The sequence below is a fragment of the Hymenobacter lapidiphilus genome (assembly GCF_013377885.1).
Taxonomy (GTDB): domain Bacteria; phylum Bacteroidota; class Bacteroidia; order Cytophagales; family Hymenobacteraceae; genus Hymenobacter; species Hymenobacter lapidiphilus.
Genome location: NZ_JABKAU010000007.1, coordinates 1 through 57,671 on the forward strand (window position 1 = coordinate 1; position 57,671 = coordinate 57,671).

The following is a 57,671-nucleotide window of genomic DNA, read 5'->3' on the forward strand; positions in this document are numbered from 1 at the left end:
TAGAGACGGAGGAAGAATTAATACAATTATTCGACAGAATTACGACTTTCTAAAAATTTTCATTTGTTTTTCCCTCATAGGCCGCCTACCTGCTCGAAACATTTGGTTTTGGCGAGGTAGGCGGCCCAAGGGCTTGAGTTTCTAGTATTACTAGCTTCCCCAGCCGCTGCCGCCCCCGGTAGCGGCTGGTGGGCGTTTGGGGCGGTTGCTGCTACCTTGCCGCCGTGCGCTACCGAACTGCTTCCGCTTCGTCTTACGCCTGGCCCGTGCGGGTGGTGCTGAGCATCTACTCCGCGTGCTTCCTGATTGGCACCTACACCCACGCGGCGGGCATTTTGCGGCGAGGGCTGCTGGCCTCGCCGGTGCCGGTGGGTATCGGGGTGTTCTGGGATGCACTGACGCTGCTCGACCCGCTGGCGGCGGTGCTGGTGTGGTGGCGGCCGCGCCTGGGCCTACCGCTGGCCGTGGCTATTATGGCGGTTGATGTCAGCGTGAACAGCTACGTGTATGTGGCCGGCTACTTTGGGCCGCCGGTAGCGGGGCTGGTGCCACTGAGTTTGCTGGAGCAGGCGCTGTTCGGGCTGTTCGTGTTCATAACCGCCCCAGGGGTGTATCGGCAGGTGGCGCGCCCAATAAGCGGCGGAACATAAGGGAAAGCCGTATGTTGGTTTCGGTACGCTCCCACTTACTTCCTGCGCCATGAAAGCCCTGCTCCCACCTACCAGCTACGAATACGCCACCGTGCGGCAGGTGCGCGGCGAGCAGGTGCAGGACGCCACCGATGTGCTGGCCGCCGAGGAGCCGCTCGAAATTCGGGTGGGCTACGGTCCGGTGGGGCAGCGCGAGCACCGCACGCTGGCCATCACCATGCGCACGCCCGGCCACGATTTTGAGCTGGCCGCCGGCTTCCTGCTCACCGAAGGCCTGCTCACCGGCCCCCAGGATTTGCAGGGCATCCTCTACTGCCCCGATGTAACCAAGGATGAGGAGCGCGAAAACGTGGTGCGGGCCGAGCTGGCCCCCAGCGTGCAGCCCGATTTGCCGCGGCTGGAGCGCCACTTCTACACCAGCAGCAGCTGCGGTGTGTGCGGCAAAACCAGCATTGCCGCCGTGCACGCCGCCGGCTGTCCGCGCCTGCCGCTGGGCACGGTGCAGGTGCCGGTCGAGGTGATTCATCAGCTGCCCGAGCGCCAGCGCCAGGCTCAGGAGCTATTCGAACAAACCGGCGGTCTGCACGCGGCGGCCCTGTTCTCGCCCGCCGGCGAGTTGCTGCTGCTGCGCGAAGACGTGGGCCGCCACAACGCCCTCGATAAAGTAATTGGCGCCGCGCTGCTTGCCGGCCAGCTGCCGCTGCACAACGCGGTGCTGCTCGTGAGCGGCCGGGCCTCGTTCGAGCTGGTGCAGAAGGCGGCCGTGGCCGGCATTCCCGTGATGGCCGCCGTGGGCGCACCCTCCTCGCTGGCCGTGTCCGCCGCCCGCGACTTCGGCCTCACGCTCTGCGGCTTCGTGCGTCAGCAGCGGTTCAACATCTACACCCACCCCGAGCGGATAGTGTGAACGATGTATGGGCGGGGCTTAGCTTCGCTGTCCTGCGGTTGCCCCCGCCCGCCGTTGCCCGGAACCGTTCAACGAATCCGACTGCCGCAATTGCAGCCCAAGCCCCATTGTTCAGAAACATCGTTTAACGGCGGGCGGGGACAAGCCCCGCCCCTACTCGTTCCCCATCCGCCCATGAAGCTCCGCCTCGATGAAACCTCCTTGCGCCTGCGCCTCGAACTCGAGGAAGTAGCCGAATTTGCCACCAGCGGGCACCTGGAAACGGCCGTGCCGCTGGGGCCGGGCGCGGCGGGGCTGCTGCGGTACTCGCTGGAGCGGGCCGCCGACGTGCCGGTGCTGACGGTGCGCCAGGAGCCGGGCCGCATCCGGGTACTGGTGCCGACGGCGCAGGCCACGGCCTGGGCCGGGTCGGTGGAGGAAATCAGTCTGCGCACGAAACTGGAAGTCGCTGAAAACCAATTCCTGCTTATCTTGGTAGAGAAGGACCTGGGCTGCGCGCACTGATTGCTCTGCCACAGTTCTTCCTGCCTCTCCTATCCCACCTCTGCTATTCGCCTTCCCATGGAAAACTCTCCTGCCAACGACCCCACCAAAGCGGGCCAGGCCAACGCCCAGCAAGCCGAAAACGCCCCCAAAAGCGGCGAGCGGCCCGACCAGGGCCAGGCGCCCGCCCCCGATAACTACAACCCCACCAACCGCAACACCGTGCCTGATCCGATAAAAGCCCCCGACGTAGTCAACGCCAAGTACCAGCACCCCATTCTGGCCCAGCCGCCCGAGGAGCTGACGGGCCTGCGCCTGGAGCCCCGCCAGACGGTGGCCGCCGGCGTGACGGCCGTCATTAAAAGCATGTCGTTCAGCTGGGGCGAGGGTGGCCTCGACCGCGGCACCCGGGGCCTGCTGAACATGAACCAGACGGACGGCTTCGACTGCTCGAGCTGCGCCTGGCCCGACCCCGACCACCACCGCTCCATTGCCGAGTTCTGCGAGAATGGCGCCAAGGCTACCGCTTCGGATGCCGACGACCAGGCCTGCGGACCCGAGTTCTTCGCCCGCCACAGTCTGGCGCAGCTTTCGAAGATGACGGACCGCGACCAGAACAACGCCGGCCGCCTCACCCACCCCATGGTGTTGCGCCCCGGCGACAACCACTACACCCCCATCGAGTGGGCCGACGCCTTCCAGCTGATTGCTACCGAGCTGAACGCGCTGGCTTCGCCCGATGAGGCCGCGTTCTACACCTCGGGCAAAGTGCCCAACGAGCCGGCCTTCCTGTTTCAGCTGTTTGCCCGGCAGTTCGGCACCAACAACCTGCCCGACTGCTCCAACATGTGCCACGAAAGCAGCGGTGCGGCCCTGAGCAGCACGCTCGGGCTGGGCAAAGGCTCGGTTACGCTCAACGATATTCACGAGGCCGAGGTCATCATGATTATCGGCCAGAACCCGGGCACCAACCACCCCCGGATGCTGAGCGCCCTGCAGGAGGCCAAGCAGAACGGGGCCAAAATCATCAGCGTGAATCCACTGATTGAGGCCGGCCTGAACCACTTCAAGAACCCCCAGGATTTCATGAAACCCTTCAAGGCGCTGGGCGCGCTGCTGGGCAACGGCACGGTTATCACCGACGTGTACCTGCAGGTGCGCATTGACGGCGACATGGCCCTGCTGCGGGGCATCATGAAGCACTTGTTGGTGGCCGAGGAGCTGAACCCCGGTCAGGTACTCGACCACGACTTCATCAATAAATACACGAAGGGCTACGAGTCGGCCGTTGCCAACATCAAGGCCACGAGCTGGGAGGATATTGAGACGGTGAGCGGTATTTCGCGTGCCGAGCTGCTGGAGGCGGCCAACCTACTGGCCAACAAGAAGAAAATCATCATCTGCTGGGCCATGGGTCTGACGCAGCAGCGCCAGGGCGTGCAGACGATTCAGGAGCTGGTGAACCTGCTGCTGCTGAAGGGTGCCATTGGCAAGCCGGGCGCGGGTACCTGCCCGGTGCGCGGCCACTCCAACGTACAGGGCGACCGCACGATGGGTATCTGGGAGCAGATGCCGCAGCCCTTCCTCGACAAGCTGGGCGCCGAGTTCAACTTCACCTCGCCCACCGACCACGGCCTCGACGTGGTGGACACCATTAAGGCCATGCACCGCGAGGAGATAAAGGTGTACTTCGGACTGGGGGGCAACCTGCTGGCCGCCGGCCCCGACACCGAGTATATTGCCGAGGCCATGCGCAAGCAGAACCTGACCGTGTTCGTGGGTACCAAGCTCAACCGCGGCCACCTGATAACCGGCAAAACCTCCCTGCTGCTACCCTGCTTCACGCATGCCGACATCGACATGCAGAAAGGCGGCCACCAGATGACCTCGTGCGAAAACTCGATGGGCGTGGTGAGCCAAAACAAGGGCGTACTGGAGCCATTGCGCGGGCAGATGCTGAGCGAAGTGGCTATTCTGGCCGGCGTAGCCATTGCCACGCTGGGCGAGAAAACCAACATTGCCGACTGGGTGGCCATGACGGAGAACTACGACGTTATCCGCGACCATATTGCCCGCGTGATTCCGGGCTTCGAGGGCTTCAACGAGAAGCTGCGGCGGCCCGGCGGGTTCTACCTGCCCAACGGCCCCCGCGACCGGAATTTCACGACCAAGGACGGCATGGCGCACTTCACGACCACCGAGCTGGAGCGCTACGAAGTAGGGGCCGACGAGCTGATTATGATGACCGTGCGCAGCCACGACCAGTTCAACACCACCATCTACGATTACAACGACCGGTACCGCGGCGTGCACAACGAGCGGCGCGTGCTGTTCATGAACGAGCAGGACATGGCCGACCGCGGCCTCAAGGCCAAGGACCTCATCGACATCACGAGCCACTACAACGGCCAGGACCGCACGGTGGAGAAGTTCGTGACCGTGCCCTACGACATTCCGCGCGGCAATGTGTCGGCCTACTTCCCCGAGGCCAACCCGCTCATTCCCATCGGCAGCGTAGCTAAAAAGAGCAATACGCCCACCTCGAAATACGTGCGCGTAACCGTGGTGCCCACCCGCAAAACCACGGGCGCCCCGGTAGAGATGCGCCTGGAAGCAGAAGCGAAAGCATGAGCTGTTAGCTGTTAGCTGTTAGCTGTTAGCTGAAAAACGAAGAAGGTCCCGCACTTGGTTAAGTGCGGGACCTTCTTCGTTTTGGGTTGATGAGTCTATCCAAACGCAAGCTGTTGACCTGCGTTGCGGAGGTCGGTGTAGGGGCGGGGCTTGTCCCCGCCCGCCGCCAGAACAATACGGGAACGGGCCGTTGTACAAATCCAACGGCGGGCGGGGACAAGCCCCGCCCCTACACCGACCTCCGCAATCTGGGTTTGCTAGCAGCTTAGAACGGGTACCCGATACCAATATTCAGGCGAAGACCATCCCAGCCGATGGGGGACTTCTTATAGAAATTCTCCAAGCCAGGCGGAACCGGGACATCGGGATTTTGGCGTGCTCTGATGTCTTCGTTGGCGTAGGGGTAGCGGATGGGTACGGCGGCATCGAGGCGGATGACGAAGAACTGCACATCGATACGCAGGCCTACCCCCGCGCCTACGGCCAGTTCTTTGAAGAAGGAGTTGAACTGAAACTGGCCGTTTTTGCCATCGGGCACGCCGTTTACCGCACCCTCCTCGGTGGTGTTGCCGTTGCTTACAAAGGTGGCGCGGGCGGGGTCGGGGTTTACCAGCCAGATGTTGCCCGCGTCGATAAACAAGGCCCCTTTCACGTACGGGAACAAGTCCTGGCGATACTCCAGATTGCCTTCGAGCCGGATGTCGCCTACCTGGTCGTAGAAGCCGGCGTCGGCGTTTTCTTCGGGGGTGCGGTAGGTGCCGGGGCCCACGCCGCGGGCGGCAAAGGCCCGTACGCTGTTGGGTCCCCCAATGCCGAACTGCTTCAGGTAGGGCAGTACGCTGGAGTTGAGGTAGGGTAGGCCAGCCCCAACGAGCAGGCGGCCCACAAGTTTGTTGCCACTGGTGGGGTTGGCAGACGTGCGGTAGTAATTGCGGAACTCCAGGTTTACCTTGGAGTACTGCGAAAACGGCCGATTGAGCAGCGTATAGGAACTCTTACCGGTTTCGGCGTCGGTTTCCTTAGGTGCTCCGCTCAGACTTTTGAGCAGGTAGGCCAAGTTGCCCGAAAGCTCCACTCCGCCGCTGAAGAATATCTGGTTGCGGCGCTGCTCCAGCACCTGCTGGTTGTAGGTGTAGGTGTAGTTGCTACCCAGAATGAACTGTTGGCGGAAGCTTTGGCGCAGGAAGGGTTTGGTAGCGAGCAGGCGCTCAAACACGGGCTCGTTGGTGCTGCTCACATACTGCAGATCGATGGGCTGCAGACGCTGCTCGTTGGTGAGCTTGGTTTTCCAGGTGTAGCCGTAGCCCAGGTTGAAGACGTTCTGCTGGAAGTAGGTGGTGCGGTTTACGTACTTCACACCCGCTTCGAAAAAGGTGCGGGGCTGGAAGTCGGAGTTCAGCAGCCGGAAGTTGAAGGGCGGCGTAATCAGGCGGGGCACCAGCAGCTGGGCATCGAGGCTGTACTGGGTCGAGGTCACGCCCGAGAGGGCGTCGCCCTGCCCGGTTTCGATGGAGGCCTTGGCGTTGATGAGCAGCTGCTCGGCCCCACGCAACGCCGAGCGGTTGCGGTACTGCACCACCACGCCGGGCCCCACAAACAGGCTCGACGTGTTCATCTGCAGCTCGGCCCGCAGCGACTTCTTGGGCACCTGCGTCATGCGCACAATGGCATTCAGGAAACCATACTGCAACGAATCAGGCTTGTTGCGGGCGGGCCGGAACTGCTGGTCGACGAAGCGGAAGGTGCCCAGGCTCATCAGGCGGCTCAGCGTCTGATCGGCGCGGCGGCGGCGGTACAGGCTGTCGGGGTAGAGGAAGGTGGCGTTGGCAATGGCCTTGGCCTTGAACATCGACTCGTCGGGGTAGTAGCGGTAGCCGCGGTAATTGATGGGCGTTTTGTTGGTGGTCGTGTCTTCCAGGGTGTAATCGGTGTTGAGCACGACGCGGTTAAGCACGTAGGGCTGGGCCGCCTTGGCCGGAATGCTGCCCTTCACCTTCAGGTACACGTTCAGCTGGTTATCCAGCGTGCTATCCACCTGAAACAGTAGGTAGTCGGGCGCGAAATAGTAGTAGCCCCGGTTTTTGAGCTCGTTGTCGATCCGCACCCGCTCGTTCACGAAGGTTTGCAGGTTGTACGGGTCGCCCACCTTCAGTAGCGAAGCAGCCTGGGTGGCCCGAATGTCGCGGTCGAGCAGCGTGTCGCGTTCCGGGAAGAAGATTTCCTTGATGCGGTACACCTGGTTCACGCGGGCCTCGTAGTCGACGGCCGCCGTACGGTCTTCGAGCTTGATATTGCTGCGCACTTCGGGCTTGAAAAAGCCGTCGTTGTTGAGGCGGTTGAGCATCAGGCCGGCCACGCGGGCAGTATCAACTTCGCTGAACAGCACCGGCTCCTCGCCGTATTTGTTGGCCAGCCAATGCCCCAGGCCTTTGGTTTTGCCCACGCCCATGTGCCAGAAGTATAGCTTGGGCCGCATGCCCAGAATGGAGGCATTGGGCTGGGGCGAAATCACGGCTTCCAGCTGCGTCTGCACCACCGCCTCGTTCGGAATCGGGGTGCCGGTGTTCGACTTGAGCGTGACCGTACTGCCGGTATATAGCCGGGCGTTGTCGGGGATGAACTTGAGGCCGCTGCACCCGGCCAGCCCGGCCAGCAGCAGCCCGGCGGCCAGCTGGCGGCCGGAGCGGGTAAGGCGGGAGAACAAGGGGCGGGGAGGTTGAAGTTGGGGCACGGATGAGGAATTCTTTGGTATGACGGCCGTCATGCTGAGCGAAGGCGAAGGCGAAGTCGAAGCATCTCTACTGCAATACTAATCCTAACGCAAGGGTTACCACTGCGGTAGAGATGCTTCGACTACGCCTTCGGCTGCGCTCAGCATGACGTTCTTTCTGGCTCTTGACCAACCCTATTTTCGACCGGCCACCCGTGCCGAGTCGCGGCGCGGGGTAACGGCGGTGGTTTTCACCGAGTCGGCAGCAGCTTTTTCTTCCTGTTTCTGCTTCTTCTGGATTTCCTTATTGCGCTGCTTCACATCTTTATCGATGCCCTTGAACAGGTCGGCAAAGTTCTGGTAGTCGCGCTGGTAAATGAGTGAGGCGCCGCTGCGCACGTACTGGCCGTCGATGTCGCTGAAACCGTTGTTGCGGTAAGCGCGCAGCCGCAGGCGGCCGTTGGCCAGCACGTCGTATTCGATGCTCACGTCGCCGGCGAAGTTGCTCGGGCTCTGCTGGCCGTTGCTGGCCTGGTTGCCGCCCGCCAGGGGCACATCAGTGCCCAGGCGCACGGTGATGCGGTCGTTGAACAGCTGGCGGCGCACGGCCACGTTCAGGTCGGTGCGGGTTTTCTCGGAGCCCGACGAGAAGTCGGCCTGCGAGTTCACGCCCAGCTCCACGCCCAAATTAGAAAGGTAGGAGCCGGTGAGCTTATTGAGCTGCTCGGTGAGCACCTGACTGGCACTACCGCGCAGCTGCTCGGCCACCAGGCTGCCGCCGCTGCTATCGAAAGGGTTTTCGGCCAGAAAGCGGTTGAGCACCAGCAGCGAGAATACCTGCTTGTTCAGCTCGTCGGTCTGGCTGGGCTGGCGCAGCTGGGCCAGGCGGGCCTCAATCTGCGGCTGCAAGGGCGAGCGGGAACTCTCGGGCAGCTGAATGTCGAAGCTGATAGCCGGCTGGAGCAACGACCCATCGACGTTCAGGTACACGTTGAAAGGCAGCGTGTTGCGGGCCGTCGATTTTAGATCTTCGCTACTTGCCCCCTGGCCCGAAAGCAGCTCGGCCGGCGCGGCCTTGGCCACATAAATGGCCGATACATCGGCAATGCCATTGTATGGGTCGCCCGACCAAGTAATGGTGCTGCCCTGGGCAATCTGGAAGTCGCGCTCGGTTACGTCGTAGAGCGAGAGGTGGTAGCTGCCGCTTTCCACAGCCAGCCGACCAGTGAGCGTGATGTTACCCGCCGGGTCGATGGCCGTGTTGAGTGTGCCGTTGGCCCGCACTTTCAGGTTGTCGCCCGAGGCTTCATCAATAATAACGGTAAACGGCGTTTCGTCGGTGACGGTGATGGTGGCGGCAATGTCGTAGCCGGCCGCCGTTTTGGCTGAATCCTTCAGGGCCAGCTGCCGCAGCAGCATGGTATCAATGGGGGCGCTCTTATCCACAAACTCCACAATGCCGTCGGTGCTCACCTTATCGGCCGCCTCGTTGGGCACGGCCACGAAAAAGTTCGAGCCGTCCTCGACGCTGGCCGTTGTCCGGATGCGCATCAGGTTCAGGTCGCCGGTAATGCGCGACTTCGAATCGACGATGAGCTTGCCCCAGAACAGCGGGTTGTCGCGCTGGCTGCTTTGCACGGCAATAAAGTCCTCGGTCGTGGCATCGAGCCGGAAGCCGTAGTCCACGAAGTTCTGCGTCAGCACGTAGCCGTCTACCACGGCCCGGTTCTGCATCGAGTCCAGAATCACGAAGTCGTTGAGCCGGATGCCCTGCTCATCAAACGTCAGATCCTGGCGGGGCAGCGTGAAGGGGGCACCGAGCTGGCTGAGCGTGAAGCCGGCGTCGTTAGTTGCGAGCGTGCCGCGCACTTCGGGGACTGCGGCTGTACCCGCAATGTCGAGTTGGCCGCTCAGGTAGCCGGTGGTTTCCTTGATTTCGCCCAGCGAAAACGGCTCGACGGTACCCAGCGCAAAGCGCGTCACATTGGCCTGCATATCCAGGGCACCGCTGGCCAGGTAGTCGCCGCTCACGCGCACATCGTTGTTGTTGGGGCCACCCGTCAGGCGCAGATCCACGTTGTAGCGGTCGGCGGCGGGGTTGCTGGCTTTCAGGGCCAGGTCGCCGAGGAGGGTTTTGCTGTAGGCCAGCCCGCGCAGGCTGGCGTCGGCCGTAAAGCCCATGTTAGCCTGGCCCAGCGACTTTATAACGGCCTGGCCGTTGACCGTGCCGCCCACCAGCGAATCCTGGAGGCCGCCGGCCGTAGCCAACGCGTTCAGGTCGAGGTTGCTGAACTGGGCCTGCAGCGGGTAGCCGGTGCCGGCCAACGTCTGCAAGGCAATGCGCTGGTCGCCCTGGCTGAGCTGCACATTTTCGGCCCGAATGGCACCGGTGTTCACGTTATAGCGCAGCTCGTTGCCCGGCTGCACGGCCCAGCGCTGGTTGTTGAGTATCAGCTTGGGGTCGAAGCTGAATCCGTAGGTCGTGCCCCGCTCATACACCTGCAGCACGCCGCCCAAATCGAGGTTCACGGTGCTGTCGTTGCGGGCAATGCGCAACTCGGTACCCACCTTGTTGTCGGCAATGCTGCCCACAAGGCTGGGGTTGGGCAGGTTGAGCGTGGTGTCTTGAGTAATCTGGTCGAGCCGCAGCCCGTAGTCGAGCTTTTGCGGGTCGGATGACACGGCGAAGCGCAACGAATCGAGCTGGTAGCCGGCGTACTTGATGCGGGCAATGCGGGTGTTCAGGCGCAGGTCGGCCTCGCGGCTGTCGAAACTGCCCGTGAGCTTGAAGGGCGTAAGCTGCTGCAGATCGGGCACGAAGGCGCTGAACACCTTGGGCTCCTTCACCTGGGCCACGAACGTGAACTGCCGGTAGGGTCCGCCGGGGCGGTACTGCACGCCGGGCAGGGCAAAATAGCGGTCGATGTGCTGCTCCAGGGCCGTGGCAATGTCGCCGAGGCGGGTGTTGCCACGCAGCGTCAGGTCGGCCACCGAGCTAGCGAAGTCCACCTCGGTGCGGCCGGTGCGCTGCAGAATCCGCCCGCTCACCGAGTCGAGTACAAACGGCCTTCCGTCGCTGACAATGGCAATACGGTTGCCCGAGAACGTGCCGTTGATGCTGTTCAGGTCGGAGCCGCTGAGGTTGGCCTGCAAGTCGCCCTGCACGCTCAGGTTGCCCCCGGTGTAAAAGCCCAGAGCCGTGAGGTTGGCCCCACGCAAGTTCAGCCGGTCAACGGTATAGGTGGGGTTCGAGGCGTTACGCAGGTCAATGGTGGCCAGCAGATCGAGGTTGAGGTTGGGGTCGTCCTTGCTGCTGGCATCCACCACATAGCGGTTGCGGTCGATGTCGACCTTGGCCACGATGCCGCGGTAGGTGTAGCCGTTGTAGGTCGCCTGCTGCACTTTGGCAGTCAGCTGGCCGCGCAGCTGGTTGGGGTCGAGGCCACCGCGGCCAGTGAGCGTGCCGCTGGCCGTTACGGTACCGATAGTAGGGTCGCCGATGAGCTTGCCCACGTTCAGCTGCTGGGTGCTGAACACGGCCTTAATCGGCTCCTGGCCCACGGGGCCCGCGCCTACATTCACCTGGGCGGCCAGGTTGCCGTAGGTGGTGGTTGCTTTCAAATTGGTGTCGAACACCAGCGCCGTAGGCCGGCCCTTAAACGTACCACTCACGCGCATGAGCGGCGGCAGCGAGTAGCCGGCCGGAATGGTACCGGCGGGTGCCAGGCTCCGGATGTCGGCGGCAGTGGTTACAAACTTCTTAATGTCGAGGTCGACATAGAGGCGGCGGTCAGTTTCGGGCAAGCCCTTAATGCGGCCGCTGGCCACGAGCTGGGTGTTGCGCAGGCCCACCACCTCCAGGCCCTGAATGCGCAGGTCGCTTACCCGGCCGCTCACCTTGCCGCTTAGCAGCACCGACTGGTTGGGGCCGGTAGTGAAAGGCGGGGTGTCAATCAATTCGGGCGCCAGATACAGAATGTCGCGGAAGCCGAGGCGGGTATCGCGCAAATCGGCCTCCAGCTGCAGATTGGCCAGGTCGTCGGCAATAGCGTCGAGGCTGGTGTACTGCATGGCCAGCGTGCGCCGGATGCGGGTGTGGGGCGTTACGAGGTCGAGGTTGTCGAGGCGGGTCTGGGTCGAGTCGAACACCACATCGGCCTGGGCGCGGGTAACGGCAAAGCCGCTCTGCTCCTGGCCCGAGAGCTGCGTAATGCGGCCGGTGGTGCTGTTTTCGGAGTAGCGCAGGTTCTCCGTGTTCAGCGTGAGGTTGCTGAACTTGAGGTGGTTGTAGTCCATGCCCCGCACTTTGGTTTTCTGGCGCGGCTCGTTGAAATTGTCGAAGGCCACCTCCAGGCCGCTGATATCGGACTCGTTGAGGCTCACTACCCAATTCGATTCCTGGCCGGTGGCGCTTTTCACCGAGGCGTCGAGGTTGCGCACGGCCTCGGCGGGGTTCACCACGCGCTGCTCGGTGGGCACGTCCTCGTTCTGGGCGTAGGCGAAGGTGGTGTTACGCAGCGTGAGCTTATCGAGGGCCACGCGGCTGTTAATCAGGTCGATGTTATCGGCCGTTATTTCGGCCTCGCCGATGCGGGTACTGATGTACTGGGCCGAGGGCTGGTTGCGGTAAGTCAGGGCCACGTTATCGAGCCGGGCTTTGCGCAGGCCGAACTGCAGCCCGAGGGCCGCCGTGTCGGCGGGCGAATCGGGTGGCACCTTGGTCTGCACAAACGTGATGGTCGTGTTCTTCAGCGCCACCTCATTCACCTTATAGATGGAGTTATCCACATCTACCTCGTCCATACTCAAAGCCAGCGCGCCCACTTTGGTGCGCAGGTCCAGCCCGTCCACCGCATCCTTATACGTGAGCAGAATGTTGGTCAGCTTGGCGTCGCCGATGTCGTAGGTAAAGCCCGCACTGGTGGTGTCGGCGGCGGCAGGGGTTACGGTGGCCGTATCGCCGGTGGCGAAGGCGTTGAGGATGAAGTCGTAGTTGGAAATGCTGTCGGGCTCGGTGCGGCTGATGGCAATCCGGCCGTCGTTCAGCTCCAGGCTGCTCACCTTTATTTTAGAATCGAGCAGCGCGAAAATATCAATGTTGACGCCCAGATGGCCCACCGACACGAGCGTATCGCCCTGCTGGTCGGCCAGGTACACATCGTCGAAGCTGATGGTGTTGCGAAAATCGGAGCGAAATTTCCCGATGCGCACGTCGGTCTGTAGCTTGTCGCGCAGATACTTCTGAGCCTGGTTGGCCACAAAATCCTGCCCCGAAGGCGTCTGGACGTATAAAAACAGGCCGACCAGCAACAGCAGAATCAGCCCGACAAGCCCGAGCAGGGCATAGAGGATACGACGCAGGTAAACCGGCAAAGGAAGAAAAGTAGAGGTCGAAAGAGATACGTGCCCCAATGAGGGCTGCAGGTTGAAGCCAGCCGAGGGTTTTCCGCAGTTGGCCAGCCGTTAAGTCAGCCAAACGGAAAAAATGGGCGTCGGGTTGGCCGGATTTACCCGGTAGCAAGTCCGGCCTGACATCAGTCGCAGCTTAGCCAGAGAAGCAGGGCAACTGAACCGTGGCTAGGCGCGTTGGCGCGGCCTACTATCGGGCGTAACCCGGCAACCCGGTGTCAGCCCGCAATCCGATAGTCTGCCTACGCGGCCCCCGTGCCGGCTGGGAAGTAGTTTTCCGGTCCCTGTCAACCGGGCACCGTCCGGCCGATAATGCGGCATTGGCAGGATGGGTCGCCACGCTTTTCGGGAATATAATACACGGATTTCCGGGGCGAAAACCTGCCGCTCCAGCCTATTAACCTGTATCTTGCGGGCCGGTTTTTACCTGACTACGCTATCCGATGATTCTTCGCTTTACCCTCCCCTACCGCACCGAACCAGGCCAGCGGCTGGTGGTTTGCGGCTCGCTGCCTGCCCTGGGCCAGTGGGCTCCTGAGGCCGCCCTGCCTTTGCACTACGATGGTGCTTCCGGCCACTGGAACCGGGAGTTGGAGGTATCTGCCGACCAGCTGGCCGGGGCTACCTATAAGTACCTACTGCTCGATGAGCGCGACGGCGGCCGGCACTGGGAGTGGGGCCCCAACCGCGAGTTGCCCGCTGTGGCGCCCGCTTTTGGCCGGCTGGTGCTGGCCGACTGGTGGCGCGCCCCGGCCCAACCCGAAAACGAGCTGTTTACGGCCGCCTTTACTGAGGCGCTGTTCCGCCGCCCCGCCCCGGCTGCTCCGGCGGCCCCGGCTACGGCTGGCCCGGCCGTGCGCTTCCAGCTGGCGGCCCCGCGCGTTCAGCCCGGGCAGCAGCTGTGCGTGCTGGGCTCCGATGCGGCCCTGGGTGCCTGGGACGCGGCCCGGGCCGTGGTGCTGTCGGATGCCGACTACCCTACCTGGACGGCCGATGTAACGCTGGCGACGCCCGCCGCCGAAACCCGCTACAAGTACGGCATCTGGGACGCCGGCACCGGCCAGGTCGTGGACCTGGAGGCCGGCGACGACCGGCTGTTGGCCGCCGAAACCGACCCGCAGACGCTGCGCGTGCTCGCCGACAACCAGTACCACCACCCAACCGCACCCTGGCGCGGGGCCGGCGTGGCGCTGCCCGTGTTTTCACTCCGCAGCCGCCAGGGTCTGGGCGTGGGCGAGTTCCCCGACCTGAAGCTGCTGGTAGACTGGGCCGTAGCCACCGGACTGCAAATGGTGCAGGTGCTGCCCATCAACGACACCGTGGCCACCCACACCTGGGTCGACAGCTACCCCTACGCCGCCATTTCGGTGTTTGCCCTGCACCCGCAGTACCTCAACCTGGAGGCCGTGGCCGAGCTGCGCGACGCAGCGGCGCGCCAGGAGCTGGCGCAGCTGCGCGACGAGCTCAACGCCCGCGACTTTGTGGACTACGAGCCCATGATGGCCGCCAAGTGGCGCTTCATTCGCCAGCTGTACCAGCAGGAGAAAAAGGCTTTCCTGGCCGATGCGGACTTCCACGCCTTCCGCGCCGAGCAGGCGGCCTGGCTGCTGCCCTACGCGGCCTTCAGCGGCCTGCGTGACCGGTTCGGCACGGCCGATTTCCAGCAGTGGCCCGCCGAATACCGCACCCCGGCCCAGGTGGAGGCCCTTACGGATGAGGCCAGCGCCGATTTCGACGAGTTCGGCCTGTTTTTCTTTATTCAGTTCCACCTGGATAAGCAGCTGCGCGAAGCCGTGGCCTACGCCCGCGAGCGGGGCGTAGTGGTGAAGGGCGACCTGCCCATCGGCATCTACCGCCACTCGGTGGATGCCTGGACCCAACCCGAGCTCTACCACCTGCACCAGCAGGCCGGCGCCCCGCCCGACGATTTCTCGACCACCGGCCAGAACTGGCGCTTCCCCACCTACAACTGGGAGCAGATGGCCCTCGACGGCTACCAGTGGTGGCAGCAGCGCATGGGCCACCTGGCCCGCTACTTCGATGCCCTGCGCATCGACCATATCCTGGGCTTTTTCCGCATCTGGGAAATTCCGGCGCACTCGGTAGAGGGCCTGCTGGGCCACTTCTCGCCCGCGCTGCCCTTCTCGCAGCAGGAAATCGAGCAGCGCCTGGGCTGGTTCGACTACGGCCGGCTGTGCGAGCCCTACATCCGCTGGCACGTAGTGCAGGAGGTGTTTGGCGGTCAGGCGCAGGCCGTGTTCGATGAGTTTATGGAGGATGCCGGCCACGGCAATATCCGGCTGCAGGAGTTTGCGCGCACCCAGCGCCAGATGGAGGCCGTCATCAACGAGAAGCTGGCCGCCGACCCGGCCCAGGCCGACTACTACCGCTGGCTGCGCGCCGGCCTGTTCGGGATGGCCAACGAGGTGCTGCTGGTGCCCGACGACCAGCAGCCCGACCACTACCACCCGCGCATCACCCTCACGCTGAGCCGCTCGTTCCGGGAGCTCGACGCCGCCACCCGCCCGCGCTTGGAGGCTCTCTACAACAACTTTTTCTTTCAGCGCCACGAGGGTTTCTGGCGCGAGCAGGGCCTCACCAAGCTGCCGCCGGTGCGCTGGGCCACCAACATGCTCATCTGCGGCGAAGACCTGGGCATGGTACCCGCCTCGGTGCCCGGCGTGATGCGCGACCTGGGCATTCTGGGCCTGCACATCCAGCGTATGCCCGCCGACCCGACCACCGAGTTCGGCCACCCCGGCACCGCGCCCTACCTGAGCGTGGTGAGCCCCGGCTCGCACGACATGAGCACGTTGCGCGGCTGGTGGGAGGAAGACCCCGCCCAAACCCAACGGTTCTTCGAAACCACCCTGGGCCACTACCACGAGGCAGCCCCGGCGTTCTGCGAGCCCTGGGTGGCCCGCGAAATACTAGCGCAGCACCTGCACTCGCCCGCCATGTGGGCCATCTTCCCGCTCCAGGACGTGGTGGCCCTCAGCGCCGAGTTGCGCCGCGAAGACCCGCTGGCCGAGCAGATCAACGTGCCCTCCAACCCCACCCACTTCTGGAAGTACCGCTTCCATCTGCCGCTGGAGGAGCTGGTTGAACAAGCAGGCTTTAATGGGGAGGTAATGGAGTTGATAGCACGAAGCGGCCGACTATACTAGCATTATTAAAACATTAGACATAATGTTAAAGCGCCACTATAGTGAATGGCTTTTTTTGCACGAAATGGCTGCAATCCAGCGGTAATAGCTATTTCGTACGCCTCTGCAGGCATTACCTATGGTCGGAGAGGCTTTATGATTTTTTTGATAAAGAGTTTTTCATCTGCGAATAAGACAGTTCACCGAGCGGAGCGCTACGTTGAACGAATAAGAAGGTTACCTTTGTCGCCCGGAAGCTAGTTTTGTCGTGTTTAAAACCCTCGCCAGTCAACTACTTCCCTTCACCCACCTACGAAACTTTCACTCTTTTTTTATTCTAATGAGAGCACACTTACGCTTACTACTCCTGCTTCTGGCTGGAGTGTTATCAGGTCAGAACGCCGCATGGGCGCAGACGGTATCTACACTGGAGTTTGCATCGGGTGTTGGTAACCCTACCGGTAACGGCCCAACAGTGGCTAATCAGGTTATTACGTTCCAAGCAAACCTCAATAATCCTAACAATAACACTTTTACTGCTTATAGCCCCACTACCACTGCAACATTCTCGCTAAGTAATCAGCAGTACACGCAGCCGACAACACAACTGAGTACGGGTACGGGTGTAGCATTCGGTGCAACTATCAACACCACTGGAGGAGCAGCATTAGCTGAAGCGCTATTTCCTACACTAAATGCTTATGGTGCTTCTACAGATGCTAATTATCAGGCTACTAATGGCACGAGCGGTGGAATTAGTGTAACAGCAAATAGTGGAGTAGAAATTTTCACTTCTACTGAAGTATTGCCTAATACAGTACCAGCCAATGCTCGCTACCGCTATGCAGATTTAACTATCACGTTCAATCGTGCGGTTGTCAATCCAGTTGTACACATTACTGGTTTGGGTGGAGTCTATGGCCCTGGAACTGGCTTCACGGCTGAATTGGACCTTCTGACCTCTGGTGTTACACTATCCAAACTAAGCGGTTCGACTGAGCTTAACGTCACATCTACCCAGATTTTGAATAATGCCCTCGCACCCAACGCTGCGACTGGTACAGGCGCTGCAAGCGGGTCTGTTCTAGTATCTACACCTGCTGCGGGCATTACTACTATCAGCTTTCGTACCTATCTGCGGCCAAATGCAGCAGGTGGCGATATCAATTATACCGGCACGACGGGACATGCTGGTGACGCTTGGCTGGTTAGCGTATCTTCAACTGCCGTCACCCCAATCACAGGTACTGTTTTCGAGGATGTGAACTACGGCGGTGGCGCTGGCCGGACACTGGCTGCCAGTGGTACAGTGGTTCGGCTGGGGGCTCGCGTAGAGCTTTATAACTCGACCGGAGTGTTTGTATCCGCTACCACTACTGATGCCAACGGGCGGTACAACTTCAACCCTGTTGCCGGCAACTACACCGTGCGTGTAGTTAACAGCACCGTAACCAGCAGCCGCCCCGGTTACGTGAATACGTTGGTTCCAGTGCAGACTTATAATGGCACTACTGACCGTGTAGGTGGTGAAATACCCAGTCAAGCTGATGCAGCCGCTGGAACTACCAATACTACACTTAATAGTCTGAATACGGCAACAACCGTTGCCCAAAGTCAGTCAAGCGTAACTGTAGCTGCTGGAACAGCCGGAGTGGGGGCCGATTTCGGCTTCAACTTTAGCACCGTCGTTAACACGAATGATGCAGGACAGGGTTCTTTGCGCCAGTTTATCACCAACAGCAATACGCTGACCAACGCCGGGCTAGACCAAGCCGACGACTTTCAGGCAGCAGCAGCAGGTGTCGAGTTTGCCAACTTTGTAATTCCTGATGGTACCACCACTACCAATGGTCTGCGTGCCGGAGTTGCAGCTGCCAGCGGCTATAGCGCCACCACCGGTTTTACTATTACCCTAGCGTCGGCTCTGCCGATCATTACGGATGCTAATACCAGAATAAACGGCAGCCGGATTGCCACCGGTCAGAAAGTTGCGTCTGTTCCCGGTACCACAACAGGTCCGGAGGTAACTATCGACTTCGCTAACTTTGGTGGTCTGGAAACCACGGCAGCTAACACCCGCTTCATAAGCTTGGGCCTGACCAGGGCCAGAGGCACGGGCGTTTCCGCAACGGGTGATATATCGCAGGGAGCTGCCATCACGTTGAGCGGCGCGGCTACTACTGGTTCTATCGTGAATGACGTTACGGCTTACAACAACGCCACCGCAGGCATACGTCTGGAGAATGGCGCGACGGGAGTAACTATTCAAAACAGCATCCTGCGCAACGGTACTTCTACCGCATCTGCAACCGGAGTTACGGCAACCGATGGGTTCGGCATCGTGCTGGAAGGTGCTACCAACAACACGTTTACCGGCAACACTATCAGCAATAACGCCGGCTCCGGTATTGCTTTGGGAACCGGCAATCCGGGCACGACCGTAACGAACACCGGCAACCGTTTTGAGAGCAATACGATCAGCGGCAACGGTGGCGGGGCCGCCACGACGAACAACGCCGGCATCCGGATTCGCTTCGGGCAGGACAATACATTCTTCAATAACACCATCACAAGTAACGATTCCGACGGTATCATTGCTAACGGTGGAACCTCAGGCAACATCTTTTCACAAAACTCCTTTAGTGGCCACAATAATGCTGGCGACCTGGGTATTGACCTGACTGCTGGAACAGGCTTCAATGGTGATGACACGAACCTCAACGATAACGGCGACCCTGATACGGGAGCCAACGGGCTGCTCAATTTCCCTGTTATCTACCGGGCTTCTGTTTTCAATGGCAACTTGGAGGTGACAGGCTACGCGCCACAAAACAGCGTAATTGAGTTCTTCATTTCCGATGTGAACACTGCAACCTTTGGCGAGGGCCAGACCTACCTGTTCACGCGTACCGAAGGCTCTGCGGACGACCTTACTGCCAGAACCGGTAGCTACAGTGGAGCTGTCAACGGGATCAACCAAGGCAGCGAAACCAACGCGCCCATCTTCGTTTTCAGCATTCCGATCAGCAGCTTGCCCGCCGATCAACAGGCGGCAATAACTGCCGGTACTGTTCGCCTGACGGCCACCGCTACGCTTCCTACTCAAGGAACCTCGGAGTTCTCGGGTAACACGGCTATCTTGCCTAACACGAGCCCATTGCCCGTAACGCTGATAAGCTTCGGTGCCCAAGCCGCTGGCCTGAACGCCCGCCTGAACTGGAAAACCGCGCAAGAGCTCAACAACGACCACTTCGTGGTAGAGCGCAGCTTCGATGCCCGCAGCTTTGTGGCCGTGGGCCAAGTGAAAGGCCAGGGTTCTACCCAGGCTACCACCACCTACGACTTCACCGATGTGCAGGTAGCCGACAAGGCTCCTACCGGCCTGGTATATTACCGCCTGCGCCAGGTAGATACTGATGGTACTGAAGCCCTCAGCGAAGTGCAAGCTGTACGCTTCGCCCTCACGGCCAGCAAGCTGATTGACGTCTACCCAACCCCTGCCACTGCTACTCAGGATGCCAAGCTCGACCTGAGCGGAGCCCCGGCCGGCACTTACCAGGTAACGCTGGTAGATATGACAGGCCGCGTACTGCGCACCTCCCGCCAGAACGGCGGCACCGTGCAGGAGCTGCAGCTGACCAACCTACCAACCGGCACCTACCTGGTGCAGGTGAAGGGCAACGGCCAGTCGTTCAGCCGCCGCGTTGTCAAGCAATAGTCACGCGCTGATTATTTAGTAAGCAAGCGTCCTCCCGCCACCCGGCGGGAGGACGCTTGCTTTTTGGGGTACCACGTACTTGGTCGCACAACCAGCAGGCCGCTTTCAGGTTATAAAGCTTCCGCGCGTAGGCAGTCGGCACCGGTGCGCGAAGCTGGAGCTTCGCGCTACAGCCGTTCTTCGGTTTGTGCTATATACCCAAAGCCTATTTTGCATAGGTTTGAAGTGGAAGCTGTTTACAACGTTCAAAGACCGTCATGCTGAGCCTGCCGAAGCATCTCTACCGCTTCGTTGAACGACTGCTACGAAGCGGTAGAGATGCTTCGGCAGGCTCAGCATGACGGTCTGATTGATTCCGGGGACTTTGTGAACAGCTTCCGTGTGTAGACTTCCCGGCCGTACCAGGCTGCCGGCGCTTTTCCTGTTTCCTTTCTTGCTCCCACTTCTTATGCCTTCTGCTCGCTGCTCCGTACCCGGCCGGGTGCCTACTGATTTCGATGTAGCCGTTGTGGGGGCCGGCAGTGCCGGGCTGAGCGCGGCGCTGGTGCTGGGCCGCTGCCTGCGTTGGGTGCTGGTGCTCGATGGGGGGCCGCCCCGCAACGCGCCCTCCCCGGCCGTGCAGGCCTTCTTCACCCGCGACGGCACGCCGCCCGCCAAACTCCTGAACCTGGGCCGGGCGGAACTGCAAGCCTACCAGTCGGTGGAAATAAAGGAAGCAAAAGTGGTAAGCCTGGCCCGGTGCGGCAAGCACTTCGAGCTGACGTTGGAGGCACCCACCGGCCACCGCAGCACCCGCACGGCCCGCAAGGTGCTGCTGGCTACCGGCGTTGAAGATGAGCTACCACCGCTGCCGGGCATGCGCGAGCTGTGGGGTAGCGGGGTGCTGCACTGCCCCTATTGCCACGGCTGGGAATACCGCGACCAGCCGCTGGCCGTGTACGGGCGGGCCAAGCTCGTAACCGGGCTGGCGCTGCTGGTGAGCCGCTGGAGCACCGATGTGGTGGCGTGCGTGGAGGATCCGGGCAACCTGACCCAGAATGCCCGCCGCCGCCTGCGCCGCCAGGGCATTGCCGTGCGCGAGGAGCCGCTGGTTAGCCTCGAAGGCACGGCCAGCGGCGAGCTGCGCCACCTCGTGTTCGAGTCGGGCGAGCCACTGGCGCGCAAGGCGCTGTTTATTCATGCCCACCAGCACCAGCGGAGCGCGCTGGCCGAGGAAATGGGTTGCCGGCTTAATGCCAAAGGAGCCGTTTGGGTGAGCAAGCAGCAGCAAACCACGGTGCCGGGTCTGTACGCGGCCGGCGATAATACGCCCGGCACCCAGCAGGCGCTGCTGGCCGCCGCCGAGGGCAGCGCCGCCGCCATCAGCATCAACGAAACCCTGACGCGGGAGGAGTGCCCCAGATAGGCCACGGCTCCCAGTACCGGCCGGAGCGGGTTGGGTTTTCCCGGCCAGGGAACCTATCTTACTGCGACTAGCCTTATCCGGGGCCAGCTGTTTCGTTGCCTGCCTGTTTATGCGCTTTGTTATTCTGCCCGTTTTGCTGCTGCTCCTGCTTCTGATGGGGCCAACGGCCCGGGCCCAGCGCGTTAGTTTCAGCGGGCGCATCACTGAAACCAACGGCCAGCCCGTGCCTTTTGCCTCGGTGTTTGTGCGCGGCACCAGCCAGGGCGCCACCGCCGATGAAAATGGGCGCTATCAGTTTACCCTCACCGGCGCAGTGGATACGCTCACGGCTTCGGCCATTGGCTTCGCCCCGGTCGGGAAAGCCATTACCAGCACCGCCGCCCGCCAGACGCTCAACTTTGTACTGGGCAGCGGCAGCGTGTCGCTGGGCGAGGTGGTGGTGCGGCCCTACGAGAACCCGGCCTACCGCATTATGCGCCGGGTGGATGCCAACCGCCGCCGCAACCAGAAAACCGAGCTAACGGCCTACGACTACGACAGCTACGCCCGCAACGAGCTGCTCATCAACAACCTGCCCGACCAGCTAAGCCGCCGCAAGCTGCTGCGTCAGATTACGGCCGTGGCCGATACGCTGGGCCTGGAGCGCGACGCGAATGGCCGGCCGGTCGTGCCCATCTTCGCCTCCGAAGTTCTCTCGCACTACTACCAGAACAACGAGCCGCTGCGCCAGCGCGAGGAGGTCAGCAAAACCCAGATGCATGGCGCGGCCCCCCGCGAAGGCTCGGTGGTGTCGCAGATTATGGGCTCCTCGTTTCAGGACTGGGACTTCTACCGGAACTGGATTCGCATTGTGGGTAAGGACTTCATTTCGCCCATTGCCGAGGGCTGGAAGTTTTCCTATGAGTACGAGCTGCAGGATTCGCTCATGGTCGGCGACGACTATTGCTACAAGCTGAAGGTAACGCCCCGCCGCCCCCAGGACTTAGCGTTCAAGGGCACTATCTGGATAACCACCGACACCTACGCGCTGCGCAAGCTCGATGTGGAAGTCAGCACCCAGGCCAACCTCAACTTTATCGAGCAGATTGCCGTGCGCCAGGAACTGGCCCCCACCGAAGCCGGGCCCTGGCTGCCTACCATCACGCGCTTCGTTATCGGCATCCGGCCCAGCAAGGGCAGTACCGGCGTGCTGGCCCGCATCAGCACGGTGTACACCAATTTCCAGGTGAACCAGACCCGGCCGCTGGCGTTCTACGACAAGCCCCTGGAGGTGGCCGCCGACGCCTACGACGTGCCGCCCGGCTACTTCGCCGCCAACCGGCCCGACTCGCTCAGCCGCCAGGAGCAGCTCACGCTGATTGTGCTCGACACCGTGCGCCAGCTGCCGGCCGTGCGCTCGATGATGGAGCTGGCCGATATTGTGGTGAACGGCTACTATCCGCTGGGCAAAGTGGATTTGGGTCCGCTGCTGGCCACGGTGGGCTACAACAACATCGAGGGCCTGCGCCTGCGAGTGGGCTTCCGCACCTCCACCGAGTGGAGCCGCTACTGGCAGTTGCGGCCTTACCTGGCCTACGGCTTCCAGGACGGCCGCTTCAAATACGGCCTGCGGGTGCAGCGCATTATCGACCGGCGGCACTGGACAGTGGCCAACTTCGAGCACCGTCACGACATCGACCAGGTGGCCCTGCTCGACAACGACTACGCCCTCGAAAATCCGCTGTTTGAGGCCGCAGCCCGCCTGGGCAACATCAGCAACAGCCGGCCGCTGCTGCGCGACGTAACCAGCGTGTCGGTGCAGTCCGATCTGTTCCGTGGCTTTATCCAGCGCGTGATGTTGCGCCGCCAACAGTTTCAGCCGCTCTACCCCTTCCTCTACTACACCCAGGAGGCCCGCCCCGGCAGCCCCACCACCGCCGATTTTACGCTCTCGGAAGTGATAGTAGAGTCGCGCTACGCCCGCGACGAGGTGCTGGTAGCCAACAACCAGAACCGCCGCACGGCCGTGGGCCTCAAGCGCTGGCCGGTGTTCACGGTGCGCTACACGCTGGGCCTCAACAACCTGCTCGGCTCCGATTTCCGCTACCAGAAGTTCAACCTGCTCATCGACCACAGCCTGCGCCTGGGCCAGCTGGGCCGCACTACTTACCGCGTTGATGCCGGCTATATTCCGAGCACGGTACCCTACCCGTTGCTCAAGAGCCACCTGGGCAACCAGTCGTTCTTCTACAACGCCGGGGCTTATAACCTCATGCGCTTCTTCGAGTTCGTGAGCGACCGATACGCCGGCCTGCAGTTGGAGCACCAGTTCGGGGGCTTCCTCACCAACTCGTTGCCGCTTATCAAGCAGCTTAACTGGCGGCTGGTGGGCACCACCAACCTGCTGTGGGGCAGCGTCAGCGACGCCAACCGCCGCATCACCCCCACCACCGATCCGGCTACCGGCCAGCCGCTGCCGGCCTTCCAGTCGCTGGGCCGCCTGCCCTACGCCGAGGTGGGGTACGGGGTCGAGAACATTTTTAAAATTGTACGGGTTGACTTCCTGCACCGCCTCACCTACCGCAACCGGCCCGAGGCCCGCACGTTCGGGGTAAAACTGAGCCTGAAATTCAGCCTTTAACTTGATGCAGCGCGTGCCACCTGCGTTGCGCTGCATTCCGTAAACTCCACTACCTATGGCTAAGTACGAAGTTGACAACCTGACCCTGGCCGAAGCCACCCGCCACGCCCCGTTCATCGACTACGCCCGCTGCCTCGACGCCGGCCAGCGCCCCTACAACCACGTCGGCGACTGGCCCGAAGCGGGCCAGCTCTACCCCATCCGCACCGTCGATTCGCGCACCGAGGGCATTGCCCTGGTCCATGTACTGGGTTTCGAGGGGGAAGCGCCCTACTACAACGCCTTTGCTCCCCACCGCTTCGAGCTGCTGCTCACGGTGTGGCTGAATTAGGGCCTACTGTTACGCAGTCTTGTATTACAGCAGGCGAATGCCGCACGGTGTAGGGGCGGGGCTTAGCTTCGCTGTCCTTCGGTTGTCCCCGCCCGCCATTGAACGATTACAGCTGAACGATTAGCGTTGAAGCGGCGCAACCGGCGGGCGGGGACAACCGAAGGACAGCGAAGCTAAGCCCCGCCCCTACACCGTGCGATGACTGCGCAACATCAATCCCTAACTTCCCAGCGCATATAGCACCGGCTTGCTGGGGCTGGCATCCAGCTCCAGGCTGGTTATCTGGAGGTTGAGTAGGTAAAGACCATCCTCAACGGCATCGGGCACGAAAATGAGCTCGGTGATGGTAGCCTGCTGGCGGGTGGCGTGCGGGTACTGCCAGAACGCATGGTGGGCCAGCAGCGCGCCCCCATCCTCTTCGCGGTCGACGCTGGGCAGGTCGAGGAGCAGGTGTTCGATGTGCTGCTGGGCCAGGTACTCGGCCAGCGCGGGTTCGAGGTAGGTGGGGTTGGTGCCCGAGTACTGGCGGGTGCGCTTGGCGCGGTGGTTGGGCAGCGTGCGCAGAATCAGGGCTTCGGGGCGCACGGCGGCTTCGGGGCCACCTTCCAGCTCACGGCGCACGTCGGCCAGCATCACCACTTCGTCGCCGTTGAGCTGGGGCCGCGGCTGCACCGATACCAGCCGGGCCACGAACAGAAACCGGCGCAGGCAGCGGTTGAGCGTGGCCTCCGGCGCGGCCGAAATATGGCCGTAGCACTCGGTATGCGTGCCGTTGCCGTGGGGCGTTACGTGTACGCGCTTGTAGTTGGTGCTGCCACCCGCCGCCACGCTGCCCACGTAGTCGCCCACCCGAATCACCTCAAACTGTACCGGCTCGGCCCAGAAACAGCTCACCTGCCCCTCGCCCGGTGCCAGCGGCAGCGAAATATCCAGCGGCGCGTGCGGATCGAAACTGAACGTGCGGCCGTGGTGCGGGTAAGTGGCAAGCATGAGTTGGGGCTGATGGGATGGGGAGATAACGGCGCAAGGAGGTGATGCGGTAAAGATACTGTCATCCTGAGCGGAGCGAAGGACCTGGGGAGAAGCTGTTATTTGATGTTGGCTTCTTTTCCAGGTCCTTCGCTCCGCTCAGGATGACAGGTGGTTTCTACTTTAATTCCTCACTCCATCACCCCCAAATCCAGCCCGTTCAAAATCTGTGCAATTTCTTCGGCGTGGCTGAGGACCATGAAGTGGCCGCCGCCACTAATGCGGTAGTCGATGGGGCGGTTACCGGGTGGAAACACCCGGTCGCGGGTGCCCAGCAGCTGCACGGCGGGCGCTACGCCGGTGCTGTTCCAGTGCAGTAGGCTGTTGATGGCCCAGCGGGTATAGCGCGGCTCCATGTCGAGCAAAATGCGCCGGAACAACCGGTATTCGGCCCCGCCCTGCACCCCGAAATACAGCTGCCCGGCCCTCGGAAACAACTTCAGCCACTGCGGCGGCACCAATCGGTATAGCCCCGAGGCCCGCACCAGCCGCAGCAGCAACGGCATACTCTGAGCATCGGGCAGGCTACTGATGAGCACCGGCCGCAACCCCGGCCGCAGCCGCTGCATCTCCAGCGCCACAACCCCGCCAAACGACACGCCCACCAACCAGCCCGTAGCGTCCACCGGAATAGCCTCCACCATCCGGCCCGCATAGTGCGCCAACGGCTCATCATCCGACTCGGGTGGCAGCCAGGGCAGCACCGCGCTGGGGCCGTGCAGCAACGGCTGCAGCCGCTGAAACACCCGCTCGTCGGCTCCCAGCCCCGGTATTAGGTAGAACATAGCGTATGACTGTTGTGTATGAAAAACCGAATCGGCACGCCAAATAACGCTACTAAAATAAGCAGGCCCCCTACCGGTTGGGTAGGGGGCCTGCTCATAAAGCTGTTTAGAAAGGCAAAGGAGCATGACGCCCTCATAAATATCAATGGTTCTCTAAACAGCTCCTATTTTAGCTGAAGAGCTTACTGGAGCGGGGTGCTGCCGATGTCCGTCAACTGGTCGTTGGTTACGACGATGCCGGTACGGGTAACCTGCTTGTAGCTCCCCTGGTTGGACGGGGCAGTAGTGGTGGGGAAGAACTCGACCCGGTAGGTGCCCGAGGGCAGGGCACCCAGCTGGAAGGCGCCGGCCGCGTCGGCGGAGGTGCTGAACGTGTCGGCGGGCGTAATGGACGAGCGGATGGCCAGTACCTGCGGCAGCGCCGCGGCCGGGGTTACGGTGCCGCGCAAGCCGCCGCGAATATCCTGGGCCACTACCCGAATAACGGGCTTGAGCAGGTACCGCTCCTTTTTGTCGTTGCCGGGCTTCCAGTTGCCGCGCTCCACAATGGATTTGGCCACATCGAAATCGAGCAGCAGCTGGTAGTTGCTGCTTTGCTGATAGAGGTCTTTCTTGTTGATCTTGAGCTTCACGCCCGATGACTGGCCGCTGGGCGTTTTCAGCTCGTAGCGCTGGCCGTCGCGGCCGGTTACGTAGCTGTCGGGGCCGAGAATGAGGCGGATTTCACGCAGGTTACCCGGATCAAAATCGGAGCTTACCAGCAGCGCTGAGCGACCATTGACGTACTCCAGCACGTTGATGGGCTGGGCCTGGAAAGGCAGCAGCTGCCAGCCATCGGGGTTGCCTTCTTCCTTCAGATGGATCTCAATCTGGCGCACATCGAGTATTACCGCCCGAAAGTCACCGGGAGCATCCGTCAGACGCACTTCGAGGGTGCCAGTGGATAGCGCATTGTCCGCTTTATCGTTGTCGCTACAGGAGGCCAGCGCCAGCGGCGCAGCTACGAGGGCATAGAACAAAGTGCGTTTAAACATCATGACAGGGAAGAAAAAGGTGAAACAGATGGCATTGGTCTACGCCCACACAGGCTAGTTATTCTGGCCCTGCAACAATGTAACCAAAGTTTGCACTTCTACCAGATAGCCCGAATTAATTGCCAGTCTTGGCCGTATCGGCCGGGGCCTTGGGCTCGGTAGGCTTGGGCGTAGGTGCCGGTGTGGGGGCCGGCGTTGGTGCCGGGGCTGTCTTCGGCTTCCCGAACAGGCTGTTGAGGCCTTTTTTAGCCTGTTCGCGCAGTTTGGCTTCGGCTTCGAGGCGCCTCTTTTCCAGCTCCAGCTGGGCGCGGGCTTCCAATTCCTGGCGCTTCACGAGGGCTTCTTTTTTGAGGCTGTCCTGGGAAAGCAGCAGCTTGGCGGCTAAGCCGGCCTTGGAGTCGTCGAGCTTGCTTTGCACAATGCCGCTAACCAGCTCCTTGGCAATATCCTTGGCCTGGCCCTTCACGCTGCCGCTGCTCAGCTTCACCTGGGGGTTGGTGATGGTGCCGCCGATGGTGAGTCCCAGCGTCACGCGCTCGGTGCCCTTAAGGTTCGATACGCCCGTGAGGCGGGTGAGCTGGCTGCTGAGCGCGGTGCCCACCTGGCCCGTGGGCACATTGAGGGCCGCCACATACTCCAGCCCGCCACCGTCGATGTTGTTCGAGCCGCCCACCGTCATCTTAATCTGGCCTACGTCCAAGTCGAACGGCTTCACCACGAAGTTACCGTTGATGATTTCGGCGGCCACATCCTTGTTGGTTACCACAAAGTTCTTCAGCTCCTGCAGCTGCGTGAGGTTGCTGATTTTGGTGAGCACCGGCGAGCCGGTTACGGCAGCCCGCACAATATCGAACACGCCTTTCCCGGTGAGGGTGCTGAAGCGGGGCATCATGTCGGGGCCCATTTCGCCGCTCACATTGAAGTTCGTTGAGAAGATGCCCTCCAGGTTGGCCGCCAGCGGCACCAGCTTCTTAATCGAGTTGAAGGCGGAAAAGGCCTGCTGAAAGTTCAGCTCCTTCACGTTCAGGCCGAAATCGAACTTGGGGTGTGCCAGGTTCTGGCTGCTGTACGAGCCATTGGTGGCGAAGCTGCCGCCAAGCGTGTTGAAGGTGAGGTTGCGCAGCGTAGCCACTTGGTTGCGCACCGTCACGGTGCCTTTCACGTCGTTCAGCTTCAGGTTGTCGTACAGCACCTGGCCCGCGGTGGTGTTCATGGTCAGGTCGAATTCCTTCGGAATCTGCAGCACGCCGTCGGCCTTGGTAGTGGCGGCGGGGGCTTTGGTGGCGGCCGTGGCGCCGGCGGTGGGCTTGGCGCTTACCTCGTCCACCATCCACTCGTTCAGGTTAAAGCGGCGCGAGTTCACCGTCAGGTCGCCGCGTAACGGCTGGCCGGGCACGAACAGGTAGCCCAGGTAGTTGCTGATGGTGCCCGAGGCCGCCACATCCGACGAGCCCACGAAGCCCTGCAGGTCGCGCAGCACAATCTGGTCGTTGTTGAACGTAGCGGTGGCTTGGCTCACCTTCATGCCCTGCGGAAAGTCGGGGCTTTTGTAGTCGATGTTGCGGGCATTCACGGTACCCGAAGCTACCACCGACTGGTAGCGGCCGGCTTCAATATCGGCCATGTTGCCCTTGGCGGCCACGTTGCCGCTTAGGCGGCCGGCCACCGTCATGCCTTCGAGCGGGAATATTTTGGTGAGCTTGGTGAGGTCCACCGTGCCTTTTACATCGGTATCGAAGGCCAGCTTATCCACGCCCTGGGTGGCCACGCGGCCCTCCAGCGGCTCGCCATCGAGCAGCATCTTGAACTGCGGGATGTTGACTTTGGTATCGTTGAGCTGACCGGTGGGGTTGGTCACGGTGCCGGTCAGGGTCAGGTTTTCAATCGGGGCCGGGAACTGCTTGCTCTTCACGTAGCCGTTGGTCAGGTTCATTTTGGCCTGAATCACCGGCATTTGGGTAGCCGAATACACGCCTTTGGCGGTGGCGTCCACGAAGAGCTTGCCGCGCAACAGCAAATCTTTCACCGGATACACCTTCATCATTTCGGCCAGGTCTACGTTGGCTTTCACGCGACCGTCTACCTTCATCGGGGCCAGCCCATCGATAGCCACGTTGCCGTCAATCGGGTTCTTGCCCAGGTCCAGGTGAAACTGCTTCACGTTCACTTTCACGTTGTTGGTGAAGCCCGACGGGTTGTCCACCACCATATCTACGTTGATGTTGCGGGCGCGCTCGGGCAGGGACGGGTACTGGAAGCTGCCGTCCTTTATCTGCAGGTTCACGCCGTAGCCGGGCATCTGCAAATCGTTCTGCACACCCTTGTAATAGCCGTCAAACGCCACCAGCCCGTCGGCCTTAATGTCCTTGAACTGCTCGGTATACGCGCCCGGCACCAGACTCAGGATGTTCTTGAAATCGGTTTCCAGCGCCTTAAACGTAAGGTCGTACACAATATCGGTGGCGTTGGGTAGGCCGATGGTACCCTGGAACGTGGCCGGAAAATCGTTCAGCTTCACCTTGTTATCTTTGAAGGTGAACAGCATCTTCTCCAGGTTCATGGCCATGGTCACATCAGCATCGAGCTGCTTATTGCTCACGTACTGCACACCGTCGTAGCTCAGCGAGGCCGACTGCGCCGTGGTCTGGCTCACCATATCAAAGATATTCTGCTCGAAGTCGCCCGAGCCGGTGTGCTCGATGCCGCGCAGCTCCATGCCAAACGGAATACTCCGGTCGTCGTAGCGCAGGCGGCCCTTGTTGATCTGCCAGCCCTTAATGGCCAGGCTCACGGCCGTGGTGTCCTGCCCCTTGGTAGCGGCAGCCGAGTCCGACACGAAAATGTCCCAGTTGGCGCGGCCGCTTTTGAGCACCTTTATATTCAGGTCGGGCTCATCGAGGGTGATGTTCTTGATTTTGATCTGGTCGCCGCTGATAACGCTCATCAGGTCCAGGCCGATGCGCGTCTGGGGCAGGTACGCCAGCGTGTCGCGGGCAAACGAGTCCTGCCCGATGATGCGCAGCTGGCTGATGCGCAGGGCCAGGTCGGGAAAGGTGCTCAGCAGCGTTACGTCAACATTGGCCGGGTCGTACTGCACCTCGGCCCGTACCCGCTGGGCGAGCTGCTTATCGAAGGCCGCTTTAATTTTATCTTTGAACAGCAGCGGGGCCAGGGCCAGGAAGGCCACGACTACCACCAGGAAAATCCCGAGGCCGATAAAAAACTTGCGCATAGAATGAATGCTTAAAAGAGGTAAATTCCGGCAGCCGAACTGACTATCAGAACAATCAGTCCGGTTGCCGACCCAGGCAAAAGTAAGGAGAAACTCAACCGGACTACGGTTGTGGTAAACGCTGTACAGACGCACTATCTTGCCTCTCGTCATCGAACGACTTACCCGCCCGGTTTCCGTCAGCTACTATCAACTCCGGTGAGACGCCAGACAGTGCGCCTCTATAGCCGCCAGCACTTTTACAGTTCTCTCAGGCCCCGGGTACCAAACCCACCCGCCCACTCGTTAGCAGCCCACGTATGCGAAGCACCAGCACGTCAGCAGCAGCAGAACCCAGAAGGCGGCGGCGGTGGCTGGCCGCTGCCGGGCTGCTGCTGGCCGGGCCCGCCGCGCAGGCCCAGGACCTGTACTTCGCGCAGCCCTTCGCCAACCGCATGCAGCTCAACCCCGCCTACGCCGGCCTGCTCGATGATTATGGCGTAACGCTCAGCTACCGCAACCAGTTTCCTACCCTGGCCGGCACCTTCCAGACCACCCAACTGGCCGCCGACTACCGCCTGCTCAACCAGCGCAGTGCCTTTGGCCTGCTCATAAACCAGGACCGTACGGGCAGCGTGGGCTACACCCGCCTGCAGGCAGGAGGCGTATATGCCTACCATGTGCGCCTCAACCGTCAGCTTAATCTCAGCGGCGGGGCCACGCTCAGCTACGGCCGCCAGCGCGTCGGCTACAGCAACCTCGTTTTCGGCGACCAGCTCTCCGACGACGGCCAGGTGCGCAACCTGAGCCGGGAAGCGGCCGACTATGCGCCCGTCAACTACCTCACGGCCGGGGTGGGCGGGCTGCTGTTCGGGCCGCAGTTCTGGCTGGGCGTGGCGGCCCATCACCTCAACCAGCCCAGCCTGGGCTTCGCCGGTCAGGCCGCGCTGCCCATGCGCCTGAATGTGCAGGGCGGCTACAAATTCTACTTCGCCCAGGTGAACACCGTGCGCGAGCAGCGCGAAGTCAGCCTTAGCCCCACGGCCGGTTACACCCGCCAGGGCAACTCCGAGCGCACCGACCTTGGATTGTACTTTACCACGACTCCACTAACACTCGGGGCGGTGTACCGGGGGCTGCCGCTACCCGGTGCCCCCCGGCCCCAGCAGGTACTTACGGCCGTGGCTGGCATCAGCGCGGGCACTTTTCGGCTTGGTTATAGCTACGATGTCAGTCTCAGCCAGTTCAGCGCCGATTTAGGCGGGGCGCACGAGCTTTCGCTCACGCTCCGCGAGTTCGATGCGCTGGAAGCAGCCTGGCGCCGACTAAAGCGACGTAATTACCCGAAAATTCCTTGCCCGGCTTTTTAAAATGTTGTATTATTGCACCCGACTTGCCTCGGCTAAATGCTTTCTTAACAGGTAGTTTCAACTTGATCATGAATATTTCCAAGTACCTGGGCCTGGCCCTTGTCGGAGCCTGCACCCTGACTGCCTGTAACAAGGGCGGACGCTCGGCTACCAACCCCGGCAAATACAGCTCGACCACGGGCATCGAGTACAACACCGATGAGGGCATGAAGGTGTCTGATTATCAGGGCATCCCCGAAGGTCCGGGTTTGGTGTTTATCGAAGGCGGCCGTACGGTTCTGGGTTCGGCCGAAGAGGACGTGGCCATGAGCCACGACAACCTGGAGCGCACCGTTACGCTGGCCTCCTTCTACATGGATGAGGTGGAAGTAGCCAACATCCACTGGCTCGAATACCTGCACTACGTGCGCAAGGACTCGGCCGAGGAGTTCTATATGTCGGCCCTGCCCGACACCACCGTGTGGGCCCGCGAGCTGTCGTTCAACGACCCCTACGTAGATTACTACCTGCGTTACCCCGGCTTCCGCTACTTCCCGGTAGTGGGCGTAAGCTGGCTGCAGGCCAACGACTTCTGCACCTGGCGTACGGCCAAGGTAAACGAGCGGCTGGCCAGCGACGCATCTGAGGATGGCGGCGGCTCCCGTAAGGGTGGTCTGTTCGGCCGTAAGAAAAACAAGGGCGGCGACGCCGCTGAAGGCACTTCTGAGGATGGCGGCGTGAAAATCGCCATCGAAAACGGCAACACGCTACCCAACTACCGCCTGCCCACCGAGGCAGAGTGGGAGTACGCGGCGCAGGCCCTCATCGGCACCCAGGAAACCGGCAACGAAAACCAGGAAAACAAGCGCATTTACCCTTGGGATGGCCGTCAGGTACGGAACCCCTACGGTAAGAACCAGGGTCAGTTCCTCGCCAACTTCAAGCGTGGCCGCGGCGACTACGCCGGTATTGCCGGCTCGCTCAACGATGGCGCCATGATTACCGAGCAGGTATTCTCGTACCCACCCAACGACTACGGCCTCTACAACATGGCCGGCAACGTGAACGAGTGGGTGCAGGACATCTACCGTCCCCTTTCCTACGAGGACGTGGAGGATTTGAACCCCTTCCGCCGCAACGGCTACCTCGACCCCTCCGAGAAGTACGACAAAAAGGGTTACCAGTCGCTCATCGACGACCATGTGCGCGTGTACAAAGGCGGCTCGTGGCGCGATGTAGCCTACTGGCTCTCGCCCGGCACCCGTCGCTTCATGGCCGAAGACTCAGCTACGGCCACCATCGGCTTCCGCTGCGCCATGATCAACGCCGGCTCGAACAAATAACATCACAGATGCTGCAGATGACGAAGATTCGTTCTGACGCAGCAACATGTAAGACACTCCAACTACTAAAACAGCCACTCCATACGGGGTGGCTGTTTTGCTGATTAAGCAGACCGTCATTCAGCGCGAATCGATAATACCCGTAACTCAAGCCGCCGCCGCCAGAAAAACCATCTGCCGTAAAAACGAATCCGCGTCATCTGCAGCATCCGCAACATCTGTGATTCTAGGCCACGGCGATGGTGGCTACACTGACTTCGCGCGCCCCGGCGGCGAGGAGTACGGCGCAGCAGGCTTCGAGTGTGGCCCCGGTTGTCAGCACGTCATCGACTATCAGCACGTGCTGGCCAGCCACCAGCTCGAAGCGGGCGGCCTCGAACACGGTAGCTACGTTATGCCAGCGCTGCAGGCGGTTTTTGCGGGTCTGCGATTCGGTGGCGGCGGTGCGGCGCAGGGCCTCCGGGTGCCAGGGGCAGCCGAGAGCCGTGGCCAGGCCTTCGGCGAAACTATCGGCCTGGTTGTAGCCGCGGCGGGCCAGCTTGCGCGGGTGCAGCGGCACGGGCACCACCAGCCCGAAAGTATCGGCGTAGCCCGCCCCGACCAGCTCCTGACCGAAGTGGCGGCCCAGCACCCTGCCCACCTGCTGCTGGTTGCGGTATTTCAGCTCGTGCAGCAGATGCTGCACCCGCCCGTGCTTCTGAAACGTGAGGTAGCCCAGCACATGCGTAACCGGCAGCTTCCCCCAGAACCGACGGGCCAGCGGGTTATCGGCCGGGGGCAGGCGGTGGTAGTCGGTGTAGGGCAGCTGGGCGCGGCAGTCGGTGCACAGGTCGTCCTCGCCGCGGGCCAGCGGCTCCTGGCAGGCCAGGCACACCCGCGGGAACAGTAGGCTCACGAAATCGGACAGCACGACGGGCAGCGGCATGGCGGTGGGGCAGCGGGTGGGCTTGGGGAAACTTCTGCCTAATTTTAGCGCTTAATGCTGAAACTTCCACGGTCTTATTTTTTCGGAGCGTTGGTTAAGCATCTGCCTGACTGCAGACTATAGTCCAACCTGCCAGCAGCGCAGAGTCATCAGCCTACCGGCCCATTCATTCATCAGTCCATCAACCCATGAGTATCGTCACCGAATTCAACGATTACCGCCAGCGCATGAATGAGAAAATCATGGCGGCCGATAACAAGGTCATCAAGCGGTTTTTCAACCTCGACACCAACACCTATCAACAGGGCGCGCTCGACGTAAAAACCAAGGAGCTATTGGGCCTGGCTTGCTCCATGGTGCTGCGCTGCGACGACTGCATCAAGTACCACCTCGGCAAGTGCTACGAGGAGAAGGTGAGCGAGGAGGAAATCTACGAGCTGTTCGCCATTGCCAACCTCATCGGGGGCAGCATCGTGATTCCGCACTTCCGGCGGGCCGTGGAGTACTGGGAGGCCCTGAAGGAAGAGACGGTAACCCCGCCGCCCGTTCATCCGCACGCCGTTTAAGTATGCTCGATCCTCAGGAAACCGAAGCCCAGTTCGAGCACCGCTGGTGGGAGCTGATGACGGAGATGAAGACCCGCTTCGGCAAAAAACCCGACATGAATGCCCTGCTGCTGCTCATTGGTGTGCAGGAGCTGGGCCAGGGTGCGGGGCCTTTCACGAAGGAGCAGAAGCAGGACCTGATGCACATTGCCACCTGCCGGCTGTTCAGCATTTCGGGCTACTACGAGCGCGAAAACGTGGATGAAGAGGGCTGGCCCCACTACCGGCTGCTGCAGGCGCTACCCTTCTCCAACTTAAAGGAGCAGGAGCGCATGCTGAAATGGCACGTGCTGGAATACTTCGACGAGCAGAATCAGGAGGAATAAAGAAGTAAAAAGTAGTCATGCTGAGCTTGCCAAAGCATCTCGCGTGCAATGGCAACTGTCATGCTGAGCGCAGTCGAAGCATCTCTACCACAATGGCATATGTGATTACTACTGCGGTAGATATGCTTCGGCTGCGCTCAGCATCACGTTCTTTTTGCTCCGGAAAACCCATCAGATGAACATCATTTCTTACAATCTCAATGGCCTGCGCTCGGCCGTGAGCAAGGGCCTGGCCGACTGGGTGGCCACAGCCCGGCCCGACGTGCTGTGCGTGCAGGAAATAAAGGCCGGCCGCGAGCCGCTCGACGTAACGCCGCTCACCGATCTGGGCTACCACGCCTACCTGCACCCGGCCCGGAAGCCCGGCTACAGCGGCGTGGCCATTTTCTCCAAGGAAAAGCCGCTGGCTGTAACCGAGGGCTGCGGGCAGGAGCTTTACGATACCGAAGGCCGGGTACTGCGGCTCGATTTTGAGCACTGCGCGGTGCTGAACACCTACATGCCCTCGGGCACCAGTGGGCCCGAGCGGCAGGCATTCAAGGTGGAGTGGTTACACTTTTTCCGACGCTACGTGGCCGGACTGCAAGCGGCCGGGGTGCCGCCGCTCGTTATTGCCGGCGACTTCAACTGCTGCCAGCGCGAGCTGGATCTGCACAACCCCAAGGCCAACCAGAAAAGCCCCGGCTTCACGCCCGAAGAGCGGCAGTGGTTCCAGGATTTTCTGGCCGACGGCTTCACCGACTCGTTCCGTCACCATCACGGCGACGCGCCGCAGCGCTACTCCTGGTGGAGCTACCGCGCCGGCTCGCGCGCCCGTAATGTCGGCTGGCGCCTCGACCACCTATTGGTCGACAACCGCCTCGTGCCCCATATCCGCCACGCCGACCTGCTACCCGACGTCATCCACTCCGACCATTGCCCGGCTTCTTTAACGCTGAGTAGCTGGCAGTAAGAATTCAGGTCACGCAGCACGATGTAGGGGCGGGGCTTGCCCCCGCCCGCCATTGAACGGAGCGCTTGAGGCACCAGTACGGCCGTCCAGCGACACCGCTCAACGGCGGGCGGGGGCAAGCCCCGCCCCTATATCGTGCTGCGTGACCTGGATGCTTTCCCTAAATCAAAATCATTTCCGCCACCTCGCGGCCCGAGGCTAGGGCGGCATTTAGCGAGGGGTAGGCGGCGTAGTCGCCGCAGCGGTAAAAGTGGGCACCGAGCCGGAGCGACTGGTGGGCGGGCTGGCCGGCGGGATATTCGGGTAGGGCGAAGGGCAGCTCGTAGGTGCGCAGGTGCGGCCAGCCGGCGGCTTCGGGGCCGAACCAGGCGGTCAGCTCTCGGCGCAGTTGGGCTGTCAGGCCGGCTTCCGAAAGACCATGCTCGCCGTGGGTGCTCACCGATACCAGCCGCTGCCCGGCCGGGGCGTAGGCCGGCGCCACATCCGACGGGAAGGCCACATTATGGGCCAGGCCGGTAGGCGAGGCGTTGAGGCGCAGCAGCTTATCAGGACGGCTGGTTGAAGCGGGAGCGGCGAAATAGGTGCAGGTAGTGCGCCGCCAGCGCAGGGCCGCGGGGGTCGAAACAAGCGCCTCGTCGGTGGCATTGGGCAGCAGGCGCGCCACCGCTTCGCCATCGACGGCTACTACAACACCGGCGGCCTCAATGGTTTCGCCGCTGGCCAGCCGGACAGTGAGGCCCTCCACGGCGGCTACCGGGCAATTCAGGCGCACGGTGCCGGTGGGCAGGCGGGCGGCCAGCTGCTCGGGTATCTGCTGCATGCCCAGGGCCGGCACCACGGCTTCGCCTTGCACAAACTGCTGAAACACGAACTCGAAGAAATTGGCTGCCGTGCTCAGGCTCCGGTCAAGGAACACGCCCCCGAAGAAGGGCCGGAAGAAGTTGTCGATGATTTGCTCACTCCAGCCGTAGTGGCGCAGAAAGTCGAGGGTGGTTTGCCTGTTAGTGGAGCTGCGACTTATAAGCTGCCCGCTGGTGTAGCCGTGTACGTGCTTCACCAAGCTCAGAATCCGCAGCTTGTCGGGCAGCGTGCCGATGCGCGAAGTGAGGGCCGAAAACGCAGCCATGGGCCGTTGCAGCGGGTTCTGCAGGGTCGTTTCCTTGCCGTCGGGCAATCGGATAACCGCTCCGGAGCGAAAGGCCTTCAGATCGAGGGCACCGTAGTCAATCAGCCGCTCGACCTCGGGGTAGCGCGTGAGCAGCACCTGGAACCCCCGGTCGAGGCGGAACCCTTCGGGCGTAATATCGGTCCGGACGCGGCCACCCACGGCGTCGGCGGCTTCGAGCAGCAGCACGGGCCGGCCGGCGCGGTGCAGGTAGTTGGCGCAGGCCAGCCCGGCCATGCCAGCCCCGATAACTATGGTGGGTAATTGGGCGGAAGAAGCAGTAGTCATCATAGACCCAACAAACTGCAAACGCAGCGCGAAGGTTGTTTTTTGATAGAAGCCAAGACTTGAAAGGGACGTCATTCAAAGCGAAGCGAAGAATCTCGCTCGTAAGCATTGCGCTACGGTAGTTCAATATTTGCGAGTGAGATTCTTCGCTTTGCTCTGAATGACGTTCTCCTGACTTCTAGCTTCTAGCTCCTCAGAAAAGTGGCTTGCGCGGCTTCATGATCTTGCGGGTTTTCTGGGTCCAGAGCTCGGCCGCACCGTTTCGGGCGAGGCTGACGCGCCACACGCCCATGGCCTTGCCCTGCTGGTAGCCAGTGGCCTGGTCCTGGGGGTACTTCTGCCTGATGAGCGCGTAATCGGCGGCGGCAATGTCTTTGCCCACTTCGCCATGGCAGCGCAGGCAAAGCTGGTCGTTGAGCACTAATGGGCGCTGGTAGGTGAACACTTCCTGGCTGGGGCGGGCCACCTGCCGGGCGGTGTCGGCCGGGTTCAGCTCGGCGGCGCTCAGGGTAGCCAGGCTGAGGGGGTTGCGCGGGCGGTTGCTCACGCGGGTTAGCGTAGCCTGCATCGCCTTGGCCAACGAATCGGTGCGGGGCAGGCGCTCGGGCCGGCAGAACGGCAGGGCCGCCGCTACGCCGCCCGCCGCCAGCTTCTCGGCCAGCACCTGGCGCAACTCCCGCTCGGCCCGGCCCGTGAGCGAGTCGCCGGCCCAGGCTGTGGCCCGCAGCAAATCGTTGGGCATAATGCGCTTCACTTCCCAGTTAACAGATTCTTTGGCTAGCTCCTTGGTATTGCTCAGGTGCTCCACCTGGTCGGGATTACAGGCAGAAAACAGGAGTAGCAGCGAGGCAAGTGGCAGGAGTGGGCGCATAGTTTTGAGCTTTTAGCTACTAGCCGTTAGCTGATAGCTTTTGTTTTTTCTGGACCTACGCAAAAGGGGTGCTGCCGGCAAGTGGCTTTGCTATCCTGCGGTTCATGCTACGGCCGCGCTACGGAGGCAGCCGCACCCAATTGACCGACCGGAGTCTCAAAGCTAACAGCTGTCAGCTAACAGCTCAGAATGTAGCCGTATCTTTGTAGCCCTACTACAAATTTCAGAAGGCAAGATGCTAGATAAACTGGAGGCCATCCAACGGCGCTACGAGGATGTGAGCGAGGAGCTGACCCAGCCCGACGCCATGAGCGACATGAAGCGCTTCAAGTCCCTCAACAAGGAATACAAGGACTTGGGCAAGATTATGGTCGAGTACAAGGCCTACCAGAACGTGTTGGCCAACATTGCCAGCTCCAAGCAGGTCATCTCGACCGAAAAGGATGAGGACTTCCGCCAGATGGCCAAGGATGAGCTAGAAGAGCTTTACCCCGAAGAGGAGCGCCTGGAAGCAGTTATCAAAGAACTGCTGATTCCGAAAGACCCCAACGACAGCAAGGACGTCATCATGGAAATCCGGGCTGGAGCCGGAGGCGACGAGGCCGCCATTTTTGCCGGCGACCTGCAGCGCATGTACATGCGCTACGCCGAAAAGCACAACCTCAAAATGGACCTCATTGACGCCACCGAAGGTACTTCGGGCGGCTACAAGGAAATTATTCTGGCCCTGAAGGGCGAGGACGTGTACGGCAAGCTCAAGTTTGAGAGCGGCGTACATCGCGTGCAGCGCGTGCCGGCCACCGAAACCCAGGGCCGCATCCACACCTCCGTGGCCTCGATTGTGGTGATGCCGGAGGCCGAAGAGTTGGACGTGCAGATTGACATGAACGACGTGCGCAAGGACCTGTTCATGTCGAGCGGCCCCGGCGGGCAGTCGGTAAACACGACCTACTCGGCCGTGCGCCTCACCCACCTGCCCACCGGCCTCGTGGCCCAGTGCCAGGACCAGAAGTCGCAGCTCAAAAACTTCGATAAAGCCCTCGGCGTGCTTCGCTCGCGGATTTACGAAATCGAGCTGGCCAAGAAGAACGAAGCCGAAGGTGCCCAGCGCAAAAGCATGATTGGCAGCGGCGACCGGTCGGACAAAATCCGCACCTATAACTACCCCCAGGGCCGCGTAACCGACCACCGCATCGGCTTCACAGTACACAACCTGGCCAGCGTGATGGATGGCAACATCGACGACTTCGTGGAGCAACTGCGCCTGGCCGAAAGCGCCGCCCGCCTACAGGAGGGCGTCGGATAATTTTTCTGGCTGAACGGACGTTAGGAGAAGAAAGCCAAACGTCGGCAGCACATAAATTGAACGTGTCATGCTGAGCGAAGCGGAGCGTAGTCGAAGCAGCTCTACTGCAATGCTAATCCTTATGCAGGGGTTACCATTGCGGTAGAGATGCTTCGACTACGCTCCGCTTCGCTCAGCATGACACGTTCTATTGACATCCCATCAAAAACCCACCAACTCATGCGCTTCCTGCTTCCGCTGCTGCTCCTGCTTTCGGCCCTGACCACAACGGTACTGCTGCCGGGCTGCGAGCCGAAGGAAGACCTGATAACAACAGACAGCAGCGCGAAGCTGGAATTCTCGCTCGACACGGTGAAGTTCGATACGGTGTTTGTGGCCACCGGCACCGTTACCAAGCGCCTGTGGGTGTACAACCGCAATGCCCGGGCCGTGCGGGTGGCCGAAATCAGCCTGCCGAGCCGGCCGGCCGTAACCTACAGCCTGCTGATAAACGGCGACGCCGTTGCCAGCGCCCGCAACGTAGAAATCAGGGGAAAAGACAGCCTGCTGGTGCTGGTGCGGGCTACCGTTGACCCCACGCCGGCCGACGGCAAGCCGTTTCTGGTGGAAGACGACCTGCGCTTTGTAACCAACGGCAACGAGCAGGCCGTGAAAGTGCTCAGCTACGGCCAGAACGCTTACTTCCACGACAACGAAACCATCACCTCTAGTACCGTCTGGAAAGCCGACAAGCCCCACGTGATTTACAATTCGGTGCTCGTGAAGCCGGGTGTTACACTCACCATTGCGGCCGGCGCACGCATCTACTCGCACTTCCGCTCCTATCTGGTGATAGAGGGCCGCCTGTTGTGCAACCCCGATTATCAGCCTACCGGCCCCATCAAGCCTACCGACCCCAACATCGTGCGCTTTTCGGGCGACCGGCGCGAGGCCGAGTACGCCGAGCGGCCCGGCCAGTGGGGCGGCATCGAGTTCGACCTGGGCAGCCAGGGCAACGTGGTGCGCTACACCGAACTAAAGAACAGCACGCTGGGCCTCTACCTCTACAACCCGTTTGATGAGCAGCCGCGCCCCCAAGTGCGGGTCGAGAATGTGGAGCTGCGCAATATATCCACCCTCAATAGCGGCCTGGGCTTCGATGGGGCCGCGCTGCTGAGCCTGAGCGGCGACCTGACGGTCAGCAACACGCTCATCAGCAACTGCGAGCAGTACGCGGTATACGCCGTGCAAAGCAGCCAGGTCCGGCTCGACTACTGCACCATCGCCAACTATAGCCTCGGCACCCGCGACCAGCCTTCGGTCCTTACTTCGCCCGAAGCGCCTTTCGCTTCCATTGGCGGCCGGCCGCTGCCCGTAGTTGCGCCACGTGGCCTCACGATACGCAACTCCATTATCTGGGGCAGCATCCGCGACGGGGAGGAGTTGGAGTTTGTGGCCGGTGAGCAGTACGCGGGCAGCATCAGCATCCGCAACAGCCTGCTCAAAACCAAGAAATACGATAATACCGGGCCGCTGGGCCAACAGAAAAACGGTAACGTCCTCAACCCCGACGAGTTTGCCTCCCCCATCTTCAAAAGCACACCGTCGCGCTTCCGGGGTACCGCGCTCAGCTTCGAGCTAGACACCCTCTCACCAGCCAGCAACCGCGCCCTGCCCCTACCGGGCCTCACCACTGACCTACTCAACCGCCCCCGCAACCCCAACACGCCTGATATGGGCGCCTATGAGCGGGTGAATCCTTAAGTAACCCAACGTTGGGAGCTATTCTACCGGAACGACGTAGGGGCGGGGCTTGTCCCCGCCCGCCGTTAGCACATGCTTTGCGGGGTCTCCTGACAGCTGTTCAATCCGTTGTTTAACGGCGGACGGGGACAAGCCCCGTCCCGACACCGACCTTCTAAACTTGAGCTATAAATGAGGGGTAAGCACGTTATTCACCTCGCATTTCTCACTTCCAACCTATGTACTGCTTCCAGAAACGACTGCGGCTGCCGGCGCTAAGTCGGGGCTTTCATCTGATAACCGATTTGCTGGTAGCCGAACTGCCCGAGTTGGAGCAGCTGCAGGTAGGCACGGCGCACTTCTTCATCCAGCACACCTCCGCCAGCCTCAGCCTCAACGAAAACGCCGACCCTACTGTGCGCGCCGATTTTGAGCAGTTCTTCCGGCGGCTGGTACCCGAAAACGCGCCCTACTTCCAGCACACCCAGGAGGGTCCCGACGATATGCCGGCCCATCTTAAAGCTAGCCTGCTGGGCCACGCCGTGAGTATCCCCATTAGCCGGGGTGAGCTGCTGCTGGGCACCTGGCAGGGCATTTACCTGGGCGAGCACCGCATCCATGGCGGCCGCCGCTGGGTGGTAGCCACGTTGATGGGGAGTTAAGGATTAGGCAAGAGCATCATTCAGAGCGAAGCGAAGAATCTCGCGTGAATCGTCACAACGAAGCTGTTTAGGAAGTGCCAGGAATCAGTTAGGACGTCATGCTTCATCTGGCGTCCGCGCAGTCGAAGCATGACGTTCTTTTGACTTTCTAAACAGCTTCAACAGTTGTTGTTCAACCATTCACGCGAGATTCTTCGCTTCGCTCCGAATGATGCTCTGTATTACTGACCTATTGTTACACGCACCGCGTAGCGCACCGAATCGAATAGAATCAGCTTTTGGACGCCCTGCACGCGGTAAGTGCTAAGCTGGCCGTTTGGGCTATCCAGCTCCAGGGTTTTGGCCGAGTACACCAGCGGGTTGTCCTGGGAGACAGTGGCGCGCACCTGCTGCACCTGCCCGCCACGGCTAACGACCAGAAGCTGGCGAACCGGCTGCTCCACGCCGGGACGGCGGCGGTAGGTGCGCCGCAACAGCCCGTCGGGCGTGGCCGCCGAATCGACGAGGTAAAGGCCGTGCAGGGCGGGCTTGTCGATATCGGCTTGCTGGAAAATCTGCAGCTCTTTGGCCCAGTCAGTGGGCGTGAGGCGTTCGGTTTCCAGGCCGCCGTCGCGCAACAGTACCTGCTTTTCTACGGTGGGTTTGCGGCGGTTGAGCTCGATGGTCTGCTCGCTCAGAAAAGCCGGCAGGTTGAAGTAGCTGGTGTGCTGGCGCAGTGTCTCGTTGGGTGCCGGCGCATCAGTCGCCGTTCCGCAGGCCGTGAGCAGCAGAGCCAGGGCAACCGGCAGTACGAGCCCGCGCTTACGCATTCGGGCCAGTGGTTTGAGGGTGCAGCAGGCTCTGACCGGTCATGATGGCAGGCTTCGGGATGCCCATCAACTCCAGCACGGTAGGCGCAATGTCGCCGAGCTTGCCGTCGGCCAGCGGGCCACGGTAGTCGTTGCTGGCCAGAATGCAGGGCACCAGGTTGGTGGTATGGGCCGTATTGGGCGAGCCGTCGGGGTTCACCATCATGTCGGCGTTGCCGTGGTCGGCAATGATGATACAGGTGTAGTCGGCGGCCAGCGCGGCTTCTACCACGCCACGGGTGCATTCGTCGGCGGCTTCGGCAGCCTTCACGGCGGCCGCAAAAATGCCGGTGTGGCCCACCATGTCGGTGTTGGCGAAGTTGAGCACCACAAAATCGGCCGACTTGGCCAGCAGCTCCGGCACCAGTGCGTCGCGCAGCTCGTAGGCGCTCATTTCGGGCTGTAGGTCATAGGTGGCTACCTTGGGCGAATTGCGCATAATGCGGCTCTCGCCCGGAAACTCCAGCTCCTGCCCGCCCGAGAAGAAGAACGTCACGTGCGGGTACTTCTCGGTTTCGGCAATCCGAATCTGCTTTTTACCGTGCTCGGCCAATACCTGGCCCAGCGTATGCTCCAAGTTGTCCTTCTCGAAGATGGGAATGACGCCGGTGAAGGTGGCGTCGTAGCTGGTCATGGTCAGGTAATGCAGGTTCAGGCGCTGCATCTGGAAGGCGTGGAAATCCTGCTGGGTGAGGGCCTCCGTGATTTCGCGGCCCCGGTCGGTGCGGAAGTTAAAGCAGATAACCACGTCGCCCTCGGCAATGGTGGCCAGCGGCGTACCGTCGGCGTCCACCTTCACAATGGGCTTCATAAACTCATCCGTCGCGCCCTCCTTATACGAGTCGAGCATGCTCTGAATCAGGTTCTGCGAGGGCGTACCGATGCCGTTTACCAGCACATCATAGGCCACTTTCACCCGCTCCCAGCGGTTATCGCGGTCCATGGCATAGTAGCGGCCTACCACCGAGGCAATTTTGCCGCTGGCTCCGCGCTGCAAGTGCTGCTCCAGGTCGTTCACGTAGCTCACCCCGCCCTTGGGGTCGGTATCGCGGCCATCGGTGAAGGCGTGGATGAACACATTATGCACGTCCTCATCGTGGGCGATGGAGCACAGGGCCTTTAAGTGGTCGATATGCGAGTGCACGCCGCCGTCGGAGAGCAGGCCCATCAGGTGCACGGGCTTACGGTGCTCGCGGGCGTAGGCGAAGGCCTGCTGCAGGGCGGGCACCGCGGCCAGCTTCCGCTCGCGCACAGCCTTGTTGATGCGCACCAGATCCTGGTACACCACCCGGCCAGCCCCGATGTTCATGTGCCCAACCTCAGAATTACCCATCTGCCCGTCGGGCAGGCCCACGGCCTCGCCCGAGGCCTGGAGCCTGCTGTGCGGAAAACGTGCGAACAGCGAATCAACGAAGGGTGTATTGGCTTGGTCGACGGCCGAAACTTCCTTATTCTGAGCCAGGCCCCACCCGTCCAGAATCACCAGCAATACCTGTTTGTTCATGGCCGCAAAGATACGGCAGACCCGGCAAAAAGGCCGGCCTCTTCTGTACCTTGCCAGCCAGCCGGCTCATTTGGCCCAATCTTGCTTCAGCTGGTGGCAGCTTGGCACTATTTTCGCATCTTGCCGATCAAACTCTTTCTGTTTTTACATGAAACGTCTAACTTCTTTTGCTTCGGTGCTGGTACTGGGGTTGCTGCTGGCTGTCGGTGTGATGGCCCAGGCCGATTCCTTCGGGCCGGTGCGCAGCGCCATCCGGAACAGCAATGCCCGCGAGCTGGCCCAGCTGTTCGCCCCCAACGTGGAGCTGAGCTTTGACGACGGCGACAAGCAGAGCTACAGCGCCACGCAGGCTGAGTTTGTGATGAAAGATTTCTTTGCCAAGCACTCTCCGGCTTCGTTTGATTTCATCCACTATGGCGGCAGCAACGAAGGCACACCCTACGCCGTGGGCAAGTACGTCGGCAAGGACGGCACCTACCGCATGTTCGTGAAGATGAAGCAAACCGGCGGCAGCCTCAAAATTGACAACATCGCCTTCACCAAGGAATAACCCCGGCCCTGGCCGGCTCACTATCAGATACCGCGCCTTCGGGCGCGGTATTTTTTTTGTGCGGTAAGCACCCCGGTATGGTAAGCAAATAGGCTCTGTTGAGGCCGAATCGAAGAGACTTGGGCGGCGCTGCCTGGAACCGGGGCGTTTTTGCTATTTTTGTCCCGTGCAAACGCCTTCCTACCTTACTCCTGAAGCCCTGACGGCCTTCATTCAAGCGGCTCTGGCTGAAGACGTCGGCGACGGCGACCATTCGGCGCTTTCTTCCATTCCGGCTGAAGCCCGCAACCGCGCCCACCTGCTCATCAAAGATGCCGGGGTGCTGGCCGGGGTGGAGCTGGCCCGCCACATTTTCACCTTCGTGGATGCCGACCTTGTGCTGGACGTGCGCCTGCAGGACGGGGCCCGTGTAAGCTATGGCGACGTGGCCCTCGTAGTGGAGGGCCGGGCGCGCAGCATTCTTACGGCCGAACGGCTGGTACTCAACTGCATGCAGCGCATGAGTGGCATTGCCACCCATACGGCCCACCTCATTAGCCTGCTGGCCGGCACCAAGGCCCGCCTGCTCGACACGCGCAAAACCACCCCCAACTTCCGGCTGCCCGAAAAATGGGCCGTGCTGATTGGTGGCGGCGTCAACCACCGCTACGGCCTCTTCGACATGATTATCCTCAAGGACAACCATGTGGATTACGCCGGGGGGGTGCGCCAGGCCATCGAAGCCTCGCGGGCTTACCTGGCCCAAACGGGCCGGCAGTTGCCCATCGAAATTGAAACCCGCTCGCTGGCCGAAGTGCAGCAGGCGCTTGATACCGGCGGCATCGACCGTATCATGCTCGACAATATGGCGCCGGCCCAGCTCCGCGAGGCCGTGGCCCTGGTGGCGGGCCGCTTCCCGCTCGAAGCCAGCGGTGGTATTACCGAGGAAACCATTGCCGATGTAGCCGCCACCGGCGTCGACTACATCTCAGTCGGAGCCCTCACCCACTCCGTCCGCAGCCTGGACATGAGTTTAAAAGCCTTTTAATGAGTTGGTAGTTGTTGGGTGTCAGTTGGTAATAGCGGAGTGCCAGAAGAATTTGGCGCTATTACTATCAACTGATATCCAGCAACTACCAGCGAACAACGAACGACCAATGCAACTACCCAACCAGCGCGGGAGCTACCGGCAGCAGCAGGGCCCCTCGCCGATGGCCATCCGGACCAAAAAGCACCAGCTCGACACCAACACCTACACCCGCATAGCCATGGGCCGGGTGTGGCGGCGCGAGTGGTGGTATGCCCTCATTCCGTTTGCGGTAGGGCTGCTGCCGGCTATTATCTGGCATTCGTGGTGGTGGCTGGCCCTTTCATTAGGCCTCACACTGCTTTACGTCCTCTTCCGCTCGGCCCAGGTAACGGGCATGACGCAGGTGGAGCAGAGCAAGCCGCTGTTCGAGAAGATGGCCTACGAGTTTGATAACAAGCAGATTGTGCTGCGGCGCAACGAGAAGGAGGGCATGCGCATAACCTGGGACATGATTGGCGAGGTGAAGCGCGAGGCGGCCGGTTACCTGCTGCTGCTCAAGACGCCAGAGCTGCCGGACGAAATCAAAGGATTTAAGCGCTGGATGGCCCGCACCTTTGATGCGCCTATCTTTGTAGAAGTACCCGACCGCATTTTCAACTCCGGCAACGACCAGAAGCTGTTCGAAGCCATGCTGCGCCGCAAAAGCCTTTTGGTATAGCATGCAGTAGCTGGCACCGCACACGGAGGACCGGACGGGCACCAGCAAGCCTCACCGATTTTCGTGCCTGACACCGACTACCTGCCCGATACCAGGTACTCACTACCAACTACTCATTACTCACTACTTTTCTCATGAGCAAGCAACTCGCTATTTCCGCTTTTGCCCTGGCTGCGCTGGCCCTGGGCGGCTGCAGCGCCGAACCGTCGGATTGGCGGCCCGACAAAAAAGTATCGTTGGATATGGTTGCCCCCGGCACCCGCTCCAGCGAGAACTTCGAGCACACCGATGCAGAGCACGCCGATATGGAACACAACGGTGTGGAACATAGCGGTATGGAGCATAACGAAAAGGGCGGGGCTATTGCCGAGCCCGTTAGCTCCGGCGTAACGCTCGACGAGCCCAACATGCGCAAGCGGACCAACGCCGAGGAGTCGCGTACTGCCAACGACCCCACTGCCCCGCTCACCAACAGCCCCGAGGCAATGCAGAGCGTAAAAAAGGCCTCTGACACCACCGCAACTAAGGCCTCGAAGGGCCCCAAGAAATAATTGCCCGCTATCTGTAAGCTCATGACCTATTTCAAGCAAGTTGCCCTGGCATTGTGCCTGTTGCCCATGCTGGCCCTAACCAGCTGCGAGCAAAAGGCTACTACGGCCGAGGCTCCCGCTACTGAAGCTACCGCTACCGAGGCGCCTGCCGCTACCGGTGCTGAGGCGATGCCCGTGGCCACTGCCGCCTACATTTGCCCCATGAATTGCGCTGGCAGCGCCAGCGACAAGCCCGGCAAGTGCCCGGTTTGCAATATGGACCTGGAGCCCAACCCGGCTGCCAAGCCCGCCGCTACGCTTTAGCCTACGGCGCTGGCTTACGCCCCGCGTTTGCGAGGCACAGCCAACCTGATTTCCCGAATGCGAAGAAGGGCGTAGCTACGCCCTTCTTCGTTTTTCAGCCCTGCCTATGTCTGCTGCTGCTTCCGAATGGTTTAGCACTTGGTTCGATTCGCCTTACTATCACCGCCTGTATCAGCACCGCGACTATGCCGAAGCCCGGCAGTTTCTGGGGCGGCTACTGGAGCACCTGCACCCACACCCCGGGGCCCGGCTGCTCGATTTAGCCTGCGGCAAGGGCCGGCATTCGCGCTACCTCAGCGAGCAGGGCTTCGATGTAACAGGCGTCGATTTATCGGCCCAGAGCATTGCGCATGCCCGGCAGTTTGCCCACGAGCACCTGCGCTTCTACGAGCACGACATGCGCGACGAACTGCCCTACGGCCCCTTCGATCTGGTGCTGAACCTGTTTACGAGCTTTGGCTACTTTGCCGAGGAGGCCGAGAACGTGGTGGCGCTGCGCCACGCCGCCGACGCGCTGCGGCCAGGCGGTAAGCTGGTCATCGACTTTCTCAACACCGACCTGGCCATCCGGCAGCTGGTGGCCCACGAAACCAAAACCGTTGATGGGGTTACTTTCCAGCTGCACCGCCACCTCCAGCACGGCTTCATCGTAAAGGACATCCGGTTCGAAGATGAGCAGGACCAGCCGCAGCACTTCGTGGAGCGCGTGCGGGCCCTCACGCGGGAGCGGTTCGAGGAGTACTTCCAGCTGGCGGGCCTGCGCCTGGCCGAAACGCTGGGCGACTACCAGCTCCGCCCCTTCGACCTGGCCACCAGCCCCCGCATGCTGTTCGTGCTGAAAAAACAAGGGTAATATGCCGAATGACTGATGTGCTGCCGGGATGAACTCCCGTTAAACAGCGCATATCAGCCTATTCAAAATCAGCATGTCACCCCATCAAAAAATCAACTCATTAACCTATGTGGTTTGCCGTTTTTGCGCTGTTCCTGACGGTGCTGGGGGCCGGGTGGCTAACGCGCTTCGTGCCCACGGCCGGCACCGTCTGGATGAAGCCGCTACTGGCGTTCAGTGGTGCCTACCTGTTTACGCTCACCGTTACACACCTGCTGCCCGAGGCCCTGGAACTGCGGCCCGGCCACCAGGTAGGCTACTTCGTGCTGGCCGGTTTTTTCGGGCAGATGCTGCTGGAGGTATTTTCGCAGGGTGTTGAGCACGGCCACGTTCATCATCACCCCGAGCATTCAGGGCACGTTGACCAGGTGCCGTTCATGCTGCTGTTTTCGCTGGCTATACACTCCTTTCTGGAAGGCAGCATTTTGATTAAAGACCCGGTAGCCGGCGACGTAAACCATAATTTCTATGCCATTCTGACCGGTATTGCCCTGCACCATATTCCGGCCGCCTTCGCCCTGATGGCGCTGTTGCGGCTGCGACTAGGCTCGTTTCGGCGGGCGCTGCCCTACCTGCTGTTGTTCGCGCTGGCCGGCCCGGCGGGCATCATCATCAGCAACTACGTGGTGCTCGACCAACTGCTAGGAACCGGCCTCTACGCCGCCCTGCTGGGGCTGGTAGCCGGCAATTTCCTACACGTGTCCACCACCATTCTGTTCGAAACCAGCCCCGACCACCGCCTTAACGTGCGCAAGCTGCTGGCCACGCTGGCCGGCCTCCTGCTGGCGCTGGCCGTAGATGTGGTTTGATTTTGAGCTGTTAGCTGACAGCTATTAGCGGTTAGCCTTTCCGTTGGATCAGGCTCACAGAACGGCCGTAGCGCGAAGTTTCCGCTTCGCGTAACGCTGCTGACTGCCGCGTAACGCTGCTGACTGCCAAACGACACCATTCAACGGTGCGCGAAGCGGAAGCTTCGCACTACACCCGCATACCGTCGCTAACTTCCCAAACGACACCATTCAACGGTGCGCGAAGCGGAAGCTTCGCGCTACACCCGCATACCGTCGCTAACTTCCCAGACGGCATCGTTCAACGGTGCGCGAAGCGGAAGCTTCGCGCTACGGCCGTTGCAGAGGCCCCAAAACCACGTAAAAAGGCCGGTTCGGGACGAATCCCGAACCGGCCTTTTGGCACGGCGCTAACAGCTAAAAGCTCTCAGCTAACAGCTTAAAAACCCTACCAGATTCTGGCGCGCTCCTGCTCTTTGCGGACCATTTTCGCGGGCTCCTTGCAGCCGAAGGCCTCGTAGAACTCGGGCATGTTCATGAGCGGGCCGTTGGTGCGGTACTGGGCCGGCGAGTGCGAGTCGGTGAGCACCTGCTGGCGCAGGTATTCGGGGCGGGCATTGGTGCGCCACACCTGCGCCCAGGCCAGGAAGAAGCGCTGCTCGGGCGTGAAGCCGTCGTAGCGGGGCGGCGGGGTGCTGCCGTATTTCTGCTTAAGCTGCTTTTCGAGGGCCGAGTAAGCCAGGGCCAGCCCGCCGAAATCGGCCAGGTTTTCGCCCATCGTCAGCTTGCCGTTCACAAACACCGAATCCAAAGGCGAGAAGGCCGAATACTGGGCACCCACCATGTCGGCGCGCTTCGTGAACTCCGTTGCGTCGTCCTTGGTCCACCAGTCGCGCAGGTTGCCCTGGGCGTCCGACTGGCGGCCCCGGTCGTCGAAACCGTGCGTGATTTCGTGGCCGATTACCGCGCCCATGCCGCCGTAGTTCACGGCATCATCGGCCTTGGGGTCGAAGAACGGGGGCTGCATGATGCCGGCCGGGAACACGATTTCGTTGAGCGAGGAGTTGTAGTAGGCATTCACCGTGGGCGGCGTCATGCCCCACACCGAGCGGTCGATGGGCTTGCCGTAGCGGCTCACGTTGTCCTTGCCCTCCCACTCGCGGGCGGCCAGCACGTTCTGCAGGTACGACTCGCGCGAGATATTCAGGGCCGAATAGTCCTTCCACTTATCCGGGTAGCCGATTTTCACCGTGAACGAGGCCAGCTTCTTCAGGGCCTCCTCCTTGGTTACCGGGCTCATCCATTCCAGCCCGCGGATATGCTCGCCCATGGCCTCCTTGATGTTGGCCACCATCTGCTGGGCCTTTACCTTGGTTTCGGGCTTGAACGCCTTGTCGACATACAGCTGCCCGAAGGCCTCGCCCAGCGAGCCGTCGGTGGCCCGCAGCATGCGCTTCCAACGCGGCTGCTGCTGCTTGGCCCCGCTCAGCACCTGCTGAAAGCGGAACTGCTCATCGACGTAGGCCTGGGGCAGCGCCGACGAAACCGACGATACCAAGTGCCAGCGCAGGTAGGTTTTCCAATCCTGCAGCGGCTCCTGGGTCAGGGCCGCGTTGGCTTCTTTCAGGAACTCGGGCTGGCCCACAATCACCTCCTGGGCCGAAGCCAAGCTGAGGGCGGGCAGCATGGCGGGCAGGTTCAGGTTCGGGAACTGCTTGCTGGCCTCAGCCACGCTCATCTTGTTGTAGTTGGCGTAGGGGTCGCGCAGGGCTACGCGGTCTTTGCTGGCTTTGGCCAGGCGGGTTTCGATGCGCAACACCGTGGCGGCGTGCTTAGCGGCCTCGGCGGGCGTATTGCCCAGCATTTTGAAGGTGTTGTTGAGGTACACCGTGTAGGCCGCCCGGATGGTTTTGGAGCGCGAATCGTCCTTCAGATAATAGTCGCGGTCGGGCAGACTCAGGCCGCCCTGGCTGAGGTAGAGGGCGTATTCGTCGCTTTTCTTGCGGTCCTGCGACACGCCCAGGCCGAACACCGAGCGGGTTTGCAGCTGCTGGGCCCGCACCAAGCCCATCTGCAAATCCTTCAGGTTTTTGATTTTGTCGATGCGGTTCAGCTCGGGATTCAGGTACTTGAGGCCGGCCGTTTCGATGGTCGTTGAGTCCATGGCCGAGGCGTAGTAGTCGCCCACTTTCTGCAGGTTCGAGCCTTTTGTAGCGGCTGTATTGGCCGCCGACTCCTCCAGAATCTGGCGCATCACGGCCTCGTTCTGGTTGATGAGCCCGTTCCAGGAGCTCCAGCGCGACTCGGCAGCCGGCACCGGGTTATTCTTCAGCCAGGTGCCCGAAGCATACTGAAAAAAGTCCTCGCAGGCTGAAACCGACGGATCGATATTAGCCGGGTCGAGGCCCACACCGGGCATGATGGGGCCGAGCTGCGGCGCAACGGCGGCGGCCGAGGTGCTGGCGGTAGTAGCCGGCGTGCTGGCCGCGCAGCCGCCCAAAGCCAGGCCGGCGGCAGTGCCTAGAGTAAGTAGTAGAGTCCGTTGTGGCGTCATGGGGTTGTGGGAATTTGAGGGTTGTGAGGTGGATTGCAGAGTGAGAACGTGTCATGCTGAGCGCAGTCGAAGCATCTCTACCGCAGTGGTAAACTCAATGATAGGATTAGCATTGCAGTAGAGATGCTTCGACTGCGCCTCCGGCTACGCTCAGCATGACGGTTCTTTTATCATTCGTTTATTACCAGATCTTCGCCCGCTCGTCTTCGGCCCGCACCATTTTCTGGCCGGGCTGGCAGCCGAAGGCCTGGTAGAACTCGGGCATATTCATGAGGGGGCCGATGGTGCGGTACTGGCCGGGCGAGTGCGGGTCGGTGAGAATTTGCTGGCGCAGAGCTTCGGGGCGGATGTTGGTGCGCCGCAGTTGGGCCCAGCTCAGGAAAAACCGCTGCTCGGGCGTGAACCCGTCGATGAGCGGGCGCTGGCCCTTGCCGTAGGTCTTGTCGAGCTGCTTTTGGAGGGCGGCGTACACGATGGTCAGGCCCGCGAAGTCGGCCAGGTTTTCGCCCATGGTCAGCTTGCCGTTCACGTACACCGAATCCAAAGGCGAGAAGGCCGAGTACTGGGTACCCACGATGCCGGCGCGCTTGGTAAACTCGGCCGCGTCGGCCGGCGTCCACCAGTCGCGCAGGTTGCCCTGCGAGTCGTACTTGCGGCCCGAGTCGTCGAAGCCGTGCGTGATTTCGTGGCCCATTACGCCGCCGATGGCGCCGTAGTTCACCGCGTCATCGGCAGCGGGGTCGAAGAAGGGCGGTTGCAGGTAGCCGGCCGGAAACACGATTTCGTTCATCGGCGGGCTGTAGTAGGCATTGATGGTGGGCGGCGTCATGCCCCACTCGGTGCGGTCAATCGGCCCGCCGAACTTGCTCACGTTCTGCCGGAAGTTCCACTGCCGGGCGGCCAGCACGTTCTGCAGGTACGACTCGCGGCTGATGTTCAGGGCCGAATAGTCCTTCCACTTGTCGGGGTAGCCGATTTTCACCTGCAGCGCGGCCAGCTTTTTCAGGGCTTCCTGCTTGGTAGGCGCGCTCATCCAGGTGTTGGTTTGGATGTGCTCGGCCATGGATTCGCGGATGTTGGCCAGCATGTCCAGCGCTTTCTGCTTGGCGGCGGGCGGGAAGGCTTCATCCACGTACAGCTGCCCGAAGGCCTCGCCCAAGGTGTTATCGGTGGCGCTCAGCATGCGTTTCCAGCGCGTGGGCTGCTGCCGGGCCCCGCTCTGCACCTGCGCAAACCGGAAGGCCTCATCGCCAAACGCCTTGGGCAAAGCCGAGGTCAGCGACGATACCAGCTGCCAGTCGAGGTAGGTTTTGAGCTCAGCCACCGGCGTCTGCTTCAGCACGTTGCTCAGCTCCTGGAAGAACTCCGGCTGGCCCACGATTACCTCGGCGGCTGCGCCCAAACCATTGGTTTTCAGCAGCGTGGGCAGTCCCATATTAGGGAAGCGCTGGTTGGCTTCGGCCAGCGTCATCTTGTTGTAGCTGGCGTAGGGGTCGCGCAATGAAACCCGGTCTTTGCTGGCCTGGGCCAAGCGGGTTTCGAGGCGCAATATGGCCTTGGCTTTAACAGCGGCGGCCGTTTCGCTCTCGCCCAACAGCTTAAACGTGTTGGTGAGGTACTGCACGTAGGCCGTGCGCACGGCCAGCGAGCGGGCGTCGCTCTTCAGGTAATAGTCACGGTCGGGCATGCTCAGGCCGCCCTGGCTCATGCTCACCACGTACTGGCTGCTGTTTTTGCGGTCGGGCGTTACGCCAGCCCGGAAGAATGCGCCGGTGCCCAGCGTCTGCTGGCGGGCAATTTCGGCGCGCACGCCGGCCAGGTCCCGGATGGCAGCAATGCGGGCCAATTCGGGCTTGAGGTACTTCAAACCGGCCTGTTCGAGGCCCGTCGAGTCCATGCCCGAGGCGTAGAAGTCGCCCACTTTCTGGCGGTTGCTACCCGGAGCAGCACTTCGGTCGGCGGCGGCGTCATCGAGCAGCTGGCGCAGGCGGGCCTGGGTGCGGTCATTCAGCAGGTTACGCGGGCCCCAGCTGGAGGCGTAGCCCGGCACCGGGTTGTTGCGCAGCCAGTTGCCGCCCGAAAACTGGAAAAAGTCCTCGCAGGGCTCCACCGAGCGGTCCACATCGGCCAGGTTGATGCTCCGGCCGGGGCCCAGGTCCTGGACGGCGGCGGCGGGCGTTGAGGCCGCGGGGGCGGCCTGGGTAACCGCGGCGGGCCGGGAGGTAGTGCAGCCAGCCAGCGCCAGCAGCAGGGCCGCCGCCGCCCCGGCCCGGTGAGGAGCGGAAAGGTTGTTCATGCAGGAAGATAAAGAGAATGGCTAGGGTAAGGTCGCGAAATTGAACTGCAGGCTGCAATCCTTGGAAAAAGAACAGTCATTCAGAGCATGTTGCTCTAAGCGCAACATGCTCTGAATGACCGTTCTTTTTCCAAGGCTGCCTTTACTTCCAGGCTTACAGCTTCGGCTTGGCCCGCTCGTACTGTTCCGGCCACTTCACGTCGGCGCCCAGCTCGTGGGCGGCGTGCAGCGGGAAGTAGGCGTCGCGCAATGACTCGCGGCCTAGTAGCACCACATCGGCTTTGCCGGAAGCCACGATTTCTTCGGCTTGTTGGGCATCGGTAATGAGACCCACAGCGCCGGTGGCCAGGCCGGTCTCGCGACGCACTTGCTCGGCGAAGCGCACCTGGTAGCCGGGACCCACCGGAATATCGGCCTTGGGCACGTTGGCGGCCGTCGAGCAGTCGAGCAGGTCCACGCCGGCGTCCTGCAGCAGGCGGGCCAGGCGCACCGAGTCGTCGGCGGTCCAGCCGCCTTCGGTCCAGTCGGTAGCCGAAATGCGCACCCACAGGGGACGGTCGGCGGGCATTTCGGCGCGGGTGGCCGCCACCACTTCCAGCAGCAGCCGAACGCGGTTTTCGAACGAGCCGCCGTACTCGTCGGTGCGCTCGTTGCTGAGGGGCGACATGAATTCGTGCAGCAGGTAGCCATGGGCCGCGTGCAGCTCAATTACCTCGAAACCAGCCTCCATCGCCCGGCGGGCACCCTGCCGGAAGTCCTCGACAATCTGGGTTATGCCGGCTTTATCCAGGGCCTGCGGGGTGGGGTATTCGGGGCTGAAGGCCAGGGCGCTGGGTCCCAGGGGCAGCCAACCGCCTTCGGCCGGGCTCAGAGCTTTGCCACCTTTCCAGGGGCTGTTGTGGCTGGCTTTGCGGCCGGCGTGGGCCAGCTGAATGCCCGAAGCACCACCTTGGGTGCGGATAAAGTCGGTGATGCGACGCAGGCCGGCTACGTGCTCGTCCTGCCAGATGCCGAGGTCGTCGGGGGTGATGCGGCCGGCAGGCGTTACGGCAGCCGCTTCGAGCAGCACCAGTCCGGCACCGCCCACGGCCCGCGAGCCCAGATGTACCAGGTGCCAGTCGGTGCTGAAGCCGTTTTCGGAGCTGTACTGGCACATGGGCGAGATGACGAGGCGGTTGCGGAGCGTGACGCCGCGCTGGATAAAGGGCTGAAACAGGTGAACCATGTAGGGTATGCAGGGTGATTTCAAGACAAAAAAACGGGCCGGAGCCGGTGCTATAACAAAACGGGTCGTAAACGTTTTATCCGTCGCTGCTGCACCTCTCCTACGGCCCAGCAGGCCGTTCAACCAAATCACACCCCGCAATTCTCCGCCCATGCGTACCATCAAAGCCGTTCATCAGGCCCAAAGCGCCCCCATTGCCGACCTGACAACCTACCGCGCCCTGCCCACCAACTCGGTGGACCATCTCGACCCGTTTCTGTTTCTCAATCACCACGGCCCCCAAACGTACCCGGCGCGCAACCGCGGCCTGCCCTTCGGCCCCCACCCCCACCGCGGCTTCGAAACCGTTACGTTTATTCTGGAAGGCGACATTATGCACCAGGATTCGGGCGGGCACCGCAGCATTATCGGGCCGGGCGGCATCCAGTGGATGACGGCCGGCCGGGGCCTGATTCACTCCGAAATATCCTCCGACGAGTTCAAGCAGGCGGGCGGCCCACTGGAAATCCTGCAGCTGTGGGTAAACCTACCGGCCCGCCTCAAGATGACCGAGCCCAACTACATTGGTCTGCAGCAGCCCGAAATTCCGGCCGTAACGCTTGATGAGGGCCGCGTGACCATCCACGCCGTGTCGGGTGAATGGCACGGCACGGCCGGAGCCGTACAGCCGCTCACCGACATGTCGCTGGCCACTGTCAACTTCCGGCAGGATGGTCACCTAAACCTACCCGTTACGGCCGAGCGCACGATTTTCTGTTATATAATCCGGGGCCGACTTCGGATAAATGGACAGGAGGCCGAGGCCCGGCAGCTGCTGGAGTTCAACCACGACGGTACTGGGTTTGAAGCGCAGGCCCTGACCGACGACGCCATATTACTGCTAGGCCACGCTGCGCCGTTTGGCGAGCCCATTGTGGCGGCCGGACCGTTCGTGATGAATTCTGAAGCCGAAATCCGGCATGCCTATCAGGACTACCAGGCCGGTTCGTTCGGCACCTGGACGGAGTAGACAGCCAGAGAATGGGCTATGCGGGTGTATACTGAAAAGAAAATGATTGCACACAACCATTTTCTTTCCGTACATTTGTAACCGAAGCTGTTACTTACCTGGTTATGAATACCCGTTTCGCCGTTGCAACCCACATCGTGGCCTACCTGGCGCACTCGTCGGGGCAGCCGGTCTCGTCGGATGTGCTGGCTGGCAGTGCCGGCACGCACCCGGTAGTGGTGCGGCGGCTGCTGGGCACGCTGGCTACGGCCGGGCTGGTACGCAGCCAGCGCGGCAGCGGCGGCGGCACGCTGCTGGCCCGCTCACCGGCCGACATTTCGTTGCTCGACGTGTACCGCGCCATGCAGCAGGCCGAACCCGACCTGTTTCAGATAGGCAGCACCACCCCCAACCACAATTGCGACCTGGGCCGGGTGATGCAACAGACGCTCGAAGGACTATTCGGGCCGGCCATTGAGGCCATGTACACGGCATTGGCGGCTGTTTCGGTAGCCCAGCTACAGCAGCATCTGCACCAGCGGCTGACAGATTGCTGTTCTCAAAGCTCGGCCTGACCCCGCAGTGCTGGCCCACACCTGAGCAACTCCTCTTTCATTCCACTTTGCTTCTGCCGGTTTTCGGCCTTTTCGCAGAAGCGCCTTTTTTACTGGTGACTGGTCCAAATAGGGCCGTCCGACTTAGAGGTCAGCTGGTTCCAACTCATGAAAAAATCAATTAGCGCGGGGCTACTCCTGCTTGCCTTCGCGGCCGGCGGCACTGTGGTTCCCCGCTGGCTTGCTCATCCTCGCCCAGCCCCGGTTTCTGTTGTGATGCCCCCGCCAACGCCTGCTTCGGTAGCGGTGGCGGGCGAGCCGCTGCTGGCCGGCCAAAGCGGCCGGGTTCACGAGGTGTTCTACCACGCGGGCCAGCATGTGCGGCGCGGGCAGTTGCTGCTGAAACTGTTGCAGAAGCAGCCCAGCGTGCAGCAGCAGCAGTTGCAGCTTCAGCTGGAACGGCAGCAACAGGCCTATTCGGCGTTGCAGCGCCAGGAGGCACCGGCCGGGCAGCTGGAGGCAGCGCAGGCCCAACTGGCCGCCACCCGCGAGCAGTTGGCCCGGGCCGTACCCATGTTCAATTTCGTGTATGTAACGGCCCCGGCCGATGGCCAGGTGCTGGCGCCTACCGCCCATGCCGGCGACCAGCTCCGGCCCGATTCGCCGGTGGCGCAGCTGGCTCCATTGCCTGCACCCGATACTACACCGCTACTCAGCCACGTTGAGTAGGCCCCAATAACCTGTTTTTTTGCTTTCTGACTCTCTCATGGAAAATCTCATTCGTTATCAGGTAGAGCGGATGCTGCTGCGCAAGGGCCGCAACCCGGCCTTGGTTATGCAACCCGGCACCCGCCTGCAGCAGGACATCGGCCTCGACTCCATCGACCTGGTGGAGCTGGCCATCAACCTGGAGCACCGCTTCCATATTGAAATACCCGACGCTGAAATGGAACGCCTGCGCACCGTGCAAAACGTGCTCGACTGCGTGGACCACCACCTGAGCGAAACGACGGTGGCCGTGGCGGCCGGCGGCCGGTAGGTATCTGCCACAAGCCGGTACGGCGGTTCATAAAACCCCGAACTTAAACCCAGCTATACCCTAATCTGGGCCGGTTGCGTATCTTTTTGCATGATTCCACTCATTACCTACACGCCCCGCCTGACGCTGGTTGCTGCCAGCCGGGCCCTGCTGATTGCCGAAACTGCCAAGCCGCACTATTTCCCGGTGCTGCTGGGGGCGCAACTGCCCCAGCACTGGCCCCCACCCGAGTACGACATGGAGGTGCAGCAGCACGCGCTGGAGCAGCT

43 protein-coding genes (1 of these 43 running past the window's edge) are annotated in these 57,671 nt (G+C 61.5%); 29 read left to right on the top strand and 14 right to left on the bottom strand.

Features of this window, described 5'->3' with window-relative positions; genetic code table 11:
* Nucleotides 1-224: 224 nt before the first annotated feature.
* The 4 genes from HW554_RS05040 (at nucleotide 225) to HW554_RS05055 (ending at nucleotide 4,671) form a co-directional block, all read left to right on the top strand.
* A complete protein-coding gene (locus tag HW554_RS05040; RefSeq protein WP_176907404.1) occupies nucleotides 225-650 on the top strand; it encodes a hypothetical protein in 426 nt (141 codons plus the stop codon).
* 49 nt (nucleotides 651-699) lie between these two features.
* On the top strand, nucleotides 700-1,557 hold the full coding sequence (fdhD, locus tag HW554_RS05045; RefSeq protein ID WP_176907406.1) for a formate dehydrogenase accessory sulfurtransferase FdhD: 858 nt from the start codon (nucleotides 700-702) through the stop codon (nucleotides 1,555-1,557).
* Between the two features lie 174 nt (nucleotides 1,558-1,731).
* Nucleotides 1,732-2,061, top strand: a complete 330-nt coding sequence (locus HW554_RS05050) for a DUF7009 family protein (protein WP_176907408.1) — start codon at nucleotides 1,732-1,734, stop codon at nucleotides 2,059-2,061.
* A gap of 57 nt (nucleotides 2,062-2,118) precedes the next feature.
* Nucleotides 2,119-4,671, top strand: a complete 2,553-nt coding sequence (locus HW554_RS05055) for an FdhF/YdeP family oxidoreductase (protein WP_176907410.1) — start codon at nucleotides 2,119-2,121, stop codon at nucleotides 4,669-4,671.
* Nucleotides 4,672-4,936: 265 nt separating this feature from the next.
* On the opposite strand, the gene tamL is transcribed toward HW554_RS05055, so the two are convergent.
* Together tamL and HW554_RS05065 are read right to left on the bottom strand one after the other, a co-directional pair.
* Nucleotides 4,937-7,375: a translocation and assembly module lipoprotein TamL gene (gene tamL / locus HW554_RS05060; protein ID WP_176907412.1), complete on the bottom strand. Its 2,439-nt coding sequence runs from the start codon at nucleotides 7,373-7,375 to the stop codon at nucleotides 4,937-4,939.
* Between the two features lie 201 nt (nucleotides 7,376-7,576).
* Nucleotides 7,577-12,754: a translocation/assembly module TamB domain-containing protein gene (locus tag HW554_RS05065; RefSeq protein WP_176907414.1), complete on the bottom strand. Its 5,178-nt coding sequence runs from the start codon at nucleotides 12,752-12,754 to the stop codon at nucleotides 7,577-7,579.
* Between the two features lie 479 nt (nucleotides 12,755-13,233).
* Between HW554_RS05065 and HW554_RS05070 the strand changes: the two genes are divergently transcribed.
* From HW554_RS05070 to HW554_RS05090, 5 genes are all read left to right on the top strand, one after another.
* Nucleotides 13,234-15,957, top strand: a complete 2,724-nt coding sequence (locus HW554_RS05070) for a 4-alpha-glucanotransferase (RefSeq protein WP_176907416.1) — start codon at nucleotides 13,234-13,236, stop codon at nucleotides 15,955-15,957.
* A gap of 247 nt (nucleotides 15,958-16,204) precedes the next feature.
* Nucleotides 16,205-19,654 (top strand): right-handed parallel beta-helix repeat-containing protein, encoded by a 3,450-nt coding sequence (locus HW554_RS05075; RefSeq protein ID WP_176907418.1) that lies wholly within the window; start codon nucleotides 16,205-16,207, stop codon nucleotides 19,652-19,654.
* A gap of 448 nt (nucleotides 19,655-20,102) precedes the next feature.
* Nucleotides 20,103-21,059 carry an NAD(P)/FAD-dependent oxidoreductase gene (locus HW554_RS05080; RefSeq protein ID WP_176907419.1) on the top strand — a complete coding sequence of 319 codons (957 nt, stop codon included), beginning with the start codon at nucleotides 20,103-20,105 and terminating at the stop codon, nucleotides 21,057-21,059.
* A gap of 109 nt (nucleotides 21,060-21,168) precedes the next feature.
* Complete coding sequence (locus HW554_RS05085; RefSeq protein WP_176907421.1) at nucleotides 21,169-23,679, top strand: DUF5686 and carboxypeptidase-like regulatory domain-containing protein; 2,511 nt, start codon at nucleotides 21,169-21,171, stop codon at nucleotides 23,677-23,679.
* 55 nt (nucleotides 23,680-23,734) lie between these two features.
* Nucleotides 23,735-24,010 (top strand): hypothetical protein, encoded by a 276-nt coding sequence (locus HW554_RS05090; RefSeq protein WP_176907422.1) that lies wholly within the window; start codon nucleotides 23,735-23,737, stop codon nucleotides 24,008-24,010.
* 219 nt (nucleotides 24,011-24,229) lie between these two features.
* Here the strand turns inward: HW554_RS05090 and HW554_RS05095 are convergent, their stop codons facing one another.
* The 4 genes from HW554_RS05095 to HW554_RS05110 form a co-directional block, all read right to left on the bottom strand.
* On the bottom strand, nucleotides 24,230-25,000 hold the full coding sequence (locus HW554_RS05095) for a cyclase family protein (RefSeq protein ID WP_176907424.1): 771 nt from the start codon (nucleotides 24,998-25,000) through the stop codon (nucleotides 24,230-24,232).
* A gap of 170 nt (nucleotides 25,001-25,170) precedes the next feature.
* Complete coding sequence (locus HW554_RS05100) at nucleotides 25,171-25,824, bottom strand: alpha/beta hydrolase (RefSeq protein ID WP_176907426.1); 654 nt, start codon at nucleotides 25,822-25,824, stop codon at nucleotides 25,171-25,173.
* A 182-nt stretch (nucleotides 25,825-26,006) separates the two neighbouring features.
* Nucleotides 26,007-26,861, bottom strand: coding sequence for a DUF4382 domain-containing protein (locus HW554_RS05105; protein ID WP_176907428.1), 855 nt, complete (start codon nucleotides 26,859-26,861; stop codon nucleotides 26,007-26,009).
* A 112-nt stretch (nucleotides 26,862-26,973) separates the two neighbouring features.
* On the bottom strand, nucleotides 26,974-30,090 hold the full coding sequence (locus HW554_RS05110; RefSeq protein ID WP_176907430.1) for an AsmA family protein: 3,117 nt from the start codon (nucleotides 30,088-30,090) through the stop codon (nucleotides 26,974-26,976).
* 299 nt (nucleotides 30,091-30,389) lie between these two features.
* On the opposite strand from HW554_RS05110, the gene HW554_RS05115 reads away from it, so the two are divergent.
* Nucleotides 30,390-31,439 carry a PorP/SprF family type IX secretion system membrane protein gene (locus HW554_RS05115; RefSeq protein ID WP_176907432.1) on the top strand — a complete coding sequence of 350 codons (1,050 nt, stop codon included), beginning with the start codon at nucleotides 30,390-30,392 and terminating at the stop codon, nucleotides 31,437-31,439.
* A gap of 68 nt (nucleotides 31,440-31,507) precedes the next feature.
* Complete coding sequence (locus tag HW554_RS05120) at nucleotides 31,508-32,761, top strand: SUMF1/EgtB/PvdO family nonheme iron enzyme (protein ID WP_176907434.1); 1,254 nt, start codon at nucleotides 31,508-31,510, stop codon at nucleotides 32,759-32,761.
* Nucleotides 32,762-32,987: 226 nt separating this feature from the next.
* Here HW554_RS05120 and HW554_RS05125 read toward each other — a convergent pair whose 3' ends face one another.
* Nucleotides 32,988-33,686, bottom strand: coding sequence for a ComF family protein (locus tag HW554_RS05125; protein ID WP_176907436.1), 699 nt, complete (start codon nucleotides 33,684-33,686; stop codon nucleotides 32,988-32,990).
* Nucleotides 33,687-33,874: 188 nt separating this feature from the next.
* Between HW554_RS05125 and HW554_RS05130 the strand changes: the two genes are divergently transcribed.
* From HW554_RS05130 to HW554_RS05140, 3 genes are all read left to right on the top strand, one after another.
* The gene (locus HW554_RS05130) at nucleotides 33,875-34,252 is read left to right on the top strand and encodes a carboxymuconolactone decarboxylase family protein (protein WP_176907438.1); all 378 of its coding nucleotides are present in this window, start codon (nucleotides 33,875-33,877) and stop codon (nucleotides 34,250-34,252) included.
* 2 nt (nucleotides 34,253-34,254) lie between these two features.
* Nucleotides 34,255-34,617, top strand: a complete 363-nt coding sequence (locus tag HW554_RS05135; protein WP_116939274.1) for a hypothetical protein — start codon at nucleotides 34,255-34,257, stop codon at nucleotides 34,615-34,617.
* A gap of 175 nt (nucleotides 34,618-34,792) precedes the next feature.
* Nucleotides 34,793-35,569, top strand: coding sequence for an exodeoxyribonuclease III (locus HW554_RS05140; RefSeq protein ID WP_176907439.1), 777 nt, complete (start codon nucleotides 34,793-34,795; stop codon nucleotides 35,567-35,569).
* Nucleotides 35,570-35,729: 160 nt separating this feature from the next.
* Here the strand turns inward: HW554_RS05140 and HW554_RS05145 are convergent, their stop codons facing one another.
* Nucleotides 35,730-37,025 (bottom strand): protoporphyrinogen/coproporphyrinogen oxidase, encoded by a 1,296-nt coding sequence (locus tag HW554_RS05145; protein WP_176907441.1) that lies wholly within the window; start codon nucleotides 37,023-37,025, stop codon nucleotides 35,730-35,732.
* A 190-nt stretch (nucleotides 37,026-37,215) separates the two neighbouring features.
* Entirely contained in the window at nucleotides 37,216-37,893 is a 678-nt protein-coding gene (locus HW554_RS05150) for a c-type heme family protein (RefSeq protein WP_176907443.1), read from the bottom strand.
* Between the two features lie 235 nt (nucleotides 37,894-38,128).
* On the opposite strand from HW554_RS05150, the gene prfA reads away from it, so the two are divergent.
* From prfA to HW554_RS05165, 3 genes are all read left to right on the top strand, one after another.
* Nucleotides 38,129-39,199 (top strand): peptide chain release factor 1, encoded by a 1,071-nt coding sequence (prfA, locus tag HW554_RS05155; RefSeq protein ID WP_176907445.1) that lies wholly within the window; start codon nucleotides 38,129-38,131, stop codon nucleotides 39,197-39,199.
* A 177-nt stretch (nucleotides 39,200-39,376) separates the two neighbouring features.
* Entirely contained in the window at nucleotides 39,377-40,942 is a 1,566-nt protein-coding gene (locus HW554_RS05160) for a right-handed parallel beta-helix repeat-containing protein (protein ID WP_176907446.1), read from the top strand.
* A 218-nt stretch (nucleotides 40,943-41,160) separates the two neighbouring features.
* Nucleotides 41,161-41,583, top strand: coding sequence for a secondary thiamine-phosphate synthase enzyme YjbQ (locus tag HW554_RS05165; RefSeq protein WP_176907448.1), 423 nt, complete (start codon nucleotides 41,161-41,163; stop codon nucleotides 41,581-41,583).
* Between the two features lie 221 nt (nucleotides 41,584-41,804).
* On the opposite strand, the gene HW554_RS05170 is transcribed toward HW554_RS05165, so the two are convergent.
* Together HW554_RS05170 and gpmI are read right to left on the bottom strand one after the other, a co-directional pair.
* Entirely contained in the window at nucleotides 41,805-42,392 is a 588-nt protein-coding gene (locus HW554_RS05170) for a hypothetical protein (RefSeq protein WP_176907450.1), read from the bottom strand.
* A complete protein-coding gene (gene gpmI / locus HW554_RS05175) occupies nucleotides 42,385-43,935 on the bottom strand; it encodes a 2,3-bisphosphoglycerate-independent phosphoglycerate mutase (RefSeq protein WP_176907451.1) in 1,551 nt (516 codons plus the stop codon). Before gpmI ends, HW554_RS05170 begins: the two co-directional genes overlap by 8 nt.
* Nucleotides 43,936-44,083: 148 nt before the next feature.
* Here gpmI and HW554_RS05180 point away from each other — a divergent pair, with 148 nt between their 5' ends.
* The 7 genes from HW554_RS05180 to HW554_RS05210 all read left to right on the top strand — a co-directional run bounded on the left by HW554_RS05180 (nucleotide 44,084) and on the right by HW554_RS05210 (nucleotide 48,767).
* Nucleotides 44,084-44,485: a DUF4783 domain-containing protein gene (locus HW554_RS05180; protein ID WP_176907453.1), complete on the top strand. Its 402-nt coding sequence runs from the start codon at nucleotides 44,084-44,086 to the stop codon at nucleotides 44,483-44,485.
* Between the two features lie 166 nt (nucleotides 44,486-44,651).
* On the top strand, nucleotides 44,652-45,512 hold the full coding sequence (gene nadC / locus HW554_RS05185) for a carboxylating nicotinate-nucleotide diphosphorylase (protein WP_176898123.1): 861 nt from the start codon (nucleotides 44,652-44,654) through the stop codon (nucleotides 45,510-45,512).
* 109 nt (nucleotides 45,513-45,621) lie between these two features.
* Nucleotides 45,622-46,212 (top strand): hypothetical protein, encoded by a 591-nt coding sequence (locus HW554_RS05190; RefSeq protein WP_176907457.1) that lies wholly within the window; start codon nucleotides 45,622-45,624, stop codon nucleotides 46,210-46,212.
* Nucleotides 46,213-46,346: 134 nt separating this feature from the next.
* Nucleotides 46,347-46,763: a hypothetical protein gene (locus HW554_RS05195; RefSeq protein ID WP_176907459.1), complete on the top strand. Its 417-nt coding sequence runs from the start codon at nucleotides 46,347-46,349 to the stop codon at nucleotides 46,761-46,763.
* Between the two features lie 21 nt (nucleotides 46,764-46,784).
* Nucleotides 46,785-47,066 carry a heavy metal-binding domain-containing protein gene (locus HW554_RS05200; RefSeq protein WP_176907461.1) on the top strand — a complete coding sequence of 94 codons (282 nt, stop codon included), beginning with the start codon at nucleotides 46,785-46,787 and terminating at the stop codon, nucleotides 47,064-47,066.
* Between the two features lie 106 nt (nucleotides 47,067-47,172).
* Nucleotides 47,173-47,919 (top strand): class I SAM-dependent methyltransferase, encoded by a 747-nt coding sequence (locus HW554_RS05205; RefSeq protein WP_176907463.1) that lies wholly within the window; start codon nucleotides 47,173-47,175, stop codon nucleotides 47,917-47,919.
* A 107-nt stretch (nucleotides 47,920-48,026) separates the two neighbouring features.
* Nucleotides 48,027-48,767 (top strand): ZIP family metal transporter, encoded by a 741-nt coding sequence (locus HW554_RS05210; protein ID WP_176907465.1) that lies wholly within the window; start codon nucleotides 48,027-48,029, stop codon nucleotides 48,765-48,767.
* A gap of 427 nt (nucleotides 48,768-49,194) precedes the next feature.
* Here the strand turns inward: HW554_RS05210 and HW554_RS05215 are convergent, their stop codons facing one another.
* The 3 genes from HW554_RS05215 to HW554_RS05225 form a co-directional block, all read right to left on the bottom strand.
* Nucleotides 49,195-51,300, bottom strand: a complete 2,106-nt coding sequence (locus tag HW554_RS05215) for a M13 family metallopeptidase (RefSeq protein WP_176907466.1) — start codon at nucleotides 51,298-51,300, stop codon at nucleotides 49,195-49,197.
* A 181-nt stretch (nucleotides 51,301-51,481) separates the two neighbouring features.
* Nucleotides 51,482-53,596: a M13 family metallopeptidase gene (locus tag HW554_RS05220; protein WP_176907468.1), complete on the bottom strand. Its 2,115-nt coding sequence runs from the start codon at nucleotides 53,594-53,596 to the stop codon at nucleotides 51,482-51,484.
* A gap of 154 nt (nucleotides 53,597-53,750) precedes the next feature.
* On the bottom strand, nucleotides 53,751-54,821 hold the full coding sequence (locus HW554_RS05225) for an NADH:flavin oxidoreductase/NADH oxidase (protein WP_176907469.1): 1,071 nt from the start codon (nucleotides 54,819-54,821) through the stop codon (nucleotides 53,751-53,753).
* A 151-nt stretch (nucleotides 54,822-54,972) separates the two neighbouring features.
* Between HW554_RS05225 and HW554_RS05230 the strand changes: the two genes are divergently transcribed.
* The 5 genes from HW554_RS05230 to HW554_RS05250 form a co-directional block, all read left to right on the top strand.
* The gene (locus HW554_RS05230) at nucleotides 54,973-55,830 is read left to right on the top strand and encodes a pirin family protein (protein ID WP_176907471.1); all 858 of its coding nucleotides are present in this window, start codon (nucleotides 54,973-54,975) and stop codon (nucleotides 55,828-55,830) included.
* 104 nt (nucleotides 55,831-55,934) lie between these two features.
* A complete protein-coding gene (locus tag HW554_RS05235; RefSeq protein ID WP_176907473.1) occupies nucleotides 55,935-56,384 on the top strand; it encodes an Rrf2 family transcriptional regulator in 450 nt (149 codons plus the stop codon).
* Nucleotides 56,385-56,639: 255 nt separating this feature from the next.
* Nucleotides 56,640-57,092, top strand: coding sequence for an efflux RND transporter periplasmic adaptor subunit (locus HW554_RS05240; protein ID WP_176907474.1), 453 nt, complete (start codon nucleotides 56,640-56,642; stop codon nucleotides 57,090-57,092).
* Nucleotides 57,093-57,129: 37 nt separating this feature from the next.
* Nucleotides 57,130-57,402, top strand: coding sequence for a phosphopantetheine-binding protein (locus HW554_RS05245; protein WP_176907476.1), 273 nt, complete (start codon nucleotides 57,130-57,132; stop codon nucleotides 57,400-57,402).
* 90 nt (nucleotides 57,403-57,492) lie between these two features.
* A protein-coding gene (locus HW554_RS05250) for a GNAT family N-acetyltransferase (protein ID WP_176907478.1) crosses the window boundary here: on the top strand, nucleotides 57,493-57,671 show its 5' portion. It continues 394 nt past the right edge of the window; only the first 179 of its 573 coding nucleotides appear in the window; it begins with the start codon at nucleotides 57,493-57,495; the stop codon falls past the right edge of the window.

What these genes read in the sequence shown, in the direction of transcription:
- gpmI (WP_176907451.1), bottom strand. Translation starts at nt 43,935, where the DNA reads ATGAACAAACAGGTATTGCTGGTGATTCTGGACGGGTGGGGCCTGGCT.
- HW554_RS05220 (WP_176907468.1), bottom strand. Translation starts at nt 53,596, where the DNA reads ATGAACAACCTTTCCGCTCCTCACCGGGCCGGGGCGGCGGCGGCCCTG.
- HW554_RS05125 (WP_176907436.1), bottom strand. Translation starts at nt 33,686, where the DNA reads ATGCCGCTGCCCGTCGTGCTGTCCGATTTCGTGAGCCTACTGTTCCCG.
- HW554_RS05240 (WP_176907474.1), top strand. Translation starts at nt 56,640, where the DNA reads ATGCCCCCGCCAACGCCTGCTTCGGTAGCGGTGGCGGGCGAGCCGCTG.
- HW554_RS05150 (WP_176907443.1), bottom strand. Translation starts at nt 37,893, where the DNA reads ATGCGCCCACTCCTGCCACTTGCCTCGCTGCTACTCCTGTTTTCTGCC.
- HW554_RS05200 (WP_176907461.1), top strand. Translation starts at nt 46,785, where the DNA reads ATGACCTATTTCAAGCAAGTTGCCCTGGCATTGTGCCTGTTGCCCATG.
- HW554_RS05115 (WP_176907432.1), top strand. Translation starts at nt 30,390, where the DNA reads ATGCGAAGCACCAGCACGTCAGCAGCAGCAGAACCCAGAAGGCGGCGG.
- HW554_RS05215 (WP_176907466.1), bottom strand. Translation starts at nt 51,300, where the DNA reads ATGACGCCACAACGGACTCTACTACTTACTCTAGGCACTGCCGCCGGC.
- prfA (WP_176907445.1), top strand. Translation starts at nt 38,129, where the DNA reads ATGCTAGATAAACTGGAGGCCATCCAACGGCGCTACGAGGATGTGAGC.
- HW554_RS05095 (WP_176907424.1), bottom strand. Translation starts at nt 25,000, where the DNA reads ATGCTTGCCACTTACCCGCACCACGGCCGCACGTTCAGTTTCGATCCG.
- HW554_RS05195 (WP_176907459.1), top strand. Translation starts at nt 46,347, where the DNA reads ATGAGCAAGCAACTCGCTATTTCCGCTTTTGCCCTGGCTGCGCTGGCC.
- HW554_RS05170 (WP_176907450.1), bottom strand. Translation starts at nt 42,392, where the DNA reads ATGCGTAAGCGCGGGCTCGTACTGCCGGTTGCCCTGGCTCTGCTGCTC.
- HW554_RS05105 (WP_176907428.1), bottom strand. Translation starts at nt 26,861, where the DNA reads ATGATGTTTAAACGCACTTTGTTCTATGCCCTCGTAGCTGCGCCGCTG.
- HW554_RS05055 (WP_176907410.1), top strand. Translation starts at nt 2,119, where the DNA reads ATGGAAAACTCTCCTGCCAACGACCCCACCAAAGCGGGCCAGGCCAAC.
- HW554_RS05090 (WP_176907422.1), top strand. Translation starts at nt 23,735, where the DNA reads ATGGCTAAGTACGAAGTTGACAACCTGACCCTGGCCGAAGCCACCCGC.
- HW554_RS05145 (WP_176907441.1), bottom strand. Translation starts at nt 37,025, where the DNA reads ATGATGACTACTGCTTCTTCCGCCCAATTACCCACCATAGTTATCGGG.
- HW554_RS05210 (WP_176907465.1), top strand. Translation starts at nt 48,027, where the DNA reads ATGTGGTTTGCCGTTTTTGCGCTGTTCCTGACGGTGCTGGGGGCCGGG.
- HW554_RS05130 (WP_176907438.1), top strand. Translation starts at nt 33,875, where the DNA reads ATGAGTATCGTCACCGAATTCAACGATTACCGCCAGCGCATGAATGAG.
- HW554_RS05235 (WP_176907473.1), top strand. Translation starts at nt 55,935, where the DNA reads ATGAATACCCGTTTCGCCGTTGCAACCCACATCGTGGCCTACCTGGCG.
- HW554_RS05050 (WP_176907408.1), top strand. Translation starts at nt 1,732, where the DNA reads ATGAAGCTCCGCCTCGATGAAACCTCCTTGCGCCTGCGCCTCGAACTC.
- HW554_RS05180 (WP_176907453.1), top strand. Translation starts at nt 44,084, where the DNA reads ATGAAACGTCTAACTTCTTTTGCTTCGGTGCTGGTACTGGGGTTGCTG.
- HW554_RS05245 (WP_176907476.1), top strand. Translation starts at nt 57,130, where the DNA reads ATGGAAAATCTCATTCGTTATCAGGTAGAGCGGATGCTGCTGCGCAAG.
- HW554_RS05230 (WP_176907471.1), top strand. Translation starts at nt 54,973, where the DNA reads ATGCGTACCATCAAAGCCGTTCATCAGGCCCAAAGCGCCCCCATTGCC.
- HW554_RS05225 (WP_176907469.1), bottom strand. Translation starts at nt 54,821, where the DNA reads ATGGTTCACCTGTTTCAGCCCTTTATCCAGCGCGGCGTCACGCTCCGC.
- HW554_RS05110 (WP_176907430.1), bottom strand. Translation starts at nt 30,090, where the DNA reads ATGCGCAAGTTTTTTATCGGCCTCGGGATTTTCCTGGTGGTAGTCGTG.
- HW554_RS05070 (WP_176907416.1), top strand. Translation starts at nt 13,234, where the DNA reads ATGATTCTTCGCTTTACCCTCCCCTACCGCACCGAACCAGGCCAGCGG.
- HW554_RS05190 (WP_176907457.1), top strand. Translation starts at nt 45,622, where the DNA reads ATGCAACTACCCAACCAGCGCGGGAGCTACCGGCAGCAGCAGGGCCCC.
- HW554_RS05140 (WP_176907439.1), top strand. Translation starts at nt 34,793, where the DNA reads ATGAACATCATTTCTTACAATCTCAATGGCCTGCGCTCGGCCGTGAGC.
- HW554_RS05135 (WP_116939274.1), top strand. Translation starts at nt 34,255, where the DNA reads ATGCTCGATCCTCAGGAAACCGAAGCCCAGTTCGAGCACCGCTGGTGG.
- HW554_RS05080 (WP_176907419.1), top strand. Translation starts at nt 20,103, where the DNA reads ATGCCTTCTGCTCGCTGCTCCGTACCCGGCCGGGTGCCTACTGATTTC.
- fdhD (WP_176907406.1), top strand. Translation starts at nt 700, where the DNA reads ATGAAAGCCCTGCTCCCACCTACCAGCTACGAATACGCCACCGTGCGG.
- HW554_RS05165 (WP_176907448.1), top strand. Translation starts at nt 41,161, where the DNA reads ATGTACTGCTTCCAGAAACGACTGCGGCTGCCGGCGCTAAGTCGGGGC.
- HW554_RS05205 (WP_176907463.1), top strand. Translation starts at nt 47,173, where the DNA reads ATGTCTGCTGCTGCTTCCGAATGGTTTAGCACTTGGTTCGATTCGCCT.
- HW554_RS05160 (WP_176907446.1), top strand. Translation starts at nt 39,377, where the DNA reads ATGACACGTTCTATTGACATCCCATCAAAAACCCACCAACTCATGCGC.
- HW554_RS05120 (WP_176907434.1), top strand. Translation starts at nt 31,508, where the DNA reads ATGAATATTTCCAAGTACCTGGGCCTGGCCCTTGTCGGAGCCTGCACC.
- HW554_RS05100 (WP_176907426.1), bottom strand. Translation starts at nt 25,824, where the DNA reads ATGTTCTACCTAATACCGGGGCTGGGAGCCGACGAGCGGGTGTTTCAG.
- HW554_RS05085 (WP_176907421.1), top strand. Translation starts at nt 21,169, where the DNA reads ATGCGCTTTGTTATTCTGCCCGTTTTGCTGCTGCTCCTGCTTCTGATG.